The 57,671-nt window shown below is 48.8% G+C and carries 48 protein-coding genes (1 of these 48 running past the window's edge); 23 read left to right on the forward strand and 25 right to left on the reverse strand.

Annotated features, from left to right (window positions below; genetic code table 11):
* The first annotated feature begins 301 nt into the window (after positions 1 to 301).
* The 6 genes from sbcB (at position 302) to IFO68_RS14940 (ending at position 5,833) form a co-directional block, all read left to right on the forward strand.
* Complete coding sequence (sbcB, locus tag IFO68_RS14915) at positions 302 to 1,726, forward strand: exodeoxyribonuclease I (RefSeq protein ID WP_192016653.1); 1,425 nt, start codon at positions 302 to 304, stop codon at positions 1,724 to 1,726.
* 286 nt (positions 1,727 to 2,012) lie between these two features.
* Positions 2,013 to 2,555 carry a winged helix-turn-helix domain-containing protein gene (locus IFO68_RS14920; protein ID WP_192016654.1) on the forward strand — a complete coding sequence of 181 codons (543 nt, stop codon included), beginning with the start codon at positions 2,013 to 2,015 and terminating at the stop codon, positions 2,553 to 2,555.
* 97 nt (positions 2,556 to 2,652) lie between these two features.
* A complete protein-coding gene (locus IFO68_RS14925; protein WP_027252181.1) occupies positions 2,653 to 2,994 on the forward strand; it encodes a CidA/LrgA family protein in 342 nt (113 codons plus the stop codon).
* On the forward strand, positions 2,994 to 3,671 hold the full coding sequence (locus tag IFO68_RS14930) for a CidB/LrgB family autolysis modulator (protein WP_192016655.1): 678 nt from the start codon (positions 2,994 to 2,996) through the stop codon (positions 3,669 to 3,671). The genes IFO68_RS14925 and IFO68_RS14930 overlap by 1 nt, the downstream gene beginning before the upstream one ends.
* 238 nt (positions 3,672 to 3,909) lie before the next feature.
* A complete protein-coding gene (gene cdd, locus IFO68_RS14935; RefSeq protein WP_192016656.1) occupies positions 3,910 to 4,797 on the forward strand; it encodes a cytidine deaminase in 888 nt (295 codons plus the stop codon).
* 127 nt (positions 4,798 to 4,924) lie between these two features.
* The gene (locus tag IFO68_RS14940) at positions 4,925 to 5,833 is read left to right on the forward strand and encodes a DMT family transporter (RefSeq protein WP_192016657.1); all 909 of its coding nucleotides are present in this window, start codon (positions 4,925 to 4,927) and stop codon (positions 5,831 to 5,833) included.
* Between the two features lie 220 nt (positions 5,834 to 6,053).
* Here the strand turns inward: IFO68_RS14940 and IFO68_RS14945 are convergent, their stop codons facing one another.
* The 5 genes from IFO68_RS14945 to IFO68_RS14965 all read right to left on the reverse strand — a co-directional run bounded on the left by IFO68_RS14945 (position 6,054) and on the right by IFO68_RS14965 (position 11,192).
* Complete coding sequence (locus tag IFO68_RS14945; RefSeq protein WP_192016658.1) at positions 6,054 to 6,455, reverse strand: hypothetical protein; 402 nt, start codon at positions 6,453 to 6,455, stop codon at positions 6,054 to 6,056.
* Between the two features lie 176 nt (positions 6,456 to 6,631).
* On the reverse strand, positions 6,632 to 9,319 hold the full coding sequence (gene acnA, locus IFO68_RS14950; RefSeq protein ID WP_192016659.1) for an aconitate hydratase AcnA: 2,688 nt from the start codon (positions 9,317 to 9,319) through the stop codon (positions 6,632 to 6,634).
* 116 nt (positions 9,320 to 9,435) lie between these two features.
* Positions 9,436 to 10,083, reverse strand: a complete 648-nt coding sequence (locus tag IFO68_RS14955) for a thiopurine S-methyltransferase (protein ID WP_192016660.1) — start codon at positions 10,081 to 10,083, stop codon at positions 9,436 to 9,438.
* A 222-nt stretch (positions 10,084 to 10,305) separates the two neighbouring features.
* Entirely contained in the window at positions 10,306 to 10,599 is a 294-nt protein-coding gene (locus IFO68_RS14960; RefSeq protein WP_027252174.1) for a hypothetical protein, read from the reverse strand.
* 206 nt (positions 10,600 to 10,805) lie between these two features.
* Positions 10,806 to 11,192 (reverse strand): spore gernimation protein, encoded by a 387-nt coding sequence (locus IFO68_RS14965; protein ID WP_192016661.1) that lies wholly within the window; start codon positions 11,190 to 11,192, stop codon positions 10,806 to 10,808.
* A 335-nt stretch (positions 11,193 to 11,527) separates the two neighbouring features.
* On the opposite strand from IFO68_RS14965, the gene IFO68_RS14970 reads away from it, so the two are divergent.
* On the forward strand, positions 11,528 to 11,998 hold the full coding sequence (locus tag IFO68_RS14970; RefSeq protein WP_192016662.1) for a SulA-like leucine-rich domain-containing protein: 471 nt from the start codon (positions 11,528 to 11,530) through the stop codon (positions 11,996 to 11,998).
* A gap of 135 nt (positions 11,999 to 12,133) precedes the next feature.
* Here the strand turns inward: IFO68_RS14970 and IFO68_RS14975 are convergent, their stop codons facing one another.
* The 4 genes from IFO68_RS14975 to phnW all read right to left on the reverse strand — a co-directional run bounded on the left by IFO68_RS14975 (position 12,134) and on the right by phnW (position 16,577).
* Positions 12,134 to 12,538 (reverse strand): hypothetical protein, encoded by a 405-nt coding sequence (locus tag IFO68_RS14975; protein ID WP_192016663.1) that lies wholly within the window; start codon positions 12,536 to 12,538, stop codon positions 12,134 to 12,136.
* A 657-nt stretch (positions 12,539 to 13,195) separates the two neighbouring features.
* Entirely contained in the window at positions 13,196 to 14,008 is an 813-nt protein-coding gene (gene phnX, locus IFO68_RS14980) for a phosphonoacetaldehyde hydrolase (protein ID WP_192016795.1), read from the reverse strand.
* A gap of 53 nt (positions 14,009 to 14,061) precedes the next feature.
* The gene (locus tag IFO68_RS14985; RefSeq protein ID WP_192016664.1) at positions 14,062 to 15,444 is read right to left on the reverse strand and encodes an aspartate aminotransferase family protein; all 1,383 of its coding nucleotides are present in this window, start codon (positions 15,442 to 15,444) and stop codon (positions 14,062 to 14,064) included.
* Positions 15,441 to 16,577, reverse strand: coding sequence for a 2-aminoethylphosphonate--pyruvate transaminase (phnW, locus tag IFO68_RS14990; RefSeq protein ID WP_192016665.1), 1,137 nt, complete (start codon positions 16,575 to 16,577; stop codon positions 15,441 to 15,443). Before phnW ends, IFO68_RS14985 begins: the two co-directional genes overlap by 4 nt.
* Positions 16,578 to 16,843: 266 nt before the next feature.
* Between phnW and IFO68_RS14995 the strand changes: the two genes are divergently transcribed.
* The 4 genes from IFO68_RS14995 (at position 16,844) to phnR (ending at position 21,617) form a co-directional block, all read left to right on the forward strand.
* The gene (locus IFO68_RS14995) at positions 16,844 to 17,857 is read left to right on the forward strand and encodes a putative 2-aminoethylphosphonate ABC transporter substrate-binding protein (RefSeq protein ID WP_192016666.1); all 1,014 of its coding nucleotides are present in this window, start codon (positions 16,844 to 16,846) and stop codon (positions 17,855 to 17,857) included.
* A 171-nt stretch (positions 17,858 to 18,028) separates the two neighbouring features.
* Positions 18,029 to 19,105: a putative 2-aminoethylphosphonate ABC transporter ATP-binding protein gene (locus IFO68_RS15000; RefSeq protein WP_192016667.1), complete on the forward strand. Its 1,077-nt coding sequence runs from the start codon at positions 18,029 to 18,031 to the stop codon at positions 19,103 to 19,105.
* Positions 19,106 to 19,118: 13 nt separating this feature from the next.
* Positions 19,119 to 20,849, forward strand: a complete 1,731-nt coding sequence (locus IFO68_RS15005) for a putative 2-aminoethylphosphonate ABC transporter permease subunit (protein WP_192016668.1) — start codon at positions 19,119 to 19,121, stop codon at positions 20,847 to 20,849.
* Positions 20,850 to 20,918: 69 nt separating this feature from the next.
* The gene (phnR, locus tag IFO68_RS15010) at positions 20,919 to 21,617 is read left to right on the forward strand and encodes a phosphonate utilization transcriptional regulator PhnR (protein WP_192016669.1); all 699 of its coding nucleotides are present in this window, start codon (positions 20,919 to 20,921) and stop codon (positions 21,615 to 21,617) included.
* 113 nt (positions 21,618 to 21,730) lie between these two features.
* Here the strand turns inward: phnR and IFO68_RS15015 are convergent, their stop codons facing one another.
* From IFO68_RS15015 to IFO68_RS15030, 4 genes are all read right to left on the reverse strand, one after another.
* The gene (locus tag IFO68_RS15015) at positions 21,731 to 22,495 is read right to left on the reverse strand and encodes an amino acid ABC transporter ATP-binding protein (RefSeq protein ID WP_192016796.1); all 765 of its coding nucleotides are present in this window, start codon (positions 22,493 to 22,495) and stop codon (positions 21,731 to 21,733) included.
* A 26-nt stretch (positions 22,496 to 22,521) separates the two neighbouring features.
* Positions 22,522 to 23,613 (reverse strand): amino acid ABC transporter permease, encoded by a 1,092-nt coding sequence (locus IFO68_RS15020; protein ID WP_192016797.1) that lies wholly within the window; start codon positions 23,611 to 23,613, stop codon positions 22,522 to 22,524.
* 14 nt (positions 23,614 to 23,627) lie between these two features.
* Positions 23,628 to 24,887 (reverse strand): amino acid ABC transporter permease, encoded by a 1,260-nt coding sequence (locus tag IFO68_RS15025; protein ID WP_192016670.1) that lies wholly within the window; start codon positions 24,885 to 24,887, stop codon positions 23,628 to 23,630.
* A gap of 114 nt (positions 24,888 to 25,001) precedes the next feature.
* Complete coding sequence (locus IFO68_RS15030; RefSeq protein WP_192016671.1) at positions 25,002 to 26,051, reverse strand: amino acid ABC transporter substrate-binding protein; 1,050 nt, start codon at positions 26,049 to 26,051, stop codon at positions 25,002 to 25,004.
* Between the two features lie 596 nt (positions 26,052 to 26,647).
* Here IFO68_RS15030 and IFO68_RS15035 point away from each other — a divergent pair.
* Complete coding sequence (locus IFO68_RS15035) at positions 26,648 to 27,955, forward strand: oligosaccharide flippase family protein (protein WP_192016672.1); 1,308 nt, start codon at positions 26,648 to 26,650, stop codon at positions 27,953 to 27,955.
* A 70-nt stretch (positions 27,956 to 28,025) separates the two neighbouring features.
* Here the strand turns inward: IFO68_RS15035 and IFO68_RS15040 are convergent, their stop codons facing one another.
* The 8 genes from IFO68_RS15040 to folE form a co-directional block, all read right to left on the reverse strand.
* Positions 28,026 to 30,782: an immune inhibitor A domain-containing protein gene (locus tag IFO68_RS15040; RefSeq protein ID WP_192016673.1), complete on the reverse strand. Its 2,757-nt coding sequence runs from the start codon at positions 30,780 to 30,782 to the stop codon at positions 28,026 to 28,028.
* Between the two features lie 94 nt (positions 30,783 to 30,876).
* Complete coding sequence (locus IFO68_RS15045; protein WP_192016674.1) at positions 30,877 to 31,146, reverse strand: hypothetical protein; 270 nt, start codon at positions 31,144 to 31,146, stop codon at positions 30,877 to 30,879.
* Positions 31,147 to 31,767: 621 nt separating this feature from the next.
* Positions 31,768 to 32,205, reverse strand: coding sequence for a GNAT family N-acetyltransferase (locus IFO68_RS15050; RefSeq protein WP_192016675.1), 438 nt, complete (start codon positions 32,203 to 32,205; stop codon positions 31,768 to 31,770).
* 149 nt (positions 32,206 to 32,354) lie between these two features.
* The gene (locus IFO68_RS15055) at positions 32,355 to 33,716 is read right to left on the reverse strand and encodes a hypothetical protein (protein ID WP_192016676.1); all 1,362 of its coding nucleotides are present in this window, start codon (positions 33,714 to 33,716) and stop codon (positions 32,355 to 32,357) included.
* Between the two features lie 223 nt (positions 33,717 to 33,939).
* Complete coding sequence (locus tag IFO68_RS15060) at positions 33,940 to 35,340, reverse strand: peptide MFS transporter (protein ID WP_192016677.1); 1,401 nt, start codon at positions 35,338 to 35,340, stop codon at positions 33,940 to 33,942.
* 417 nt (positions 35,341 to 35,757) lie between these two features.
* Complete coding sequence (locus tag IFO68_RS15065; protein ID WP_192016678.1) at positions 35,758 to 37,167, reverse strand: FAD-dependent oxidoreductase; 1,410 nt, start codon at positions 37,165 to 37,167, stop codon at positions 35,758 to 35,760.
* 298 nt (positions 37,168 to 37,465) lie between these two features.
* Positions 37,466 to 39,232: a L,D-transpeptidase family protein gene (locus IFO68_RS15070; RefSeq protein ID WP_192016679.1), complete on the reverse strand. Its 1,767-nt coding sequence runs from the start codon at positions 39,230 to 39,232 to the stop codon at positions 37,466 to 37,468.
* Positions 39,233 to 39,554: 322 nt separating this feature from the next.
* A complete protein-coding gene (gene folE / locus IFO68_RS15075) occupies positions 39,555 to 40,208 on the reverse strand; it encodes a GTP cyclohydrolase I FolE (RefSeq protein WP_192016680.1) in 654 nt (217 codons plus the stop codon).
* Between the two features lie 181 nt (positions 40,209 to 40,389).
* Between folE and moeA the strand changes: the two genes are divergently transcribed.
* Positions 40,390 to 41,625 (forward strand): molybdopterin molybdotransferase MoeA, encoded by a 1,236-nt coding sequence (gene moeA / locus IFO68_RS15080; protein ID WP_192016681.1) that lies wholly within the window; start codon positions 40,390 to 40,392, stop codon positions 41,623 to 41,625.
* Between the two features lie 24 nt (positions 41,626 to 41,649).
* Positions 41,650 to 42,405 (forward strand): molybdopterin-synthase adenylyltransferase MoeB, encoded by a 756-nt coding sequence (gene moeB / locus IFO68_RS15085; protein WP_192016682.1) that lies wholly within the window; start codon positions 41,650 to 41,652, stop codon positions 42,403 to 42,405.
* Positions 42,406 to 42,484: 79 nt separating this feature from the next.
* Here the strand turns inward: moeB and IFO68_RS15090 are convergent, their stop codons facing one another.
* On the reverse strand, positions 42,485 to 44,101 hold the full coding sequence (locus IFO68_RS15090; RefSeq protein WP_192016683.1) for a peptide ABC transporter substrate-binding protein: 1,617 nt from the start codon (positions 44,099 to 44,101) through the stop codon (positions 42,485 to 42,487).
* A 211-nt stretch (positions 44,102 to 44,312) separates the two neighbouring features.
* Positions 44,313 to 45,152 (reverse strand): CvfB family protein, encoded by an 840-nt coding sequence (locus IFO68_RS15095; RefSeq protein WP_192016684.1) that lies wholly within the window; start codon positions 45,150 to 45,152, stop codon positions 44,313 to 44,315.
* Positions 45,153 to 45,454: 302 nt separating this feature from the next.
* Between IFO68_RS15095 and IFO68_RS15100 the strand changes: the two genes are divergently transcribed.
* Positions 45,455 to 46,798, forward strand: coding sequence for a hypothetical protein (locus IFO68_RS15100; RefSeq protein WP_192016685.1), 1,344 nt, complete (start codon positions 45,455 to 45,457; stop codon positions 46,796 to 46,798).
* 153 nt (positions 46,799 to 46,951) lie between these two features.
* Positions 46,952 to 48,421, forward strand: a complete 1,470-nt coding sequence (locus IFO68_RS15105; RefSeq protein WP_192016686.1) for a protein adenylyltransferase SelO — start codon at positions 46,952 to 46,954, stop codon at positions 48,419 to 48,421.
* An 85-nt stretch (positions 48,422 to 48,506) separates the two neighbouring features.
* Here the strand turns inward: IFO68_RS15105 and IFO68_RS15110 are convergent, their stop codons facing one another.
* Positions 48,507 to 49,430 carry a putative PEP-binding protein gene (locus IFO68_RS15110; protein ID WP_192016687.1) on the reverse strand — a complete coding sequence of 308 codons (924 nt, stop codon included), beginning with the start codon at positions 49,428 to 49,430 and terminating at the stop codon, positions 48,507 to 48,509.
* Positions 49,431 to 49,700: 270 nt separating this feature from the next.
* Here IFO68_RS15110 and IFO68_RS15115 point away from each other — a divergent pair, with 270 nt between their 5' ends.
* The 5 genes from IFO68_RS15115 to IFO68_RS15135 all read left to right on the forward strand — a co-directional run bounded on the left by IFO68_RS15115 (position 49,701) and on the right by IFO68_RS15135 (position 55,041).
* Positions 49,701 to 50,753: a 3-deoxy-7-phosphoheptulonate synthase gene (locus IFO68_RS15115; RefSeq protein ID WP_192016688.1), complete on the forward strand. Its 1,053-nt coding sequence runs from the start codon at positions 49,701 to 49,703 to the stop codon at positions 50,751 to 50,753.
* Positions 50,754 to 50,837: 84 nt separating this feature from the next.
* Positions 50,838 to 51,323 carry a YajQ family cyclic di-GMP-binding protein gene (locus IFO68_RS15120; RefSeq protein WP_027252148.1) on the forward strand — a complete coding sequence of 162 codons (486 nt, stop codon included), beginning with the start codon at positions 50,838 to 50,840 and terminating at the stop codon, positions 51,321 to 51,323.
* A gap of 272 nt (positions 51,324 to 51,595) precedes the next feature.
* The gene (locus IFO68_RS15125; protein ID WP_225445261.1) at positions 51,596 to 53,218 is read left to right on the forward strand and encodes a glycoside hydrolase family 19 protein; all 1,623 of its coding nucleotides are present in this window, start codon (positions 51,596 to 51,598) and stop codon (positions 53,216 to 53,218) included.
* A 239-nt stretch (positions 53,219 to 53,457) separates the two neighbouring features.
* On the forward strand, positions 53,458 to 54,075 hold the full coding sequence (locus tag IFO68_RS15130; RefSeq protein WP_192016689.1) for a DNA-J related domain-containing protein: 618 nt from the start codon (positions 53,458 to 53,460) through the stop codon (positions 54,073 to 54,075).
* Positions 54,076 to 54,198: 123 nt separating this feature from the next.
* Complete coding sequence (locus tag IFO68_RS15135) at positions 54,199 to 55,041, forward strand: pirin family protein (RefSeq protein WP_192016690.1); 843 nt, start codon at positions 54,199 to 54,201, stop codon at positions 55,039 to 55,041.
* Between the two features lie 62 nt (positions 55,042 to 55,103).
* Here IFO68_RS15135 and lpxL read toward each other — a convergent pair whose 3' ends face one another.
* Positions 55,104 to 56,033 (reverse strand): LpxL/LpxP family Kdo(2)-lipid IV(A) lauroyl/palmitoleoyl acyltransferase, encoded by a 930-nt coding sequence (gene lpxL / locus IFO68_RS15140; RefSeq protein WP_192016691.1) that lies wholly within the window; start codon positions 56,031 to 56,033, stop codon positions 55,104 to 55,106.
* A 568-nt stretch (positions 56,034 to 56,601) separates the two neighbouring features.
* Here lpxL and IFO68_RS15145 point away from each other — a divergent pair.
* Together IFO68_RS15145 and IFO68_RS15150 are read left to right on the forward strand one after the other, a co-directional pair.
* Positions 56,602 to 56,895 carry a winged helix-turn-helix domain-containing protein gene (locus tag IFO68_RS15145; protein WP_027252143.1) on the forward strand — a complete coding sequence of 98 codons (294 nt, stop codon included), beginning with the start codon at positions 56,602 to 56,604 and terminating at the stop codon, positions 56,893 to 56,895.
* Between the two features lie 397 nt (positions 56,896 to 57,292).
* Positions 57,293 to 57,671, forward strand: the 5' portion of a protein-coding gene (locus tag IFO68_RS15150; protein ID WP_027252142.1) for a DUF2760 domain-containing protein. Its footprint extends 236 nt past the window's final position; only the first 379 of its 615 coding nucleotides appear in the window; the start codon lies at positions 57,293 to 57,295; the stop codon falls past the right edge of the window.

The raw sequence follows: 57,671 nt of genomic DNA on the forward strand, positions 1-57,671 counted from the left end.
AATTCGGGCAATTTCAATGAGATCACAGGAAATTCAGAATGACGCTAACTATTGATAAAAGTCAGGAAAATCACGGCCTCGCTGGCGATCACCCCTCATGCCGCTTTTCCGTGGCGCCTATGTCCATTCGGAGCAATGAGTCCTTATGCCTAACCGCTGCCGGTATGCGCTTGTTGGTCATCTTAAAATAATACGTTCTTTCATAGATACTGCATGTCATCCACGCCAAAATCCCCCGCAGCCAGTGCAATTCTTTGGTAGAATGACCTCAGAAAACACGTTTATGCCAGTAAAGGTAAGAATGAGTAATAACGATAACCAACCAACCTTGTTTTGGCTGGACTATGAGACATTCGGGGCAAATCCTTCGGTTGATCGGCCTTGCCAGTTTGCCGGGGTGAGAACCGACATGGATTTCAATGTGATTGGTGAGCCATTGGTGATTTACTGCCAGCCGCCCAGCGATTACCTGCCTTCACCCGAAGCCTGCCTGATCACAGGGATTACACCGCAAGAAGCGATGGAGAAGGGCTTACCGGAACATGAATTTATTGCGCGCATTCATGCGGAGCTCTCTAAACCCAATACCTGCGTCATCGGCTATAACAATGTGCGCTTCGATGACGAGGTCACTCGGTATACTCTGTACCGTAATTTTTACGATCCCTATGCCTGGAGCTGGCAAAGCGGCAATTCGCGTTGGGATATGCTTGATATCATGCGTACTTGCTATGCGTTACGCCCAGATGGTCTGAACTGGCCAACAAACGAAGACGGATTCCCGAGCTTTAAGCTTGAGCATTTATCTGTTGAAAACGGAATCGAACACAGCAACGCGCACGACGCAATGGCCGATGTGTACGCCACAATTGAGCTGGCCAGGAAAGTCAAAGCCAGCCAACCCAAACTCTTTAACTACCTGTTTAACTTACGTCATAAACGTAAACTACAGGAACTGATCGACATCGCTGAGATGACGCCCTTGGTGCATGTTTCAGGTATGTTTGGTTCTGAGTGCGGGAATACCAGCTGGATCGTCCCCATGGCCTGGCATCCGGATAACAAGAATGCGGTCATTTGTGTCAATCTGGCAATGGATCCTGCCCCGCTGTTCGATCTGGATGCTGACAGTTTGCGCGAGCGGCTGTACACCAAACGTGCTGATCTCAACCCCGGCGAGCTGCCTGTTCCACTCAAGCTGGTTCATATTAATAAGTGCCCTGTGCTGGCACCGGCAAAAACACTGACGGCCGAAGATGCTGAGCGACTAGGGATCGATCGGACTCAATGTCTGGCCAACCTGAGCGCACTGAAAGATAAGCCTCAGATCCGTGAAAAACTGCTGGCCGTGTTTGGTCAGGACAGAGAATTTGAGCCAAACGATGATGTTGATACACAACTGTATAACGGCTTTTTTTCTGCTGCGGACAAATCGGCGATGGATATCATTCGTGAGTCCGCGCCTGAGGAGCTGGGCAAACTCGAACTGAATGTGGATGACAAACGCATCAAACCATTGCTGCTTCGCTACCGCGCCCGTAATTTCCCGTTAACGCTAAGCCATCAGGAACAGCAGCAGTGGAAGTATCATTGTCAGGATTACTTCGAAACCAAACTGCCGGCTTACATGCAAAATCTCGAATCTATCGCGATGGAGCACCAAAGCGATGAGAGAAAAATGAAAATCCTGAAGGCCGTGTACGATTACGTAGGCAAGCTGGTGTAATTACACAGCCAGGATGCCAGAAAGACAAATCGTTACAGAGCGCTGATCTTGCTCAGTAATTTCGCAACCCTGACCTGCTGAGCAGTCAGGGTTTCTTTTTTCAGACACTTTTCCTGCCCTGGTAGTTTGAACTTCAACGCAAGGCCAATAACAATTAATAAGTACCCGCTTTGTGCCATGCGTCATGGAGGCGCTTGGCAACATAAGCCACCATCAAGCCAATGATGTTTTACTGCCAGATGCCATAGGGACAGCATGCCGACAGTAAATTGGAAAAGTGACTATTATGGCAACTGAGTCTCTCACCCGGTGTTATCGATTTGCCAGGGTGGATTTTGAACCCGATCTGCGGCTGCTTGTCTGGCCTGATAAATCAGAGACAGCCCTGACGCTGCATGAGTCACGCCTGCTTGAAGCTCTGTGCTACTTTGCCGGAGAGGTGATCAGCCATAAATCATTGTCTGATAAAACATTTCTTCCGCAGGATTCCATGTCTCACATACAAAAAATCGACCTGGCTTCGATATTCAACTCGCTTCGCCGCAAGCTGACTGTTAACGGTGTAATGGCTATTCCTATCGAAGTGCTCCCCCATTTTGGCTTTCGTGTCCCTCTGCCGAAAGAGACCTGTCGCCATATCCATCGCTTCAAACAACCCGAGACGCTGCCGTCCAAGCCGTCGCCACAGCCAGCAATCACAACGATTAAAACCAGACGACCGCATAGCTCGGCAACAGAGCACATAGTAAAACACAGCCTGATGCATAAACTGTCTGTGTTGCTGCTTGCTGCCGCCGGCATTGCAATCGTCATCGTTTCAAACCTGTGAACAAGCAGTCCAGGATAAATACAGCCGCAAAGAAATGTGGTGTAGATCTCATCTATTTTGTATCATTGCGACACCATTTATCATCATCCTGACGTCTATGAGCTACCTGCGTTCATTTGCAATCATCGCCATTTTTCTGATGGTCGGTAAAGGATTTCAGTCTCTTACTCAGATCCCCATCCCCGGCAGCATTCTCGGCATGTTATTTCTCTTCACGGCTCTGTCTGCAGGCCTGTTGCCGCCCAACTGGGCTAAACCCGGCTGTCATCTGTTTATTCGCCATATGGCTATTTTGTTTGTGCCTGTGGGTGTCGGACTGGTGAATTACCTGGATCTGCTCAGAGCCAATGCGTTGCCTGTTCTGGTAAGCACCATAGGCAGCAGTTTGGTGGTTCTGTTATTTGTTGGCTGGTATGTACAGCGCAAGGAGTCTGACTAATGTGGTTAGCCGTAACGCTGATTGTTTTTATTCTTGCCCGTAAATTATCCAAGCGCTTCCAGCACCCCATTCTTAATCCGTTACTTCTCTGTCTGGTGGTGATCATTCCTTTGCTTTTGGTGCTTAATGTGCCTTATGACGTCTATTTCGATGATAATAAATGGATTCATTTCCTTCTGGAGCCCGCTGTTGTTGCCCTTGCTTTCCCTCTTTATGAGCAAATGCCGCAAATCCGCAGCCGCTGGAAAGTCATAGTCACAGCCACCCTGTTTGGCAGCATACTCTCAATGATTACCGGGACAGCGATTGCTCTTGCTCTTGGCGCTGATTTACAGCTTACTGCAAGCATTCTGCCTAAATCCGTGACCACCCCCATCGCTATGGCGGTTGCTGAACAAATTGGTGGTGTGCCGTCGCTGGCCGCTGTCATGGTTCTGATCGCCGGCATCTTTGGTGCTGTATTAGGTTATCCGTTGTTTAAACTCATCAACATCACCCATCCCATGGCCAAAGGATTAAGCATGGGGACTGTGGCACACGCGTTAGGAACGGCTAAAGCGGCTGAGGAAAATTACAAAGATGGCGCGTTCAGCTCACTGGCCTTAGTACTTTGTGGCGTCATTACCGCCATACTCGCCCCGATAATCTATCCGTTGCTGTTGTCTGTCTTTCACTGACAACCGATCCACCTGCCACTTCTTAAGCGGTTTAGCTGTGCAACGCCCTTGCAACACCCACACAGCCAGGCCGCTTTACTGAGTATTGAAATACAGACACTTACCTCATCAATCATGTGAAACCACTCACCAATTTGTAAATAGAGTGAAATAAACAACCTTTAATAGTGATCTTTGTCACTATATTTATTCGTTTACGCACTACAATGCGTAAGTGAATACATTAAGGAGAATCAGTATGCGCACCGAAGTAATGGACGCTTTAGAGCACCTGCCACACACATTGTCACAGGCGCTTAAGCCTATCATTACCGCTCCGGGTTTTGATGCCACACTGAGCAAAGAAGAATTTGAACAGTTAATGAAAGACAGTCATCTGACGGATGCAGAACTGCGTATTCAGTTACTGAAAGTGGCTGCGGCCTACTCGATTGCTTCTCTCTCAAACTTCCATGTGGGTGCCATTGCCCGCGGAAACTCAGGTCGTCTGTATTTCGGTGCGAACATGGAATTCAGCGCCACCTCTATGTCACAAACGGTTCACGCAGAGCAATCTGCAATCAGCCATGCCTGGTTGAAAGGCGAAACGGGCATTACCGACATTACCGTCAACTACTCCCCCTGCGGGCATTGCCGGCAGTTCATGAATGAACTGACGACGGCACAAAGCATCGTAGTACAGTTGCCAGAGCGTTCACCCAAAGCACTGCAGGAATATCTGCCAGAGTCCTTTGGCCCGTCTGATCTGGGTATCACCGAGCTCTTATTATCAGACAGCTCACATGAGCTGAAGCTCGAAACCGATGATGTGCTGCTGCAAGCAGCCTGTAAGGCGGCAGATAAATCACATGCGCCATACAGTAAAAACTATGCGGGAGTTGCGCTGAAGGCGAAAGATGGCCGGCTATTCTCAGGCATGTATGCAGAGAACGCGGCATTTAACCCGAGCCTGCCACCACTCCAGGTGGCACTGATTAACATGAATATGGCGAGCTATTCGCTGTCAGATATTGTTGAAGCCGCTTTGGTTGAACAGAAAGACTCAGCGATCAGCTTGCTGGCTGACACACAAAATACGCTGGAAACCTTCAATCCTGATATGCCACTTTCTTACGCCGCTATCTGATAACAAATTAAGAATTCCTTGCCGCCGACAAAGCTCCCTGTTTTGTCGGCTTTTTTTATCAATTAACAATTTCTTCTATGCACTCATCAGAGTATGATTCCAGATTATTTTTTCTGAAAGACACCTTATGACTCATCGACACAACCCTATTCAGGGCGCTTGCTGGATGCTGACAGCCGGAATGGCGTTTGCCGTGGTTAACAGCATGGCACAATACCTGAGTGTGACCTTCCATTTGCCATCTACCACTGTCGGTTTGATTCAATACTTTATTGCTCTCCTGGTCATGCTTCCCTGGCTGCACAATATCGGTCTTCGTCAGGCTCTGAAAACTCAACACTTTGGTATGCACTGCTTCCGCGTGTTTCTGTCTGTTATCGGTATTCAGTTATGGCTGTGGGCCCTGGCGTACCCTGTACCTATCTGGCAAGGCATTGCGCTACTGATGACATCGCCTTTGTTCGCCACCGTAGGCTCGGGTTTGCTGCTGAAAGAAAAGGTCGGCTTTGTACGCTGGATGGCAACCCTAGCCGGCTTTGCTGGTGCAATGATCATTCTTGAGCCGTGGGCCGACAATTTCAATCTGGCCTCATTGCTGCCCATTGGCGCGGCTTTCTTCTGGGCGAGCTATTCTCTGATGGTGAAGAAGATGTCGCACCACGACTCCCCGACGACTATGGTTGTCTACCTGCTGGTGCTGATCACGCCATTTAACCTTTTTCTTGCTGCACCTGATTTCACCCTGCCTGTTGGCCAGCACACCTGGGTTCTTCTGATAGGTGCCGGATTATTTACCGCACTGGCTAACTGGGCCATAGCTAAAGCCTATGCCATTGCTGACGCTTCTTTCGTACAGCCTTTCGATCATGCCAAACTGCCATTGAACGTGCTTGCCGGGTTTATCGTCTTCGGATGGGTACCACCTGGACGGCTTTGGCTGGGGGCTGCCATTATTATCGCCTCAGTCGCTTTCATTACGCAGTGGGAACGAAGAAAACCGATGTTACAGGCGGCTACTATCAATGAAGCAGCTTAACTAAAAGATACCCAAACGACTTGAAGTTGCAGGTAAGCGGCAAGTAAGTGAAGCCCCATGGGCATAGATAACTATGTAATTGGGGAATGGGAACGCAGCCAACACCACTGCGGCATCAAGCAGGACGGGGCAACAGACACAAAAAAGCTGGCAATTAGCCAGCTTTTTCGATTCATTGTGCTTTTTTGGGATTCATTCAGCTATTTACATTCATTCTGAATCAGAAACGCACTCTTACACCCATAGCCGCTTCCAGTTCGACATCAACATCTTCCACCATATACAGCGTCGGTCCAACTTCACCATACAGCTCAAACTGATTAACAGGCACTTCCAGGCCAATACCGGAACGGATACCCAATTTGTCATAATGGTTATCAACATACTGTGCGCCGACAAAGGTATACCCCATGTTAAGCTGCGGATTTCTGGTCAACGTACCCAGGTTGAAGGTTTTATCGACCGCAAAACCAAATTCGTCTAACCCCAGCGAAAAACGCAGGTCATTGTGTTTATACTGCACACCACTCATTGGCGAACCAAGAAAAATACCTGCCGATTGCGACGCCAAAGCCGACGTAGACAAACCGCACAACAAAATACCAATCAACGACTTCTTCATGTTACTGTCCGTTTTCCCTGAATTGCGCTCTAACGACCTTAGATTATACTGATAGAGCTCTCTTTAAGCTTGTCACTCTACTGTAACTGCAATATCGCGGCAATACGAACCTACAACCATACAAATGACAATTATTTGACATACCAAGTGTCAAATAATTACAGAAAAACGCATTGTCATTCGGTAGAAATCATTGTTCTCAAAACATAATGCAAAATACCTCCAGCCTTGAGATACGCCATTTCCGTTCGGGTATCAACCCGGGCTTTTACGCCATATTGTGACTCTTGTCCCTGTTCGTTGGTGATTTCCAGTGTCAGCGTTGCCCCCGGCGACAAGCTATCAATGCCTTTCAGCTGTATTTTTTCCTTGCCGGTTAACGACAATGAAGCCAGTAAACCTTCAGGAAGCTCAACAGGAATCACCCCCATACCCACCAGATTTGAACGGTGAATTCGCTCAAAACTTTCAGCCAGTACCGCTTTTACACCCAGTAAGCTGGTCCCTTTCGCAGCCCAGTCCCTGCTGGATCCGGTGCCGTATTCTTTCCCGGCAAAAATCACCAGAGGTATGTTCTGATCCTGATACTTCATCGCAGCATCATAAATTGATACCTCTTCCCCTGTCGGCTGGTAAATGGTGTACCCGCCTTCTTTCCCCTTGAGCATCAGGTTCTTAATACGAATGTTGGCAAAGGTGCCGCGCATCATGACTTCATGATTGCCGCGCCGTGAACCGTAGGAATTAAAATCTTCCGGTTCAATACCCTGCTCCTGCAAATAGTGCCCTGCCGGGCTGTCTGGCTTTATGTTACCCGCCGGTGAGATATGGTCGGTCGTTATTGAGTCACCAAATATTGCCAGAATGGCTGCATTTTCAATATCTTTCAGTGGCTTTAGCGGCTGTGTTATCTCGTCAAAATAGGGCGGAAGGCGAACGTAAGTAGAATCTGGCCGCCACTGGTACGTATTGCCTTTATTGATGGTGATCTGCTGCCAGATATCGTCACCGGCAAAAATGTCCGCATATTCCTGCTCAAACAGGCTGTTCTTCACTTCCTTCATCGCCTGCGTGATGTCTTCCTGGGAAGGCCAGACATCTTTCAGATACACCGGCTGACCATTGCTGTCCTGACCCAGCGGCTCTTTGGTCAGGTCAATGCTTGTCGTACCGGCCAGTGCAAAGGCAACCACCAGAGGCGGAGACGCCAGCCAGTTAGCTTTCACCAGCGGATGCACGCGACCTTCAAAGTTACGGTTGCCCGACAGCACCGAGGAAACAGTAAGGTTGGCGTCATTGATGGCTTTTTCGATTGGTGCAAGTAGCGGTCCGGAATTTCCGATACATGTCGTACAGCCATACCCCACTAAATTGAATCCAAGCTTGTTCAGATAGTCTTGCAGACCCGATGCCTCAAAATACCGGGTCACCACTTTCGAGCCTGGCGCAAGGGAGCTTTTAACCCAGGGCTTAGTCTGCAGACCTTTTTCCACCGCATTTTTAGCCAGTAAACCCGCGGCTAACATGACGCTGGGGTTAGAGGTATTGGTGCAAGATGTGATGGCGGCAATCACGACATCACCGTGAGTCAGTGAGAAGCTCTTGCCTTTGGTATCCTCGCCAGAATCGCCTAAATCGACCTGGATTTGCTGTTCTGGTTGCAGGCCGCTCAATGCCAGCAAGTCTTCCGTCGCGGTTTTGATATCAGGCAACGGGACTCTGTCCTGCGGGCGCTTGGGGCCAGCCAGGCTCGGAACAACCTGATCCAGTGCCAATGCCAGGGTATCTGTATAAAGTGGCTCAGGCTGGCTGGAATCCCGCCACATGGCGTTGGCTTTGGCATAGGCTTCAACGCGGGCAATCAGAGACTCACTGCGCCCCGAAAGGCGCATATAGCGCAGTGTTTCCTGATCAATCGGAAAGAATCCGCAGGTAGCACCGTATTCTGGTGCCATATTGGCAATTGTCGCCCGATCAGCCAAAGGCAATGCATCTAAACCAGGGCCGTAGAATTCCACGAATTTACCGACTACCCCTTTTTTTCGCAGCATCTCAGTGACAGTTAATACAAGGTCTGTTGCCGTCACACCCGGATGCAATTTACCGCTGAGATGAAAACCAATCACTTCCGGGATTAACATAGAGATTGGCTGACCAAGCATAGCGGCTTCAGCCTCAATGCCGCCAACCCCCCAGCCAAGTACACCCAAGGCATTGATCATAGTGGTATGTGAGTCGGTTCCGACCAGGGTGTCCGGATACAAAACGCCACTGTCCTGCCACACCGATTGTCCAAGGTATTCAAGATTAACCTGGTGGCATATTCCTGTTCCCGGCGGGACGACACGAAAATTGGTAAAAGCTTGCTGGCCCCAGCGCAAAAACTGATAGCGTTCAATGTTACGCTGCATTTCAAGTTCAACGTTTCGGGCAAAAGCCTGCTCAGAAGCGTAAACATCCACCATCACAGAATGATCAATCACCAGATCAACGGCCGACTGAGGATTGATGCTGTCGGGGTTTTTACCGGCCCGGGTCATGGCATCCCGCATTGCAGCCAGGTCCACCACGGCCGGCACACCGGTAAAATCTTGCATCAGCACCCGGGCTGGACGGTATTGAATCTCTTTGTCTGAACGGCGGGTTTGAAGCCAGTCAATCACGGATTGGATATCGGACTCAGTGACAGTGTCACCATCTTCAAACCTGAGCAGGTTCTCCAGTAACACTTTCAGCGAAAAAGGTAAGCGGTCAACCTCTCCCAAATGACGCAGTGCGGTCAGGTCAAAATAATCAAAGCGCTGACCGCCTGTATCCAAGGTTTTTTTACTGTGAAAACTGTCCTTTGAGATTTGTGCCTTCATGACTCACCTCCGTCTTGGTCATTTTGACTATAGACGGGATCAAGCTAATGATAAAAATAGACAATAATCAGAACAGACAAGTGTGACTGACCACACAGTCACACTGCAAACTTTATTCAGGCTGGGGTTTGGATGAACCAGACTTCTTCGGCAAAACGGCTTAAACCCTGCTGACGACGCGGGTGTGATTCATCGGCGTCCTGACGCCCGATATGAGTCACTGTGCAGCCCGCGAAAAGTGAATGCACTTCTTCTGCACTGACGCTGAACGGCGGCCCGGCCATTTCATCCTGGCTGTAATCCAGCGTCACCAGCATGATCTTTCCGCCAGGCTTCACCAAAGATAACAGGCGCTGCACATAGCTTTGCCGCATACTCTCCGGCATCGCAATCAACGCAGCACGGTCGTACACAGCGTCTACGGGCTGAACCGGCGCAGTAAAATAATCACCGCAATAAATACGGACCTCATCAAACTCATACAGAGTATGCCCGTTACCTAATGATGTCACAGTCGGTAAGTACAAATGCTCGGCAAAATAAGCACGGACAGCGATTTCACTTAACTCAACACCCGTCACCTGATGGTGCTTTTCTGCCAGCCAGGTCAAATCCAGAGATTTACCGCACATAGGTACAAGCACAGTATCTTCGCGTTGCAGCCCTAATTTCGGCCAGTAATATGGTAATACCGGGTTAGTGTCGTTTAAATGAAATCCGATTCGGTTCTCTGCCCAGCGGCTATGCCAAAATTCTGCATCCATCAACTGCTCTCTCTGTACTGACTGACTTCAGGGCGGTATCAGACCACATTTCTGTATTGAGATCCAGCCAGCCCTGCCAGCGCTTTAGCATCTGCAGAAACGAAAAAAGGATGCCAGAGCATCCTTTTTCTTACCTTCGACAAAACAAAGGCCTGCGGTCAATTCTCAATTTCTTTATGCGAGCTTAGTGACAAGGTAACGCACCGGTATCAAGCACCAGCATCAACCTATGCGGAATAACTTGATTGAATCACGACGCACGGTAACCCCACGGAAGGTCACAGGTTCCAGTAACGTCATCAGTTGCTTAGACACAAAAAACTTACCGCCGTAACTACGATCGCCACCACGATTTACCCAATCTGCAAATTCATCTGCCAGGTTGAACATTGAGTTTCCTACAAGTAAAACCAGGACTTTCGCAACTTCGCTGTCGTTGTGTTTATTGAATTCTGCGTCACGAACCTTCTTGCGGTATTCTTCGACAATTCTCTCAAGGCAATCAAATCTGCTCATATACACCACCACATAAAAAAGAGGTGCGGATACTACTGATGAATAGTGTTTAAATCAAGCCATCAGAGCATGATTTTGGCTATTGCTAACACAAATCAATGCTATCTGAGCACGTTAACGAAATTTCAGTTAATAGAAGCGAGTAAACACCTAAGTTTCTATAACCATTGCTTTACTTTTATGTGATTTCATTTACCAGCCAATGATTATCGATAGTAATCCACCACTTGCACAGAAACAGGTATATTTTGAGGTGCTATCTCAAGTGTGAACTGATGCCGTCCCACCATTTTTAGCGTCCCGCCAGACTCTCCTGTCACACTCACTCCTTCAATTTTCGTAAAAGGTTGCTCTGTGCCATAAAACATATTCACCGACAGAGTCACTTTCTGGTTGCTTTCGAGCCCGAAGCTGCATATTCCTGACGAACAGTACACATCCAGCGATTGTTCTTGTTGTTCAATGCGGTCAACACCTTTTACCGGTGTCGCTGATACAGACAGAGCTTCACTACAACCCGTCAAAAACAGCCAGCCCGGCATCAGCACTATCAAGCATTTTGCCCAGCCACTCAGGCAGATTCTCTTTCCCATAGTTCACTCCATCGACATTTTCTGATCTGTGTAGTGGAAAGAGTACTGTATAAGACACTGCCCATACATACTGTATAAATACACAGGCAATGATATTCACATCACAAATCTGTTTAACATTCACCTGAATACAGACAATTAAATATCAACATAAAAACACTTTAAATCAAGAGTTTATACTTTTGTTTCTAGTATCAGATAAAGCCAGACGTCTCCGATTATTGTGAATCAGACTCAAAAAACACTTGCATCCCTTTACGTTCAAAACTACTGTATAGACATACAGCATGTATAAATACACAATAACATCGACTCTAGCAGAGGATGGAACTCTCATGACAGCACAATTAGACAGCATCCAATCAGTGACCGCTTCTCAGGTGTACAAATCCACTTTTCTGTCTCATTCTTCTTCCCTGAGTTCCAGCCAGGTTCAGTATCCTATCGAAGTCAGTTTCTGCGATCATGAACAAGCCCAGCTCGCCTATCTGCTCAGACTGCTAAAACAGGCCAGTGAGCAAAACCGCTGGATTATGTTTATCGGGGCAGATGCACTGCTGGATCGCCAACTGCTCAGCAATGCCGGAGTCGATATCAGTAAAGTGCTGGTGTTAAAAGAGAAGAACAAACAATCCACTCAGGCGCTGATGGCTAAAGCGTTACACATGGGAAATTGTAGTGCGGTAATTGCCAGCGGGAATGTGCAAGAGTATTGCAACAAAACCATCCATGATGCTGCTATTCATGGTAACTCGATGGCGTTTATCATCAACCGGACTCAGCGAGCCAATACTCTGCTGCATTGAAAAGCGACGGAAACGATTGCTTTCGACTGAAATGAAAAATGCCAGGAATCGAATACATTCAACTGGCATTTTTCTACGCTTGTTTATCCATTACCTATGGCGTTATTTGGGCGCAGACATGAGCGCAGTCCGGATTCAGGGCACCATTAAACGAATGTGCAATTGTTCGCCATTATTGCCAACTTCCTGAATCTCGCACTCTGCTTTTTCTGTAATCAGATCCAGCTGATCCTGATCCAATGAATATGGCAGGCGGATGTCCAACTCAGAAATCTGCTCCATACGGGCCAGCCGCAACAATCTCACCAGATTATTCACATCGCTGGTATGGGTAGACAATACTTTCAGCGCCTGGTTACGTAAGCGCTCGGTCTTGCTGGCACCAGAACCAGACGATCTGCCCCAGGAAAATTCCAGGGCTGGCAGCACCACTTTAAACGCATCCCACAAGGTTGGTCTGTGATGACACAACACAGACAGAAATGAGGTGTAATCAAACACAATCTCTTTCGCTTGTTGGGCTTCAACTGAAGATTTCATAACTTTCCTTCACAAGAATTCAACAGCATTAATGTGCAAGCTAAAGTAAATTGGACGAATGCTTTATTTAGCGAGACACTATAAAGGCTTCGCCAATCACTTACTTTTTTATCTCTTCATTTTTTTGCGCATGATCGTGTTTTTTCTTGCTTCGCATCAATTAAAAAATATCGGAAAAACATTTAATTAACATCATGTGAACGCATTTCATACAAGTCTTCATGCTTTGTAATTTTTCAGTTTTTGCTAATTCACTGCATTTGTTAACTCAAAAGCAACAAATTAAACACTTTATGTAAACCTTCTGCCAGGTTAATACTCCACTTAATCCATATTGGTTCATGATTCAAATAAAGCAATTACTAAGCCAACACTGGCAATACGTGAACCAGCCTTTTGTCAGAATGTAAAATAATTCAATAAATACAGATGCTTAAGATAAAGTTAGGAATAATACACTAATGAGAGACGATAAGAGGAGAGTTGAGATGTGTAATAAAATCGGGCACTTGCACCAATCTGCCTCATATTCAGGCATAAATTCAACAAACGAATTAAGTGCAACGACACGAATAAAGCCAGAGTGTTCTGCTCAGTATTATAAAAATAATGGCAAAATAACCTGGCTTCTTGACTAATTAATGATGAGAAACAGATTTAAGGACGCTCGCCTTCCGCCAATCTGCGATTAATATCAGCAATGACATCAGGCAAGTCAGCAACTGTATCTATTTGATAATGTGCATTACAACCATTAAAGGCTTTCCGTGCTTTTTCTCTCGCAACGGCCAGTTCATGCTCAGATGCGGACAAGTATTCTTGTTCAGTCAATCCAGCTTCATTACCCGACAGTAAAAGTGCGACAGTCCACATACCTGCATTATGACCTTCTTCAATGCCCGGTACTGAGTCATCAATTTTGACGCAAGCGGCCACGTTACTTACACCAAGTGCAATCACATTTTGCAGCGCCATGAACGGACCAGGACGACCGCCCGCGGCAAGATCATCGGTGGCGACCACATAATCCGGCGCGAACCCTTTTTCAGCAGCCGCTGGCAGCAATTCGTTCATCACAATTCTGGGGTAGCCCGAACATGAGCCCAGCTTGATACCCTGCTCACGGAGCCTGGCAACGACCTCTGTGGTACCCGGAATCAAGTCGGCATGCTCTGCAACTTTTGCCACCTGTAACGGCATAAACGTTTGGTAGATTGTGTCAATGTCTTCTCTGATCATTGCTCTCCCAAACCGGCTTTCCCAGCGGGCGGCAACATCAGGTAATTCACCCACCGCCTTGATATGATCCCACTTCCCTAGCCCCATGGGTACGCGGGCTTCTGCCAGTGAAATATCAAAATTGTATTCTCGTTTGAATGCTTCAACAAAAATGGTGGTTGGCGCGAAGGATCCGAAGTCTACAACCGTTCCCGCCCAGTCAAAAATTACCGCTTCTACTTGTGTATTCATCTTCAGTTTCTCGTTCATTTCTTGGCCCGTCGCTTCAGGCTCTGACTCAATGGTTAATTAACACGCTTGCACACAGACTCAATGGCGTCTTCCAGCCAGTCCAAGGCCAGCGCCAGCTCTTCTCTGGCAATAATCAAAGGCGGGCTGAGTTGTAATACATTCCCCTGAGAAACTTTAAAGCTCAGCCCGCGCTCCAGACAGTGGTACATCACCTGCTCTGCCGCGTTATAGGCCCGCACTTTTGTTTCCCTGTCTTCAACCAGCTCAATGCCCCACAGCAGACCAATACCGCGAATATCGCCTATGATCGGCAAGCGTGCCTTCATGGCCTCCAGCCTCTCTGCCATGTAGACCGCATCGCGGCGAATCTTCTGCAGTAACTGCTGCTGTTCGATTACCCGGATGGTGGCTAACGCTGCCGCGCAGCCTATCGGGCTCTTCTCGTGGGTATAATGACCCAGCGAAATCTGGGTCGCCGAGTTGTACTTGTCTTTGGTCAGCATAGCTGCCATTGGCACAACACCGCCGCCCAGCCCTTTGCCGATACAGAGGATATCCGGTTCAATGCCGAATGCCTGATGCGTGAACCAGTGGCCGCTCCGGCCCATACCGTTGGGGATGTCATCGATAATCAGCAGCACATTGTGGCGATCACAAATCTCCCGGACGCGCTGCCAATAGGCTCGGCTGGGCACCTGAACATCGGTATTACGCACCCCTTCTGCGATGAATGCTCCGATCCCGCCCTCTTTTTCAATCACGTATTCCAGATAATCGGCGTAATGCACATCTGAGCCATCGTCACGCGGGAAAGCGCCCCGATAGCGAACGGGCGGCGGGATACGTTCAACCCCGGCCATGAGCGGCCCCATGCCTTCGCGAAAGCAGGCTTCACCCCCCACAGAGATCGCATCCAGCGATGCACCGTGAAACGCATCCCAGAGTGAAACCACTTTGGGATTGCCTGTGATATAGCGAGCCAGCTTCAGTGCCATGCCCACCACGGATGTGCCTCCCGGCGCGAACAGCACACGGTTCAGCTCACCGCCGGCAATGCGGGTCAGTTCGCGGGCGCAGTCGACGGCTGTCTGGTGCGTGAAGCGCCGGGGGGCGAAAGGCAGTTTGGCTAACTGGGTCTGGATAGCAGCCAATACTTCCGGGTGGCCGTAGCCCAGCTGATGGACATTATTGCCATGAAAATCCATATACCGTTTGCCGGCCACATCGGTCAGATAGATCCCCTCAGCACTTTCCAGGGCATCCAGACAAGGTGTCGACATGGCCTGATGTAAAAAATACTGACTGTCTTCCTCCAGCAGGGTTTGGGTTTGCCTGTCAGAGAGACTCTCTATCCACCGGACACGCGCAGACGATGTATTCGTATCTCCCTCACAAGCCAGCGCACGCTGGCTGAGGTCAGTCTGGCGGGACGTCATGCCTGCTCTCCGGCCGTTTCCGTTTCACTGGCCCAGAACACAGACGCGTTAATGGCCTCCAGCAGGCGCTGAATGTCACCCGGATGAACATCACCTATGTTGCCAATACGGAAGCAGTCTGCATCAGAGACTTTGCCCGGGTATATCACGAATCCTTTGCTTTTCAGGCAGTCATAGAAGCGCTTAAAGTCATATAGCGATGATTGCGGAGAATGAAAAGACGTAATAATGGGTGAGTGCAGTGCTGTATCGAGCAGGCTTTCAAAACCCAGCCGTGACATACCTGCCACCAGGGTTTGCTGATTGGTGCGGTACCGCTGAAAGCGCGCTTCAATGCCCCCTTCCTGTTCCAGTTCCGTCAGCGCCTGAGCAAACGCCCGCACTGTATGAGTCGGAGATGTAAACCGCCATTTGCCATGGTTGTTTTCCATACACTGCCACTGATCATACAGGTCCAGCGACACTGAACGCGCACGTCCGTGGCATGTTTCCAGTAATGAACGGCGCGCAATCACAAAACCAAATCCTGGAACTCCCTGAATACACTTGTTCGCTGAGCTGATCAGAAAATCGATGCCCAGTTCCCCAATATCCATAGGGATGCCGCCGAAACTCGACATGGCATCCAGGATCATCACTTTGCCGGCCGTTTTTACTGTTTCGCACACCGCTGGCAACGGATTCAGCATGCCTGTGGTTGTTTCACAGTGCACCATAGCCACATGAGTGATGGCGGGATCGGCAGCCAGCAAACGTTCCAGTTCGTTAACGTCAGGCTGGGTCATTTCACCTAAAGACCAGTTCAGGTGCGGGATATTCAGGCAATTGGCAATCTGTGCAATACGGGCACCGTAAGCACCATTGTTGATCACCAGCAACTTACCCTCTGGGGGAATCACAGAGCCTAAAGTGGCTTCCACAGAGGCGGTACCGCTGCCCTGCATAAGCACGCTGGTGTAGCCGTCGTGCGCGGTGGCCAGAGCGACCAGCTGCTGGCGAATGTGCTGAACCACGCCCACATTGTAGTCATCATCCCAGGTGCACCAGTCTTTCAGCATAGCTTCTCGCACAGTCTGTGTTGTCGTCAGCGGGCCAGGAGTAAGCAGTAGATATTGATTGTCGGAGTTTGCCATTTGTTGATCTCTTTGGACTATACCAGATTACGAAATCACTATAGCGATGGTGAACCGATGCTGTAAATGCGCCAGAGCCAGTCTTCATAAAAGTTTAATAATGGCAATGTTCGCCGATTTTCAACACAAATTTGCGCTGAATCACGATCACACAGTCCTCATGAAACTGACATCTGGCAATCATCGAACTGTCATAAATGGCACCTAGCATCTTCCGTGTCGAACCAATCTGGTACATACCACATTTACTTTTTTAGGAAGGACATATGAAAAAGACATGGCTTGTTGCACCACTGACGGCAATGATGGCACTGAGCAGCACCCACGCTTTCGCTTCACAGGAACTGACGGTATACACAGCGTTCGAAACGGACATGCTGGCGAAATTCAAAACCGGATTTGAAAAAGCAAACCCGGACATCAAGATCAAATGGGTACGGGATTCCACCGGCATCATGACGGCCAAGCTGCTGGCCGAAAAAGGTAACCCACGTGCAGATGTTGTATGGGGTCTGGCCGGTTCTTCTATGGCACTGCTGAAAGAAGAAGGTGTACTGAAACCTTATCAGCCAAAAGAACTGAGCAAAATCCACAGCAATCTTATCGACCCGCAAGCCAACCCGGCCTGGTTTGGTAACGATGCTTTCTTTAATGCGGTCTGTTTCAATGAAAAAGTGGCCGAGCAACTGGGACTGAGCAAGCCGGCAACCTGGGATGACCTGCTCAAACCTGAGTACAAAGGCCATATTGCCATGCCAAACCCAGCCTCATCTGGCACAGGTTATATGCAGGTCTCTGCCTGGCTGCAAACCATGGGTGAGCAAAAAGGCTGGGATTATATGACCAGCCTGGATCAGAACATTGCTCATTACACTCACTCAGGTTCCAAGCCTTGCGTTCAGGCCGGTATGGGTGAAGTCGCGATTGGTATTTCGATGGCAATTCGTGGTGCCAAACTGAAATCTCAGGGTGCCCCTATCGACATCATCCTGCCTGAAGGTGGCGTAGGCTGGGAAGCGGAAGCCGTTGGTCTGGTCAACACCCAGTCTGATGCCGCAAAGCGTCTGGTTGACTGGTCTTTATCTAAAGATGCCAACCAGCTGTATAACGAGTTCTACCCGGTTGTCGGTCATAAAGACGTGAACAAACCCGTGAAAAACTACCCGAATGTTCAGCAGGCGATGGTGAAAATGGACTTCTCTAAAATGGCAGTCAGCCGTGAAGATGTGCTGAAAACCTGGTCGGATAAATTCGACGCGAAATCTGAACCGCGCTCTTAACCGCATCCCACAGATATTTCCAAGCCAATCTCAAGGCAACCGCTCAGGTTGCCTTTTTCATTTATCGGGCAGAACCGACTCGGCTGTCTTCTTATCGTCAAGCTTCTGTCATCGAACTGTCACTCATTAGGTCTAAATTTGGTATATACCAAATAGAGAAATGACTTTGCTATGGAAACTTACCTGAAAATCTCACAAGTCGGTAAACAGTTTGGTCAGTTTACTGCGCTGAACAACATTTCACTGGATATCAACAAAGGCGAATTTGTCTGTTTTCTTGGCCCTTCCGGCTGCGGAAAAACCACCTTGCTGCGTGCCATAGCCGGACTGGATCTGGCCAGCTCAGGCACGATTGAACAGGCAGGACGTGACATCACCTATCTGCCGCCGGAAAAACGGGACTTTGGTATTGTTTTTCAGTCTTATGCTCTGTTTCCGAATCTGACTGTCTATGAAAACCTGAGCCTCGGATTACGCAATCAGGGGAAATCTGTGGCAGAAACAGACAGTATCGTCAGCCAGTGGCTGGAAACCATTGCCCTGCCGACCGCCGGTAATAAATACCCAAGCCAGTTATCCGGCGGACAACAGCAACGGGTAGCACTGGCCCGTGCCTTATCATTATCACCAGGATTGTTACTGCTTGATGAACCGCTTTCGGCCCTTGATGCAAAAGTGCGTTCTCATTTACGCGAAGAGATCCGCCGCTTACAACGCAAGCTGGGTATTACGACCATTATGGTGACGCACGATCAGGAAGAAGCGCTCGCGATGGCCGACCGTATCGTGGTCATGAATCACGGCTGTATCGAACAGGTCGGCACCCCACAGGAAATCTATCAGAACCCGAGTTCCCGTTTTGTCGCTGAATTTGTCGGTCAGATGAATTTCTTACCGGCCTCTGTGGTGAGCGAGCAGCAAATGCGAATCGGTGAAAGCCTGCTGCCGCTTCCGGCCGCTCAATTCCAGCGCGGCGAGCAGGTCGAGTTAGGTCTCAGACCGGAAGATCTGCATTTTCTGCCCGCCGGTGAGAAGAGTGACAGCAGCGTGCTGGTACGGATAGACGAACTGGAATTTCAGGGCACTTTCATGCGTGCCGACTGCCAGATCCAGGGCGCGCATCAGCTGCCGACGATCAAGGTGGATGTCCCTATCCGGGAGACACGTAACCTTGGCCTGAGCCGTGGCCATTATCTGCAGTTGCACATTGCCGATAAGCATACCCATATCTACCGCCAAAGCCGATAAGCAGGACGTCACCATGACACAACTGACCCGACCGCTTCCTACGTCAAAATCCGGTCCTTTACAATCCATCACTCGTCTGCGCCATCACTTTAGTCGTGACAACGTCACTCTGGCCGTGCTCTTAGTGATATTTAGCACACTGATGGCGGCTTTTATCGTCGCGCCACTGCTTGCCATGCTGCAAAAAAGTGTACAGAACGCTGAGGGCGACTTTGTCGGCCTGGCCAATTTTGCCACCTATTTTGCTTCACCTGCCCTGTGGCAGTCATTGCAAAATACCGTGGTAATCGGTGTGGTTGTCACTGTCATTGTCGGCCTGCTGGCTTTTGGTTTTGCCTTTGCCTTAACCCGCAGCTGTATGCCATTCAAAGGTGTCTTTACCGTCATCGGTTCTGCCCCCATTCTGTCGCCATCACTGTTACCTGCCATCAGTCTGATCTATCTGTTCGGTAATCAGGGCATCGCCAAAGAGATGCTGTTCGGCCACAGTATTTACGGCCCCATTGGCATTGCGATTGGTCTGGTGTTATGGACCTTCCCTCATGCTTTGATGATCATCAGTACATCGCTGAAAACATCCGATGCCAGGCTCTACGAAGCCGCGAAAGCGCTCAATACATCCAGTGTGCGCACTTTCTTTCTGGTTACTTTGCCGGGGGCGAAATACGGCCTGATCAGCGCCTTGATCGTGGTATTTACCCTAGTTGTCTGCGACTTTGGTGTCCCTAAAGTCATTGGCGGTCAATACAATGTGTTGGCAACAGACATTTTCAAACAAGTGGTCGGGCAGCAAAACTTCGCTATGGGTGCCGTAACGTCCGTCATGCTGTTACTGCCCGCTTTGCTGGCCTTTGCCGGCGATCGCTGGGTACAGAAAAAACAGCAGAACCTGTTCGATGCCCGTTCAGTAGCTTATCAGCCAGAGCCTAACCGCCTCCGTGACGGCGCATGTTTGCTGTTCTGCTCGCTGATCTCACTGGCGATTCTGAGTGTCATTGCCATGGCGGTGTACGGCTCTCTGGTCACATTCTGGCCATGGAACACAGCATTGAGTCTGAACAACTATAATTTTACTGAATTCAGTACCTATGGCTGGGCACCGTATTTCAGTTCGCTGAAACTGGCTGGAATGGTCGCACTGGCAGGAACTCTGGTGATTTTTACCTGCGCCTACTGCATTGAAAAAGGGCAAAGTTTCGCACCACTGCGTAACCTGCTGCAAATGCTGGCGATTCTGCCGATGGCTGTACCGGGTATGGTATTAGGGCTGGGCTACATCTTTTTCTTCAACCACAGCGACAATCCGCTGTCCTGGATTTACGGCACACTGACCATACTGGTGGTCAATACCATTACTCACTACTACACAGTCGGCCATATGACCGCAGTGACAGCGCTGAAACAGTTGCCGGGCGAAATCGAAGCGATCTCTGCATCGCTCAACATTCCTCAGTTCAAGACGTTCCTGAAAGTCACTATCCCTGTGTGTACCCCAGCCATTTTAGAGATTGCGACCTACCTGTTTGTGAATGCGATGACCACCACATCGGCCATTGTTTTTCTGTATGCCTCAGACACCATGCCTGCATCCGTGTCTGTCCTGAATATGGACGATGCCGGTCAAACCGGTCCTGCCGCCGCGATGGCGGTTATGATCCTGCTGACTGCGGCTGCAGTGAAACTCATGCATCTTGGTGCAAACTGTCTGAGTGATAAATACACCCAAGCCTGGCGTAACCGCTGATGACTCTGTGAAAACAGACTTTATAATAGCTAACCAATTGAACCCTGGTCGGCAACGGGAAGGATTAACGTGCAATATTTAAGAATCATGGAAGCCATCAACGAACAGATTGATGCCGGGCTTCTGGCAGGCGGGCACAAACTGCCTGCTGAACGTAAGCTGGCGGAGTCTTTCAACACCACACGCGTCACTCTGCGTGAGTCGCTGGCCTTGCTCGAAGCCGAAGGTAAGCTGTATCGCGAAGATCGCCGCGGCTGGTTTGTCTCACCGGTACCGCTTTTGTACGATCCGACGTACACCACGGATTTTCCGGCCATGGCCAAAGCACAAGGTCGCGAAGCGCGTTCTGAGCTGCTCTCCGCCAAGCGTGTGCCTGCCAGCCGGCGCGCCGCCTCGCTGCTGAATGTCAAACCACTGACCGAAGTGTACCGCATCGACCGGCTGCGATTTCTTGATAATCGTCCGGTCGTGGTGGTCACGAATTTTATCTCACCCTCCCATTTCCCTGATTTGTTCGAGCACAATATTATCGACTCGCTCACGACTACGTACCGTGAGCAATACGGCGTGATTTATTCCAAAACCCGGTTCCGGGTTCGCTCTACATCCCTGATGGCGGAAACCGCCCATCATCTCAGGGCAACATCCGGCACACCCGCCATGTTTGTCGAACGGGTAAACTACGACCAGAGCGGCAACCTGATTGACTGCGATTTAGAATACTGGCGCCACGACGCGATTTTGATTGAGTCGACGGCGACGATTTAACGGGTTATCCGCCAGTGCGCTACGCCCTCTTTAGCTGACAAAAAATGGCGCCTGAAAAGGCGCCATGACAGTCGTTCTTTCCGTCACCTAAAAGCCGCTTCAGGGATGGAAAATCAGTGAATAATCTGCTGCAGGAAGTTTTGCGTGCGGTCAAACTGCGGGTTACTGAAGAACGCCTCCGGGGCATTCTGCTCAATAATTTCACCGGCATCCATGAAGATCACACGATCCGCCACTTCGCGGGCAAAACCCATTTCATGCGTCACACAGAGCATGGTCATGCCGTCTTCTGCCAGCTCAACCATCACATCCAATACCTCACGCACCATTTCCGGATCAAGGGCTGACGTCGGCTCATCGAACAGCATGATTTGCGGCTCCATACACAATGAGCGGGCAATCGCCACACGCTGCTGCTGACCACCGGACAGCTGGCCCGGAAACTTATGTGCCTGCTCGGCAATCCGTACCCGCTCCAGGTACTTCATTGCCAGGGCTTCAGCTTCTTGCTGCGACTTTTTCTTCACCCACATCTGCGCCAGCGTACAGTTTTCCAGCACACTCAGATGGGGAAACAAGTTAAAGTGCTGAAAACACATACCTACTTCGCGACGCACCAGCTCGATATTTTTCAGATCGTCCTTCAGCTCTGTCCCGGCGACAACGATGTCGCCGCGCTGGTGTTCTTCCAAATGGTTGATACAGCGAATCATGGTCGATTTACCCGAGCCGGAAGGCCCGCAGATCACAATTTTTTCGCCCTGTTCCACTTCCAGGTTAATGTTTTTCAACACATGGAACTCACCATACCACTTGTTGACATCTTTCAGACGGATGACAGGTTCTTTGTCCGAACTCTGGTTCACTTTTTCAATCATAGACATCCTAACTTCCTTGTAATTGATCAATGCCCGGTATGGAGTTTGTTTTCCAGATAAAGGCTATAACGTGACATTCCAAAGCACATCACCCAGAAAATGAAGGCCGCAAATAAATAACTTTCTGTTGAGAAGCCGAGCCAGGCCGGATCACTGTTCGCCGACTGAGCGATGCCCAGTACATCAAACATACCGATAATCAGCACCAGGCTGGTATCTTTGAGCAAGGCAATAAAGGTATTGACGATCGACGGAATACTGACTTTCAGCGCCTGAGGCAGAATGACTAAACGCATCATTTTCCAGTAGCCCAAACCCAGCGCTTCCGCCGCTTCGTACTGCCCTTTAGAAATAGACTGTAAACCGCCCCTTATCGCTTCGGCCATGTAGGCCGAGTTAAAGAGCACCACACCAATCAGCGCACGCAGTAATTTGTCAATTTCCGTGCCGCCAGAAAGGAACAAGGGCAGCATGACAGACGCCATGAAAAGGACGGTAATTAATGGCACGCCACGCCAGAACTCGATATACACAGTGCTTATGCTGCGGATAACCGGCATGTCTGAGCGTCGCCCGAGCGCCAGCAATACACCAAAAGGCAGAGAAGCGAGTATGCCTGTCAGCGCGATGATCAGAGTGACCATCAACCCGCCCCACTGGTGCGTCTCAACAGTTTCCAGGCCGAATGTACCGCCGTGTAACAGCATGGCTGACAAAACAGGAAACGGGATCAGGGTGATCAGTAACGCCCATTTTTTATAGGGGATACGATCCACCAGTAACCACAGGATTAACCCTGCTGTGGCTGCAAAAAACACCACAGGTCGCCAGATCTCCGATTCCGGATAAAAACCAAACATGAACTGTTCGAACCGTGCCTGAATAAATACCCAGCACGCGCCTTCCCGGGTACAGGCGTCACGGGTTGAGCCAATAAAATCCGCATCCAGTACGGCCCACAGGAGAACCTGTTCAGCCCATGTAACAACCAGCCAGAGCAGCCCCAGTGTAACCACTGTATTGACCGGACCGGCAAACAGGTTTTTGCGTAACCAGCCGCCCACACCCGTTAACTTTGCCGGCGGGGTTTCTGAAGGCGTAAAATCAAATGTTTTCATCATGCTACCTCTTACTACCTTTCCACCAGCGCAATCTTGCGGTTATACATATTCATCAAAAGTGACGTCAGTAAACTCAGCGCAAGATACACTGCCATTGTCATCGCAATAATTTCAATGGCCTGCCCTGTCTGATTCAGGGTCGTACCGGCAAACACAGACACCAGATCCGGGTAGCCTATCGCCATGGCAAGCGAAGAGTTTTTAACCAGATTCAGGTACTGGCTGGTCAGAGGCGGCACAATGACACGCAATGCCTGCGGGATAACAATCAACCTGAGCGTATGCGAACTTTTCAGCCCCAGCGAGTGCGCGGCTTCCGTCTGTCCATGACTGACAGCCATAATCCCCGAACGAACAATTTCAGCAATAAAAGAAGCGGTATAAATACTCAATGCAACCAGTAAAGCAAACAGCTCAGGCATAACAGAAATACCGCCACGAAAGTTAAAACCTTTCAGCTCGGGATATTCCAGTGACACAGGCTGACCCGACACAAAATACGTCAGCACAGGCAAGACCAGCAGCATGCCAAGGGAATAGCGCCAGGTCGGACGCTGCTCCCCCGTGGCCTTCTGATGCCGGCTGGCCCGGATATGAACAGCGACACCCGCAATCACACTGATTACGACAGCAGCGAGTACCATCCAGGCGCCTTGCTCATAAACAGGTGCTGGCACATACAGGCCACGCACATTCAGGAACGCGGCTTCACCCAATGACAATGATTGTCTTGGCGAAGGTAAGGCACGCAGAACAACGAAATACCAGAAAAGAATTTGCAGCAATAGCGGCACATTTCGGAACACTTCGATATACACAGCAGCCAGGCGGCTTAACAACCAGTTTTTTGATAAGCGGGCAATGCCAATAACGAAACCCAGCGTTGTTGCCAGCACTATGCCAAGAATACCGACCAATGCTGTATTCAGTAATCCAACAATAAAAGTCCGGCCGTAGCTATAGGTCTCGTCATATTCAATGAGCGACATGCCAATACCGAAACCAGCGGTTTGATCCAAAAAATCAAAACCGGTTGCGATTCCCCTTTGCGCTAAATTATCCAGTGCATTGCTGACAACGGTATATAAGAACACACCGATGGCCAGAATAAGCAATGACTGAAAAAAAACGGCACGAGCACCCGGATGATAAATTAAAGAACGGAGGTTCAAGGAAGGTGTTTCAGAAACGGCGGCGTTTTTTTCGCCCGTCGTTCCATTCTTTTTGTCTTTTTCGGTGACAGCATCGAATTCAACTTCACTCAGTGCCATACAACTACCCTGTTAAGCAAATGGATTTTCATCTTTTCATGATTCATTTCAATGAAAAGCTGTTCCAATCAGGCGGGGAAATATCCCCGCCGCGTATTGAGTGTTAACCGGTAATTAACGCACAGGTGGCGCGTACATGATGCCGCCGTCTTTCCAGAGGGCATTCAGACCACGGGCAATTTTCAGTGGCGAACCTGCGCCCACATTTCGCTCAAAGCTGTCGCCATAGTTACCCACTTGCTTGATAACCTGATAAGACCAATCATCAGCAAGGCTCAGACCGGCGCCTTTCGGACCATCCAGGCCTAAAATGCGGCGGACGTTTGGATCGGTCGATTTCAGTTTGGCATCAACGTTGCTCTGATTAATCCCGTACTCTTCGGCATTCACCATCACGCTCAGGGTCCACTTCACGATGTTAAACCACTTGTCATCACCCTGACGTACAACCGGACCTAAAGGTTCTTTTGAAATCACTTCAGGCAACACAACCGCTGATGATGGGTTGGCCAGTTTGATACGCAGTGAATACAGCTGAGACTGATCTGAGGTCAGCACATCACAACGCCCTGCTTCGAATCCTTTTACCGTTTGATCTGAAGTATCAAAAACGACGGGCTTAAAGCTCATGTCGTTAGTGCGGAAGTAATCGGCCAGATTCAGCTCTGTTGTGGTACCGGACTGAATACAAACTGACGCACCATCCAGTTCTTTCGCAGACTTCACTCCTAACTCTTTACTGACCATAAAGCCTTGACCGTCGTAATAGTTCACGCCGACAAAATTCAGACCCAGAGCCGTGTCACGTTGCAGTGTCCATGTCGTATTACGGGACAGCACATCCACTTCGCCAGATTGCAGCGCGGTAAAACGCTCTTTGGCCGTCAACGGAATATATTGCACTTTGCTGGCATCTTTCAAAACAGCAGATGCGACGGCACGACAGAATTCAACATCAATACCTTCCCAGTTCCCTTTGGCGTCGGTATTTGAAAAACCTGGCAGCCCAGTGCTGACACCGCACTTAAGCACACCGGCTTGTTTTACTTTATCTAATGTTTCAGATCCTGAAGCCATTTCGGCATGAGCGCTTGCAGAAATACCTGCCAGCATCAGAGATGAAGCAATTAAAGAAGCTGAAAAAAGGTTTCTTTTGTTTTTCATAAAGACTTCCTGTCTGTTGTGTTGACTAACCTGAATGGTTATTTGTGCTGTTTTAATATTTGTAAATCGCACTCACATGTTTCAGTTGCATATGACTACGATCCCATTCTTTATGCTGTGTTATGCATAAATAACCGCACTAACTCAGCATTTTCATACGATAGGTAATCTATCGCATCCTTATTTAACATTCTTATAGCATTTGACATGCCAAAACACCGACAAGATCTCATTCAACTTCATTTGGGTTTATTATCTGAACATTGATTAAAAAGGCAGGATAAAAAGCCGCAAAAGCAACAAAAGTAAAGATGATAAAAATATTAATAATTTTGATATTTTCAAAGCGCACTTTAATTGTGCATGGACTGCACATTTTGCGTATAAACAATGATTTTGACTTGCACAATAACAGGGCATCCACTACTGATATTTCACCAAATATGCTCATGAATTAACATTATTCCCTTTTTCATTTCTTCATTGCAGCGATCATTGAGCATAGTGTGACAGGTGAAACTGAACTGGTCGGGTTCTTTACATAGTCAAACACAGGCATAATTCATTGTGTTTTTATTTTGACGGATACCTGATCAATGCGTTCATCGCCGGTTAATTCTCACTCAGATTATTTAAAATCAGGCAGCTTAATTTTATTCTTTAGCCTGGGTCTTGGCTTCATCGCAGACTACCTGTTTAACCTGACACTCAGTCAGGCACTTTCCAGTCATGAATACGGCGATTACAAAGTCGCTTATGCCTTTGCTACTTTAACCAGTATGATCATCTTATTAGGCGGTGATCGGGTTGCCCCACGAGTGCTGTCCGGCGCCATCGAGAATAAAGACCGCCACTATATCGTCTCTTTTCTTCTTTTCTATGGCGGCATCGCCATGCTGTTTTCAGCCTTCGTCATACTGGCCACTTACTTAGGTGGGGTACTGCATCTGGGAAAAACGGATGTGCTGGGCCATCACCCGCTGATGATAATCACATTTGTCATCCCCCTGATTGCCATTGGCGCTCTGTTTAGCCGTGTACTGCAATCGGCAAAATTGCTGGCAGCTTCTAACCTGCCCTGGCGGATTGCACTGCCTGCGATTAAAACCTGTCTCTTGTTACTGCTAATGTCGGCGATTAGCGAGGTGGAGTATTGGCATGTCATTGTGACCGGAGGCTTCACCGTTGCCGCTATCGTGATCTGGCAATGGCATAAAATCCGTCAATTAGACTTGATAAGTGCTGACCACTGTCGCACAAATGTCCTTGAAAAACGCAGGCTGTTAAGTCTGTCCGTTCCTATGATGCTCGCCATGTTGGTGACCATGGCTTTAAATCAAATTGACCTTTTTATGCTGGAAATTCTGGCCGATGAACAAGATGTCGGACACTTTGCAGCAGCAGCCACCACAGCCCACTTATTGCCTGTGGCCCAGGTCACGATTGCTGGTTTATTTCTTCCGCTTATTGGCCCGGCGCTCGATGACTGCCCTGACAGCGCCAAAGCCCTGTTCCTGCAGGCACAACGCCTCATTGTTATTGTGACTGTTATACTGACTGCCGCTGTGCTGGCTGTTGGGCCATGGTTATTAACCTTCTTTGGCGATGATTTCGCGCAGGCGGCGCTCTCGCTCAATGTGCTGACAGCCGCATACAGTGTCTGGGCCATGAGTGCTTTCGCCTCAACCTGGCTGCAATACAACGGTAAAGGCCGGCAAGTCATGATTATCGGCGTGCTTACCCTGCTGACAGACACGCTGGCGAATCTGTGGCTCATCCCTGAATTGGGCATGACAGGGGCGGCCATGGCAACGTGTCTGGCAATGTTTGTTGCCTCGGCTCTGACCTGGTATCAACTGCTCATAATGAATACCGGAAAATCTCCGCTTCAGATCCCACGTTAAATCAGGATCAAAAAAAGAGCGCAACCAGACTGGCTGCGCTCAAAACTGCAGGAACTAAAGAGAACTTTCGTTACAGGTTAACCGTTATCGCTTTTGACGTAATGCCACCATCATTATCGATAATTTTGATTGTGACTTCATGCTGACCATAGCTCGGGAAAATCGAAGTAAACACACGACCTCGTTTCACCTTGCCATTCGGCAACGTCCACTCGGTATCCACGATACGGCCATCACTGTCTGTGCTGGTTGACCACATAGTGACCCAGCGACCCAGATGAATATATTTCGCGCTTGCTTCAGGCAAGGCATTCGGTGTCTCGACAGTGACTGTGTAACTAAAGGTATCGGTCGCCCCTTTGTCATCGGTTACCGTTAAGCTGACCGGATAACTGCCAGCGTGCTGATATTGCCAGACTGGCGCTACTTCACTGCTGGTTTGGCCGTTGCCGAAATCCCATTGGTAGGCTGTAATCTGACCATCAGGATCTACACTCAGGTTATTCGCTGATACCGTCAGGCCATCAACATTCAGCTCAAAACTCGCGGTTGGCAACTCATTGTGCGACGCAGCTTTAGATAAGCGCACCACGCCAAACTCGTTGTTCGGGCCTTGCTCGACAACATCAATCATCAGGCCAAATTCAGTCAGCTTGCGACCTGAATCCGGGGCCATCGGAGAGCTGTAATCTTCCGCATCAGAGAAGTAGGCATTACCAATCAGGCTGCTGTCTTCCAGCACATCCCCGCTGCTGTTTACCAAACGCAACGGCGCCTGATCCTGCAATGAGAATGCTGCGTCGCGTACCTGGAACCGCGTCTGTGCCGCCTGGCCAGAGCCAGTCCAAACCAGCGCATTTTGATCCGCATCAACAACGCCTAACCAGCCTTCACCGGGGTGTTTGCCTACCCAGTTGTCCGTCATCGACTCATCGACATACCAAACAATCAAACCAGGCTCAAAGGTCATGATCTGACCCATGCGTTTGATATTTGCCAGGCCTTCATCGACACCTGTATGGCTACGCCATTGCAGCAGGTAATAATGCGCCGCATCGTGGTAGCCATCAGACAACTTGTAGCCTGCAAAGGCAAAGCTTGAGCCGGATTCGCCATTGTCAATCGCGGTAACAGCGCCATCTACATCCAGAACCATATTGTCCAGATACAGACCATCCATCGCCAGACCGCCGTCTGTCACATAATCAAAGCTCAGCGAAATTTCCTGACCGGCATAGGCCGTCAAATCAAATTCAGCATCAATCCAGCCATTTGAATCACCGCCAATCGCTGGTGCCAGACCTGTGTTATACGGATCATCCATGGAAGTGACATTGCCGCTGATTGGCTTGCCATTAACCAGGACACGGGCAAAATCGTAGTCTTTTTCTATCTGATACCAGGCTTTGAATTTCAGTGTCGCTTTTGCGCCCGCAGGAACAGTCAGTTTGCGAGTCATGCTGTTACGCAGATCATCGCCTTTGCCCGAATGGAACGAGTACTGGCCTTCGAACGGTTTCAGTGTCTCTATGCGTTTATTTGGCAGTGAGACTTTCACCATGTTAGGTTTTTTGGTGTCTGTCGTCTGGAACAGGGTAAAGTCACGCGGGGCATTTTCCAGCTCGCTGATAGCAACCTGCTGATCATTAACCCACTGTCCGCCAATAGACTGCTGCAAGAATTGCTTCGCCCAGGAGCTGAACGCAGTAGGCTGCGTGCCGCCTATCTTACCGGCCCAGCTGCCCGAGGACATGATGGACCAATAAGAAACAGGTTCGCCCTGCCCGGTATATTGGGTGTCGTACTCGTCCGGCAGTCCAAGATCGTGGCCGTATTCGTGGGCACACACACCTGCTGCTGCATCAATAGGCTGAACCGTGTAATCGTAGGCAGCATACTGGCCGTTAAAGCGTCCCGGCACTGTACTCTTGGTGCCTGCCAGCACGTGATACTGGCCAAGGTTGAAGCGGTGCGACCAGATTGCGTTTGCGCCCAGCACACCGCCGCCAGCTTCTTCGCCGACAGAAGAGTGGAATATCATCAGGTGATCGATCACGCCATCAGGTTCACGATAATTACCGTCACCATCGTAATCGTAGCGGTCTTCTACATCGTAGTCGGCCAGGTTAATCGTCGGATCCTGCGCCAATTGGTTCAGGGCTTCACGCACCAGTTCCTGTGCATTCAGATCGTTATCCGTTGTGGGTGAATTACCACCATAAAAAGCCGCATTTTTCGATGCGCGATACCAACCGGCAGCCTGTCCCATTACCGAGTAGGAATCTCCGGACTCCGCCTCGTAAAACTGACGCATTGAAATCAGGTTTTCACCGTTTGGTCCGGTATATCCGGCCCCTGAAAACAGCAGATCCTGATAATGGCCCGGTTCATAGCTGTCATACAGCATCTCTGTATGGTCTTTCGTCAGGCGGTTGTCATTCCATGGCAGATCAGGGAAATCAATTAACAATGCCAGCACTTTATCTGTTCGCTTCTGGCCAACATCCAGTGCAAAAATATTGGCACGCTGGTTGCCTTTATTTTTCTGAATCGCCTTTAGCACTTTGGCTCTTTTTTCTAAGGCCTGTTTACCAAATTGCGCATCCCCTTTAAAACCTGAACGTATTTTATTATCCAGATATTTATCCAGTGCGTGACGCTTCTGCTCCTCTGAAGCATCCGCTTCAACAACACCATTTCTTACCAGCATTTCAATGAGTTTATCTTCATTAACAACGCCCATATCAGCGGGTGTATGCGCATAGCCACTACCACTAAATAAAGTGAACATTGCTGAAGCCAGCAATGTTTTCTTCATATGTTTCATTTACTGTCCTTATTTATTATTTCCATCGTGAAGCTGTCAAAACCCCGGCTGAGCACATTGTGCTCAGCGGTTAACAACATTATTTAATGCGTTATTATTCTGGTGAAATACACGTTTTTTTGGTGTCGTCCAAAGTGTCTGGTTGCCCGGTTGTGTCATTGGCTTTTTGCTTTTTATCTTTCATCGTAGCTTTACGATGTAAGTAAATTCGCAATGCTTCCTGTTTTTCCGTGTATGAGAGCCCTTTGCAAATAATGCCCTGCTCCTCTAATGCACGAAGTAATCGCTCATCGTCCGGCTGAACCTGAGCAAGGGATATCTGTGGAAAAATCCACAAAATGATGAATAACCATGCACGTTTCACGACTGACCTCAACACATGTAAACAATGTGTAACAAACTATATGCAACGATATTGCCCATCAATATGCCAAAACGGTCTGTTTGGCTGAGCATCACAACTTAAACATAAACAGTAAACTATCTATAATGAATCAATCATTGAAATATCAACTATTTAGTCAAAACAGGAGCATAAATAGCTAACATGTCTATCAATAAGTAAAGATCACTTTGAACAAAAGTTCCTTTCGTTCGAGCAACAATCACCTTCATTCTTATATCGTTATAATAAAAACCACCAATACAGGTCGGATCAGTATGCATTTATATTCTGAAATATTGTGTAACTATTTTGTGTGATTTATTTGACGCGCGTCGAGAAAATGCTTCTATTACTATCAATAAGCGAAAAATGAATGAATACCAGTGAATTACGCTGCCATTTTAATAGAGTGCTTAGCTAACAAAGAATATTTAAGGTATGTACTAAGCCGCGACTCAACATGAATAAAAAACGGCGGCGATAAAGTGTACATCGCGGTAAAAGAAAATATTAGAGAACGTTTATGTTTCGAACAAAAAGGAATCAGCCTCACCCTGAACAGATAAGGGCTGATTAACAGAAGAGATTAACGATCGACAATTAGCCGATCGGCAGGACAAATTTAAACGACTCATGGTGAAAGCCGGCATTCACATAAAAAGCATGAGTGTCCTCTCGTGTCACTGAACTGGTGACTTCAATACAAACACAGTCACGCTCCACCGCGTTGATTCTGGCATATTCAAGCAACTCTGAGCTTATCCCCTTATTTCGGTGTTGAGCATCAACCACCAAAGCAGTGATACGGGCATACCGCGCAGCCGAAGGAAAATAGTCAAAAAAGATCAGCGACATCACCGCCACTAACTGATCGTTTATTTCAGCGACCGTGATCAGTTCAGAATCGGAATCCGCAAGATAAATCATCTTCTCGAGGCGCGCCGGCTCGGTGTCATAACCTAGCTGGGCCAACAGCTGTGAGAGCTGATGTGCATCGCCCGATCTGGCTGGTCTGAAATTGACTTGAGCATCTTGCATATCACCGCCCTTACTACAAAGTGAGAAATAAAAGTAAGCTATCGAGTAACTTACCTTATTTCTCACTTTATCGTCATGACCTGACTCATGAAATCACGGCTTCCAGCGTGTGTAAACGAAAACACGGTTTGAGAGACTGGTTCAGGTGATCACTGCCATTTGTCGTATAAGGCATTCGCTAACACTTTGTTTTGTGTCATGAGTACAGATTGCGAAAGGCCTTCTACAAAGAGTAAAGTTACCCCACCCTTCGATTCTTCAGTGCCCAGAATCATTGCATTCTCATTTCCGAAATGAACCGTAAGGGTCTGGTTGCCTTCCGGGTTGGCTGTAAAGCTCCAGTCCGCTTCATAGGCTGCTGAATTCATCGGATTGATCATCACTCGTGTTTCTGAAATAAAGGTCAGCTCATTGAGCTCAGGTACATGGGGTTCATTAGGTTTCGCACCCGGCCCGGCCGCGTCTTGCAGAAAATACCAAGTTTGACCGACAAAATCGTCTAGCGTTAAATCTGTTGTCTGATCAAAAAAGTTTGTCTCGTTATACCAGAAAATCAGATACTTTCTTGACTCATAGACATACAGATAAGCGAGAGCAATATCAGGCGTCACATAAAGAAACTCTATTTCGTTATCAAGATCAGCAGCAATTTTCATTGAGGTACCTGAAACCTCATAAGGCGCATCCGGGCGGATAAAGTTCAGCGAGCTTTCAGTTACCTTTCCATCACGAAACACCAAGCGATGAGGAATGGCTTCTGATACGTTCAGGAAATCAAGGAAAATTGCGCTCTGCCCTTCCAGGAAGGGCTGGATACCTTTCACACGGTCGGAGCGACTGAACTGCCCGCTTTTTTTATCCAGCGTTAAAGTGACGGCATCAAAATCAGCGTGATTGTTTTCCAGCTCCTGAACTTTGTTTTTCAGGTTCTGAATCCAGATTTTCTGCCCTTCCAGATCATTTTCAGACAGGGTTGCACCGAGCATCGCATTCATCGTCCGCGCATACAAATGGACTTTCTTGGCATCAGTATTCGACGATTTTAAAGCCACATAATCCTGATTGAGCAGACTGGCATCCAGATTCAGACTGGCCGCATAATCGGCAAGACTTAGATCGTTTAAATAAGCCAGGGTCGAAAAAGGGGTCAGGATTGTCTGACCGGCAGGCGCATAGAGTTCCGCATCCTGCCAGACAAAACCTGGATGATCGCTGTCTGAAGATTCACCGGCAATTACTCTGGCAATCAACGGGTACTGGCTGTCACTTGCAGAAATGGTGATTTGACCGTTGCCATTGGTTTTTGCGGTTAACAGTTCGCCTGTATTACAGTGCGCATTGCGATTTCGGTCGACACACAGTTGTGCATTCGACAAATAACCGTCGATCACCTGAACAGTGACCTTGCCGTCGAGATCCTTACCATTGTCATCGTTATTGCCAGAGTCCGAACCACCACACCCCGATAAAATAGCTGTTGTCACCGCAACAGCAAAAAGCGATTTCCTCATGCGCGCCCCTCAAAAATAAAAACTGAACAAATATAAAACAATATTCACATAGGTTATGAATTTTCAACGCAATATGTCCACATGCGCACAACCACAATGTGCGTGTAATCGAATACACAAATTGAGAAGTGAATCGCAATATCAGGAAAAACAGAAGGGAAATTCAGATATAAAAACGGGAGCCTGCTGGCTCCCGCAATATTATTCTCTTTGGATCTTTACATTAAGCTTGTGCCGGTTTTGCGTTGGCTGGCACGTCGGTAGTGTCTGCCACTACTTGACCTTCAGCACCATGCATCCAACGAATCAGCTGATTTGAGAAAACAACCAGAATCAAACCGGACGCTGCTGCTGTCACAGCAATACCACCGAAGATGGCTAATGGACCCGCTTCACCTACATGTGCGCCAATCATACCGGCAACATAGTTAGCAACCGCATTAAAGCCAAACCATACACCCATCATCAGGGAAGCCAGACGTAACGGTGCCAGCTTAGTCATCATAGACAGACCAATTGGCGACAGGCACAGCTCACCCATGGTGTGGAAGAAATAAGCTGCGACAATCCACAACATAGAGGTCTTGGCCGTCATATCGCCACCCTGCTGCATTACGGCACCAACCATGCACACAAAGCCAATCGCCAGCAGGAAGAGTGCAATGGCAAACTTGATTGGAGAGCTTGGCTCTTTAGGCCCCATTTTTACCCACAATGCAGCCAGCAGCGGTGCCATTGTGATGATAAAGAATGGGTTCAGAGACTGGAACCAGGCTGTGGGTACTTCAAAGCTGCCAATCATACGGTCGGCATATTCCTGAGTGTAAATACTCATCAGACCCCCCGCCTGCTCGAAACCGGCCCAGAATACAACCACGAACAGCCCCATGATCATAATCACTTTCAGGCGATCGATTTCCTTTTTCGTCAAAGGTTGTTTCTTACCGTTGTCAGACATGGCAGCAGCTCGCTTCGCAGCGGGTATTTTACCTATGTTACCCAACAGCTTTTCAGCAAACAGCATTTGGGTGACAAGGCTGAATAGCATACCAATACCTGCAGCCAGGAAACCAGCTTTCCAACCAAAAGCCGTGGACGCTGAACCCGCGACAATACCTGCCAGTAAGGCCCCCAGGTTAATGCCCATGTAGAAAATGGTGAAGGCACCGTCACGGCGGTGATCGCCTTCAGAATACAAATCACCCACCATAGTCGAAATGTTTGGCTTAAACAGACCGTTACCAATAATCAACAGTGCCAAGCCGAGATAAAAAGCTGTTGTGGCGTTCGGGTCAACCAGAGAATGTGGCAGAGCAAGAGTGAACTGCCCTAAAGCCATCAGAACACCACCAATGATAATAGAGCGGCGTTGCCCTAAGAAATTGTCGGCGATCCAACCACCGATCAACGGTGTGATATAAATCAGACCGGTATAGATACCATAGAGACTGAGTGCGTCCTCCGTTGACCAGCCAAGACCGCCGCTCACTGTTTTATCGGTAAGATACAGCACCAGAATGGCGCGCATTGCATAGTACGAAAAACGTTCCCAAAGCTCGGTACCAAACAGCAGGAACAAGCCTTTAGGGTGTCCCATCAGGGTCCCATTTCCTTTGTTGCTCATAATTATTCTCTTCGTTGAGGTAGCTAGGTATCCATAAATGCGGTTCAATTTATAAATTACAAACTAAAACACTGCAAACTTTAACAATATCAGAACAAAATACGAACAACGCAAGTCGTTGATTTTTATAACAACCAAATATCCAGTCGAAAATGGAAATTTACTTTTCACTGACACGACAAATAAACTGTCCACAAAAACACAATAATAAAGAATTAAATGCCAACAAAACATAAAAATTCAGAATTTAACGTTAAATTATAGGGATATTAATGATTATTACATTTGAAGCTGACCGAGTGGTCAAAAACCAGCCGCGTTAATACCCAAGGTGTGAATACATTTTTGCAACAGGGTGAATAAAAAAAGCAGGCTTATCCACCTGCTTGGTGTTGCATTCTGAAAGGGTGACGTTCTTTAGCTCTTATCAGCTTTACCAGCTGATTGAGCAAACCTTGAGAGTTGTGTATCCAGCCAGTTCGGCGTTTGGTTCTCATCTTCCGCGCTTTCTTTTCGTCGTATCGCGTTTCTGACCAGAATGGCCCCCAGCCAGCGAATCGGCTCGGGTGGGAAAGCGCCTTTAGGTCCCGACACTAAGCCAGACCGTGCCCAGTCATTGTCTTCTTCAAGTACCAGAGAGGAGAGGATCTGTCCCCCCATCCAGCTCTGTACTACCCCATTGCCGGAATAGCCCAAACCATACACAACAGAAGGGTTGTCCGCTAAACGTCCAAAAAACGGCATGCCAGTGGCAGAGCGATCAGAGGCACCTGTCCAGATCATCGCCAGTGGAACAGACTGCATTGCAGGGAAAAATCGCCGAAACGCGGCGCGAAGAATCGCTTGGTAACGACTTGGCTGATCAAAAACCGTACTCACTTTATTACCAAAAGAAAAATAGTTGCCACCTTTGCCGAGCATCAAGCGGCCATCCGGTGTTGTACGGTAATAGTGAACAAAGGTTCGGCCATCGATCACGGACTTACCGTCGCGTAAACCCAGATTTTTCAGGTGTTCAGGAGCAGGCTCAGTGATCAACATATCAGAAGAGACCAGCACCACACTGTGTTTAAATTCAGGGAATAAAGATGGCATCCAGGCATTTAACGCCAGTACCACTTTATCTGCCCGAATATTCCCGCCGGGAGTTGCGATCCGAACCGGAGTTTGCTGCCGATCGATCGCTGTCATAGGCGTGTGTTCAAAAATGGTCACGCCCATTTCCTCTGCAACACGCTTGAGACCTCTGACAAGCAATCCGGGCTGAACTGTCCCTGCTGCTGATGAAAAATGGCCTTCGAGATGAACATCGGATCCCGATTCTGATTGTACCTTTTCCTTCGTCCATGGCTGCCAGGCATTGATCGACTGTTTGTCCAACGCCGCCAAAACCGGATCCATTGCCCCTATTTGTGCTCTGTTTGATGCCGTATATAAGGTGCCATCTAACCGGATCTGCGCCTCAATGCCATGCGCTTTACAAAACGCCTCTATGTCATAGACCGCCGCTTCAGAGGCTTTCACCAATCGAATAGCTTCTGCTTCTCCGTACAGTTTTTTTAAGGTCAGATACTTGGTTGACCAGGTCAGCATACAACCCCCATTGCGACCCGATGCCCCGCTGCCGCAGAGATCTTTTTCAATCACCAGGATATCCAGAGACGGCTGTTTCATTTTCAGCTGAATTGCCGTCCACAGCCCGGTGAACCCGCCACCCACTATGCAGACATCGGTTGTTGTGTCTGTCTCTAATTTCCTGGGGCGAAGATCAGGTTCGTTTTCCAGTGCTTCTTTAAACCAAAATGAGCTGTACTGTGTCGATTGCATTGCGTCACCAAGTGGTATAGACCAAAATTGCGTATACTCTACGCAAGCTGCCTGCCCAGGCTCAATAGCCAGCAGTGCATTGACACAGAAAATTCATCTTAGGCGGGAGCTACGCTATGACATAACGTCTGCACAGAATGGCAGTAAGCCAATGGCTATGATTTGATTGTGTTCGTTGTCGGGGAAAACACGAAAGACTTCATGCCTTCCCCGCTCTGCGCTGATATTACTGCTAAAACATCATCTCCAGAAAATGTGGTTAAGGTTTTGTCTGGTCAACGGGTTAGCGCAGTCGTTATCAGCGATAGTTCATCATGGCGATGTAGTCATGTTCTTGCGGTACTGTGGAATCATCATCATAGCCATAAATATCGTCACGAACCTGCAGTTTACCTTGCTCATCAAGCCAGGCGGTGCGGTAAATAAAATCCACCGCCAGTGTTTTTCGCAGATTGATCGTCGCTGGGTTGCGTTTTCGCAATAAATTATCATAGGTTGCACTTTGTCCTGCCCGCTGCCTTTCCAGCAGGAAGTAGGCTAAGTCGTGCGCCTTCTCCACCCTGACGCAACCCGAGCTGAAGTTCCTTTTACTTTTGTTAAACAAACGCTTAACCGGCGTATCGTGCAAATAAATCGAAAAATCATTCGGCATCATGAATTTCACCTGCCCAAGTGCATTACCAGGGCCGGGTCTTTGCTGAAATTCGTAAGGAAAATTACGGGCCGACACCGTACTCCAGTCAATTTGTGCGGGGTCAATCGACTGCGCATCACTCCATCCCGACACCATCCGCATGTTATGACGTGCCAGATAGTCAGGAGATCGTTTCATGCTGGGTATGACATCTTCTTCCTTGATAGTTTCAGGGACATTCCAGGTTGGATTCACCACCATGTGATTGATAGCAGAAGAGAATAAATAGGTTGGCCGGCTGCTTCTGCCCACAATGACTTTCGATTCAAATACCACATTTTCATCATCCAGAACCCGCAACATGAATTCCGGAATATTCACCTGAAGCACCTCACCCTGACCATGTCGCTGCAGAACACGGTTACGCTGTAGATTCAGGGCCAGAAGCTGGGCAACCTGTTCGTACGAACGCGCCATATTCTGCGCGGTTTCAGGGCCAATGACGCCATCGTCTGTCAGGCCATGACGCTGCTGGAACTGCCGGATGGCCTGATGAAGTACACCGGTATTGGTGAGTCGGTTTACTGCTGACTCACCGGTTGCCTGCTCCATCTTCATGACATTGGCATAATCCTTATCCGACAAGTCACCATAAGTTTTGAGCATGCGTGCAAGCTTGTCACCGTTAGGTATTTCAGCGCCAAATTTAATGGCCGGGCGTCCCGACAGATACACACCATGCGGCTGAGCCTGTTCAAGCGCGCGCATTTCGGCAACCAGCGCGTCAAAGTGCTTGTCTGTCGGACGCAGTCGTTGCAGTGAGGTTAGAGTCAGTGGCACAGTGATCATAGGAGCTGACGCAAGGTGTTGAGCATCCAGGGTAAAGTTGGCAGGCCGATAGAGCGCACTCGGATCATTGAGCATCTGGTTAACGGTGGACTGGTAGACCATCAGGGTATCTGTCGCCAGAAGATCCAGACCGCGTTGATCATCGCGCTGCGATAGCTGTTGCAGTTCCTGAACTCGCTGCAATAAACCCGGCACCCTATGGGTTTCAGCCAGTGCTGTTAACTGCAGCAGTAATTCATCCACCAAAGCCGGATCACGCCAGAGGGGCATAAAATCATGACTGGCGTAAAGGTTTTGCAACGCTGTTGGGAAACACAACGGGTCAGTCTGGCCCGGACAAAGCTGGCGAGTGCTCAGAACGGAAACCGATTCCAACCCGTGCCTGCCGAGCTGAGGGACAGTCAGCGAGGCAGAAATAATCGAACTCTGAGCAGGAACCAGCCTTATCACGCCTTCTTCTGCCGCCAGCGAATACGCGGACATCAGCACTGCCGCAGCCAGTCCGGCTGTTCCTTTCACGAAACCAGAGACCGCAACATCCATTGCCTGTCGTGTCACTTTGCCGCTGTTGAAATTGAGCATAGCCTGACAACCCCACTTTACGTTCTTTGTTATTCGCACTAAAAGTCAGTAGTGGTTAACTCACTTTTATCCGGCTTTTCTTAGCCTAAGTTTATCCAAGCCACCAGCTGTAAAGTGTTCAACATTTAATAATCGCTAATATTAACGTTAGCTATACAGTAAAGTACCTGTGCAGTAATGATTGACGTTATATTCACTATTTTTAATATCAATTACGTAATTTTGTCTTGCAGATATGTAATCGGTGCCATAAAAAAAGCCAATACAGACAGTTAGCTGTATTGGCTTTTTTTACGACGGCAGGCTGGGTGGCAAAAAGCGGTTAACGCAGTCCGTGAAGGAACTCTGCACGGGTCGCAGGTATGCGTTTAAAAATACCGCCGAGTGCGGTTGTTGTTGTCTCGCTGGTTTGATCCATCACACCGCGGGCTTTTACACAGTAGTGCGTGGCATCAATTCTCACTGCGACATCATCGCTTTCCAACAAAGTTTGTAGCGCAACTAAGATTTGCTGCGTCATACGTTCCTGCACCTGCGGACGCTGAGCAAAGAAACGCACAATGCGATTAATCTTCGACAGGCCGATAATTTTTCCGCGCGGAATATAAGCCACCGTTGCTTTACCATCTATGGTTACAAGGTGATGCTCACAAGTGCTGGTCAGGGTGATCTCTTTTACCCGCACCATTTCATCACAGTTCATTTTGTTATCAATGACAGTGATTTTCGGAAAGTTGCCGTAATCCAGACCGGAGAAAATTTCGTCTACATACATTTTCGCGATACGTTTTGGGGTATCCATCAAGCTATCATCGGTGAGATCCAGAGATAATAATCCCAGAATTTCGCGCATGTGGAATTCAATACGTTCTTTCTTCTCGGCATTGCCAACCAAGTCGGTTGTCATCGGGGTTTCCAGTCCACGTGCTTCTAACGCCTGACGGACTTTCAATGCTGATTCGCTTAATGTTGTCATTTTCTCCTCCAACTGACTGAGGCTGATGATCGAACAACACTGCCTTGCCAGTAAAACTGAGCCCGAAGGATACCCCCATTTAGCAACAATTACACCTCGTATTTGCTGGGGGAATTAGTTCCGGCGAGTTTTTTTTGTCATAATAGTCAGCAATTAAGCATAACGAATGAAGGATTAGCAAATGGACTCGTGTGATGCGCCGGGCTTAATGCCGGTAGAAACAGCCATTGAGAATATGCTGTCAGTGGTCAAACCCATCAGCAAAACCAATAGATTACCTTTGGCAGAAACACTGGGGCTGGTACTGGCAGAGGATGTGACCTCCCCGATTAACGTCCCGCCCTTTGCCAATTCCGCCATGGATGGCTACGCCCTTCAGCGTGCTGATTTAGACAGAACAGACACCCTGACTCTGGCCGGTCAGTCGTTTGCAGGTAGCCCTTTCGACGGTGCATGCCAATCAGGCCAGTGCATCCGTATTATGACAGGCGCAGAGCTACCTGCTGGGACAGATACCGTGATCATGCAGGAAGAGACAGAGGCGCTTGGTGACCAAATCCGCTTTCTGGCTACACCTCAGGCAGGAGACAATGTCCGCCCGATTGGCGATGACATTCAACTCGGCGAAGTTGTTGTTGCCAAAGGCCACAGGCTTTCAGCGCGAGAACTCCCGCTGATCGCTTCACTGGGCATTGCCAGCTTACCTGTGTTTGAACGTCCTAAAATCGCTTTCTTTTCCACCGGTGACGAGCTGCGCCCGCTCGGCGAACCGCTGGCCGCCGGCCAGATTTACGACAGCAACCGTTACGGAATTCGGGCGCTGCTGGATAAATTCGGCTGCGAGGTGCTGGATCTGGGGATTATTCCTGACGATCCCGCCCAGTTAGCGGCGGCTTTTGCAAAAGCCACCAGCACAGCGGATGTGTTAATCACCTCAGGTGGCGTCAGCGTTGGTGAAGCGGATTACACAAAAGATATCCTCACCCAGCAAGGTGAAGTTGGTTTTTGGAAGATAGCCATGAAACCAGGCAAGCCTTTTGCTTTCGGCAAGGTCAACGACTGCTGGTTTTGCGGTTTGCCGGGGAACCCGGTGTCAGCCATGCTCACCCTGTATCAGATGGTTCAGCCTGTCCTTGCCCAGTTGGCGGGCCAGAGTCAGTATCAGGCTCCCCAGCGCTTACCGGCCATTGCCAGTACCGTGTTTAAAAAACGCCCTGGCCGTACCGACTTCCAGCGCGGCATTTATCAGGTGAACGACAAAGGGCAAATTGAAGTGGCCACAACAGGCAATCAGGGGTCAGGCGCATTCAGCTCCATGCATCAGGCCAACTGCCTGGTCATTCTGGAACAAGAGCGCGGCAAAGTGCAGCCGGGTGAAACTGTCACGATTGAACCGTTTAACGCCAGTATGTATTAAATGATGACCGAGCAGGAGCCAGTAATGGAAGAGTTATCTGATCAAGAAATGCTGCGTTACAATCGGCAGATCATTTTGCGTCAGTTCGACTTTGAGGGCCAGGAAGCCTTAAAAGCGGCGCACATACTGATCCTTGGTGCCGGAGGGTTAGGTTGTGCCGCGAGCCAGTATCTGGCTGCGGCCGGCGCCGGCGTGCTGACCCTGATTGATGACGATAAGGTTGAGCTCTCCAATCTGCAACGTCAGGTGCTCCACCACGACGCGACTGTGGGTATGCTGAAAGTCGACTCCGCCAAACAGGCACTTGAGCGGATGAATCCGCACTGCTCTATTCGCACCATTGGCGAGCGGCTGGATGATGCGGCCCTGCTCACCCTGATAAAACAGCACACGCTGGTTGTCGACTGCAGCGATAACCTGCCGACCCGAAACCAGTTGAACCGTTTATGCTACCAGACTCAAACCCCTCTGGTTTCCGGCGCGGCAATACGCATGGAAGGCCAGGTCAGTGTCTTCACCTATCAGAACGATCAGCCTTGCTATGCCTGCCTCAGCAGCCTGTTCGGCGAACAAAACCTGACCTGTGTTGAAGCCGGTGTGATGTCACCTCTGGTCGGTATCATCGGTGCGGTGCAGGCGATGGAAGCCATCAAAGTGATAGCGGCTATGGGCAAACCGCTCACAGGTAAAATTCTGCTGCTGGACGCCATGACTATGCACTGGCAGGAAATGAAGCTAATGAAGCAGGCGAACTGTCCGGTTTGCGGGAGTAACGAATAACACGAGTAAAAAGAGCCTGACTGAGATCAGGCTCTTTGCTTAAGGCTCTTTAGTCAATCTTACAGAACGTTTCGTCGCATCACTTCATGATGTACAAATCACGGGTGTAGCGGTTTGCCGATGCATTGGTCGTTGAATACCCGCCGACTTTTGGCGACTTGATAACTGTCTTGGTATAAAAATACACAGGGATTGCCGGCATATCTTCAGCAAAAATACGTTCCGCTTCCTGATAGAAGTGATTACGCTCTTTATCTGATTTCGCCGCTAAAGCGTCTGCCATTGCTTTGTCGTAGGCTTGATTGGCCCAGCGCGAATAGTTCATGCCCTTGCTTTCAAAGTACGACAAAAAGGTTGATGCTTCGTTATAGTCACCTACCCAGGCATAACGCGCCAGACTAAAGTCTTTCTGAGCCAGTTTCTGCAGGAAGGTTTTCCATTCCTGGTTCGCCAGATCCACTTCTACCGGCAGGCTTTGCTTCCACATCGACAGCATCGCCAGCGCCAGTTTTTTGTGCGATTCATTGGTGTTATATACCAGCTCAAATTTCAGCGGGTTATCTTTCGAATAGCCTGCTTCTTTCAACAATTCCTGCGCTTTTTGGTTACGTTCCTTCTGAGACAGCGAAGCCCAGGGCAATTCCGGCGCATCAAAACCCGCCACGGCAGGCGGTGTCACACCGTAGGCTGGGATCTGCCCCTGCCCCAGAATAAACTGAGTCACCACATCACGATCGATCGCATAAGCCAGTGCTTTACGGACGCGGACATCATCAAATGGCTTCTTATCTAAGTTGAACAGATAGTAATAGGTCGCCAGCGATGGCATGGTCAGCAGCTCATCAGGACGCTCTTGCTTGATGTGCTTATACTGTTCGAGCGGAAATGTCGCCGTGATGTCAATTTCACCGGTACGGTAACGGTTATACTCTGCCGTCTGATTTTCAATCGCCAGATAGGCGGCTTTGTTAATCACCGTTTTAGCATCGTTCCAGTATGCTGGGTTACGTACCAGATCAATGCGCTCGTTCACTACCCAGTTGGTCAGAGTGTACGCACCTGAGCTGACGATATGATCCGGATTGGTCCAGTTATCACCATACTTTTCAACCGCTTTACGGTAGACAGGAAACGTTGATGGATGTGAGAGCATTTTGACAAAATAAGGGGTTGGCTGAGTCAGACTAAACTGAACGGTGTTGTCGTCCAGTGCCTTGACACCCAAAGTCTCTTTGTCTTTTTTGCCATCAGTGATGTCTATAGCATTCACAATATTCGCTGTACCCAGATACCATGAATAAGGCGCTGCGGATGCCGGATCGGCATTGCGCTTAAAGCTGTATTCCACATCGTGCGCCGTTAATGGTTCACCGTTAGACCACTGAAGCCCGTCACGAAGATGGAAAGTCACGGTTTTGCCATCGGCAGAGATGTCCCAGTGCGAGGCCAGGGCAGGAATAATATTGCCTTCCTTATCTTCAGACACTAAACCGTCGAACAAATCGCTGATCACTTTGCTGCTTGAGTCATCTGTGGTCATGGTGGGATCTAAGGTTGGCACCTCACCGCCCAGACTCCAGACAATTTCCTGTTTCTCTGCCAGCGTCACACCCGCAGGCACATCGGCTGCGTAAGCCGCGCCAGACATCAGCAGCGAAATACCTGCAGCCAATGCTTTCACTTTCATTCCTTGCATGTTTATTCCTTGTCAATTGTAGTGTGTTGTCAGGTTGGATAAGCCTTGGATGGGACCTAACAGTTTTTTACTCACAATCAATGACTATAAATGGCTCAATGCTGTAACCATTCAGGTATATAAACATACGCTCATATTGAGCAAGAGAGAATAACAGCGGTCACAAAAAAGCCGGTGAGTTTCACCGGCTTATGTCAGAATTGCAGCACTTTCAGTTATCGTTGAGACGGATACCATCCCTTTCGATGATGATCAGGCCTTTCTTGTATAAGCTGCCAATGGTTTTTTTGAACGTTGCTTTACTGGTTCTGAACGCTTTGAAGATATCATCGGGTGCTGACTTATCGCTCAAAGGCAGAAAGCCCCCCTGCCGCTCCAGCGTTGTCAGGATTTTATCCGCCAGATCGTCCACTTTCGCTTTGCCTGCTTTTTGTAACGACAGGTTGATCTTGCCATCGGGGCGAATTTCTTTGATATAGGCTTTCAGTTTCTTACCGACAAACAACTTACCAAACGCTTCTGTCTTAAAGAAAAGTCCCCAGTGCAAATCTTCGATCACCGCTTTGTAACCCAGCTCAGTCGTTTCCGCGATTAAGACTTTCACTTCATCGCCCACTTGATACGGTGCCGGTGTTTTATCCAGAAAACGATTCAGTTTAGTCGAGCCGACTATACGGCCGGACGCTTTATCGGTATAGATTCGCACCAGAATATTCTGACCGACTTCCAGGCGGCGTCGCTGCTCACTGAACGGTACCAGCAGATCTTTATCCAGCCCCCAGTCAACAAAGGCGCCGACACCAGAAATGCCGACTATCTTCAGCAGCGCAAAGTCACCGACTTGCGCCAGCGGTGTTTTCGTCGTCGCAATAATGTCATCTTCAGAATCAAAATAGACGAACACCTCCAGATTATCCCCCAGAGATGTACCTTCAGGCACAGACGATTTCGGCAGCAAAATATTGCCAAAATCCTCGCCACCATCCAGAAACACGCCAAAATCTACAATTTTTACGACTTCCAACGTGTTGTACTGACCAACTTTAATCATAAATATGTCACTCTCAGGGTAAACTATTCCAGCGGTTATCCGCCTCAATCTCCGGTCAGCAGCGTTTCTGACACAAAACTAACGCTGAACGGGAGAAAGCTCGCTATTTTGAAACGCGCATTATACGTGATGTTGATTCAGGCTGCCTGACCAAAATAGGCGTATCTGACCAAAATTTCTGCTGTCGAGCCATAACTCGTTGTCTGGTAGTGCTATTTCACATGAGTTTACACTAAAATTCTAACAGCAACTGAATCCGGCAAACCCACACCACAGAACCTTCAGAGAGGAACCGACTTAAAGTGATCACCGTTGAAAAGAAAGATGGCCATAACCTGAAAATGTCACATGTCATCCATGAGGCAAAAAATCGTCAGCTTGATGTATTTCTTTTCATTCCCGGTGAACTTGGCCTGAACGCCAATATCATGTCTGAAGACGAGTTCTACCATAATGTCATTCACGGTAAGCGAACTTACTTCAGTGATGTTCATCATCTTCCACTGGTACACAGTCGCCTCGCCAGTCGTGGTAATTTGCCATCCGGTCAGTATCGCTTGAGCCTGAGTTTGTTTGCTTACCAGTTTGCGGTGGCACTGGAAGAAACCGTCCATCAACTACTTGATGAAAAAACAGAGCGAACCACAGAGGAACTGGAAGAAGTCGCCAGTGTTTCGGCAGGGATTCTCAAGCGTTTGCGCCGGAATGTGCCGAGTGATGAAGAACTGCTCAAGTATTACCAAAACATAGATAACTATTTGTCCTGGTTTACAGAACAGCGTTTCCTTTCGTTGGTCGCCCACCTGCCAAGAGCGGAAAACTACAGCGAAATCAAAGCACTGTATCTGGATTTCTGTCAGACAGAATCCGCTCACCGTTTATCTAATAATTATAACTCTGAGCGCGCAACGGCTGATCCAACGCGCATGTCGAACAAAATGCGGTTGCTGCGACGCCTGATAGAATATCCGGTCACCATGAAAGAGAGCACGACTGTTTTGGGTAATACCACCAAAAAAGTCGTGACAGGGTTTGCGGCCGGTTTTGTGATGATCTTTGTCACCATCATGCTGATTGAGGCCCGCGGTGTACTTGGTGACATTACCGCGTCGTTTATCCTGGTGCTGTCGGTAATTTATGCCGCCCGCGAGGTGTTTAAAGACGACCTTAAGCACGCTCTCTGGCGCTGGGTACGAAAAGGCAAACCCAAGTGGCGTAAACAGTTTTTTGACAGCGACAGCAATAAACTGATTGGCCGCCAGCTGGAATGGCTGGAATACATGCGCTACGACACGCTGGATGACAACATCAAAAAAGCGCGCAAGCACAAGGTGTCGGCTAAAGAAGAAGCCATTCTGCATTACAAAAGTACCACCAGAATGTCGACGACCAAGTTTCTGACCGGGTATGAGCAAACCAAAGAATCGATTCTTTTTGATCTGCGCTTCCTGTCCACGCTGATGGAAAAAGGTTCCCAGAAGATTTACGTCATGCGTGACGGCCAGGTGGCGAGAGAATCGGTTGAAAAACGGCACCTGATTAACCTGATCACCCGTGAGAGTGACGAAGATCAGGAACCTAAAATACAGCGCTGGAAGATCATCATGAACCGTTCAAAGATCGTCGATATTGAAGCGATTGACTGATTTCCTTCACTAACTGACACGATTGTGGGCCTCTTCTATGCTTATGTTATGAGGAGGCCCACTTTCCGATGCCATTAACCCTACATTTTATGCCTTGTTTACAGGCCGTAACTTGATACGCTACCCCTCACTTTCATCTTCCTGGCGGCCATTATGCGCAAACTGACCGAATTGATTTTCAATAATACTTACAGTGAATTACCCAGTGTGTTCGGCACCCGGGTGATCCCCCAGCCGCTGGAAAATCCTTACCTGGTCAGTGTCAATCCTGCCGTCTGTGAAATGCTGGAACTGGATCCTGCCGAAGCGCAGACCCCTTTCTTTGCAGAACTGTTTACCGGCAATGAGGCACTGCACGGACTTGACCCGCTGGCCATGAAATACACAGGTCATCAGTTCGGTCAGTACAATCCGGATTTAGGCGATGGACGCGGCCTGTTGATGGGAGAAGTGATCACATCACAAGGCAAAAAGTGGGACATTCATCTGAAAGGCTCCGGGCAAACCCCTTATTCCCGCATGGGAGACGGACGCGCAGTGTTACGTTCCAGCATCCGTGAATATCTGGCCAGTGCGGCCATGAAAGGCCTGGGTATCCGAACCACGCATGCACTGGCCGTGTTAGCCAGCGACACCCCTGTTTACCGGGAAAAAGCAGAACCGGGCGCCACACTGATCCGTGTCGCAGAAAGCCACCTGCGTTTCGGCCACTTTGAATACCTGTTTTATACCCAGCAGCACACGGAGCTGAAGCTGCTGGCAGATTATCTGATCAAGCATCATTTCGCTGATCTACTCACCCATGCCACACCGTATGCGGCCATGTTCCAGCGCATCGTCGATCTGACAGCCACCTTAATCGCTGACTGGCAAGCCGTTGGTTTTGCTCACGGTGTGATGAATACCGACAACATGTCAGTGCTCGGACTGACATTCGACTACGGTCCTTACGGGTTCCTGGACGATTATCAACCGGGTTATATCTGTAACCATTCAGACTATTCAGGCCGCTACGCGTTTAACCAGCAACCGTCCATTGCACTGTGGAATTTATCCGCGCTTGGCTATGCATTAACCCCGCTTCTCGACAAAGAAGAGATTGATGCCGCACTGCACAGCTACCAGTCACGGCTTCAACAGGAATACAGCATCCGGATGCGCAATAAATTGGGCATTATGGAACGCCATGAAGAAGACAGCGCCCTGTTCAGTGAGATGTTTGAGCTGCTCGCCAATCAGGCAATAGATTACACCCTGTTCTTCAGAACGCTGACTGACATTCCAGCCGGAAACCTGACTGACAGCAGCCACCTGTTTTCGGATCTGGTTAACGATCCTGCGCCCCTGCAAGCCTGGCTTAACACTTACGCGAAGCGACTGACACTCGAACAGAACAACGATGCCGATCGCTTAGCGTTAATGCGGCTGCATAATCCTAAATACATACTGAGGAATTATTTAGCCCAGCAAGCCATTGAGCAGGCGGAAAGTGGTGACTATACCATGGTTGAGAATCTGCTGACCGTGCTGGCCAACCCATATGACGATCACCCTGGCTATGAGCAGCTGGCGGCGAAACCACCGCAGTGGGGAAAAGAGCTGGAAATCAGTTGCTCGTCTTAGCAAACACACTTTTCCGGCACGATGCCGACACGATAGAAAAGAGCGGCAAGTATAATAAGAGCCTGAATACTCAGGCTCTTCGTAGTTATTGTGGGCTGCAGATAAGACTCGTCACTGCGTGTTCCGATAGCCAGCGCTGAAGTTTTGGCTGAACGGTGACGGAGCGTGACAGTAATTCACAAGGCTTATTCACTTCCCGGCTCTTTTTCAGCGCACGTTCCGCCAGAAACAACACAGCGTCATTATAAGGTTCGTCGTAATCCAGCGTGTCATTTGCCGGGTCTATCGCCAGCGTCAGTTGTGCCAGATGATCCAGATCGATCACCACGCCATCAAAATAATGCAGAAATTTATCCGCCATCACAGCATTGGCCGGTAAATCACACATCAGGTGCACCTGCAAACCTGACTTCCCGCGAAACAAACCTTGTTCTGCCAGCAAGTCATGAACGGATGCCGCATCGCTGTATGTCCGGACAAAAGGAATCACTATAGCTATCGGCAGATCACCGGTCACATGGCGCAGCTGCTTTATAATTTTACACTGCAGTGCAAACATCCTGGCCCACTGCGGGTGCAGGTAGCGAGCCACACCGCGCAGTCCCATCACAGGATTTTCTTCTCTCGGCATTAAATGACCGCCAATCTGGGTACTGTCGCTGGCAATCTCCGCTCCGCTGAGTCTCAGCTTAAGTACCGGTTTGGTCTGTCCTGCCGCAATACGTTTCTGAGCAAATTCAGACAAATCACTGACCAGCCTGTCAACCAGATAGCTCTCAGTATCTTTGCCGCCTGTTATCGCTGACAACGCCGCTTTCTCATCGTCATTGAGCGCATCCGGCTGACACACAGCGCTGAGATGAATCCCGGTTTCAGCTATTAACGCATCCAACCCTATCAAGGCTGTATTACTGACTTCATCTGTTGACCTTGATACCAATTGCGAGCGCGTCAATGCGATTGCTTTACCCGCGACAACATTGGTCGCCCACTCCTCTGCGGACATCATAGCCATCTCCCTTACACTGCTGTTTATTATCTGTTATTCAACCAAAGTAGCTCAGCATCCGAGTTACTCTCAAAGGTAAGCACCATTATTATGCTTACAGGAAACATAACAATTCACTTTTGTCCGGTGCAACCATTATTCAGGTTTTCTTCAGATCCCAGTAAATTCAGGCCATAAAGGTGATGGATATTAATCGTTTGGTTTATTCCTGCGGCCTTTTAGGCTATCTTTATCCGTCATCAATGTTACACCTGAAAAGCAGGCGCCCAAATGCCCCAAAAAACCGATGAACTTCGTACCGTCAGTCTCGGACGTATGCCTTCTCCAGACGAGGTGGAAGCCGCCCATCCGATGACAGATACCACCGCCAAGCACATCGCTCATTCCCGCCGTGAGATCGAAAACATTCTGACAGGCAAAGATAACCGCCTTCTGGTCATCGTTGGCCCATGTTCAGTCCATGATACAGAAGCCGCTCTGGACTATGCGCGTCGCCTGCTGACACTAAAAGACAAATACCAGGAAAAACTGTGCATTGTAATGCGCACCTATTTCGAAAAACCACGGACTGTCGTTGGCTGGAAGGGCCTGGTTTCCGATCCCCATCTTGATGGTAGTCTGGATTTAGTTGCCGGTTTGTACAAAGCCAGAAAACTACTGCTCGACATTAATCAGCTGGGCATGCCAACAGCGACCGAGTTCCTTGATATGATCACAGGCCAGTACATTGCGGACTTGATCAGCTGGGGAGCGATTGGCGCACGTACCACTGAATCTCAGATACACCGTGAAATGGCCTCTGCGCTTTCCTGCCCGGTAGGATTTAAAAACGGCACCGATGGTAATGTGAAAATTGCGATAGATGCGATTCGTGCCACCCGTGCACCGCACGTTTTTTGCTCCCCGGCAAAAAATGGCGAGATGACGATTTACAAAACCGCGGGCAATCCCCATGGCCACATTATTTTGCGTGGCGGAAAAATGCCAAATTATCACGCAGAAGACATTCAGGCAGCCTGTGACGCGCTGGAAGAGTTTGCGCTGCCGACTAAGCTGGTAGTCGATTTCAGCCATGGAAACTGTCAGAAGCAACATAAACGCCAGCTTGATGTGGCTGCCGACATCTGTAAACAATTGACAGATGGCAGTCGCTACATTGCCGGCATTATGGCAGAAAGCTTTATTGTTGAAGGTAATCAGTCACTGGAAAGCGGCCAGGAAAAAGGCCTGACCTATGGTCAATCCATCACCGACCCTTGCATAAGCTGGGAAGATACTGAAGAAATGCTTGCCATGCTCGCTGCTGCAGTCCAAAAACAATAAGCCAGGCCAAAAGCCACTAGTTACAATAATCTGGCGTTTTATGATATAAAAACGCCCATTAACAATGATGAGCAGGAATACACCATGCCTTCTTTTGATATTATTTCTGAAGTCGATACCGTTGAGCTGAAAAATGCGGTAGATAACAGTAACCGCGAGCTGGACACCCGCTTTGATTTCCGCAATGTTGAAGCCACTTTCAGTCTGAATAAAGAAATCGTGAAAATGTCTGCTGAAGCTGAGTTTCAGCTGCTGCAAATGCGCGATATCCTTCGCGGAAACTTAGCCAAACGCGGCGTTGATGCCCGCGCGATGGAAACCAAAGACATGGTTCACACTGGGAAAACCTATTCACAGGAAGCCATGTTTAAGCAAGGGATTGATACCCCTGTGGCTAAGCAAATAGTCAAAATGCTAAAAGATTCCAAGATCAAAGTGCAAGCCTCTATTCAGGGCGACAAAGTCCGGGTAACCGGTAAAAAGCGCGATGACCTGCAAGCTGCAATGGCGCTGGTACGAAGCTCAGAAGAGCTGGATAAACCTTTCCAGTTTGAAAACTTCCGCGACTGATTCACCGCTTTATCCATTGATTTCAGGAAGGCGATACATGCCTTCCTGATCAGCCACAGAGTCAACATCAACACTTTTTACACCACTCCAATTAAGTTGTAGTGCGTTATCACAACTTCTCAGCAAGTCTCTGACTCCTTCACTGATTCCTATTGCTTGCTATCACAGTTTGTCATTTCACCTCACGACAAAACTGTCATAAGCGATACCTTAATTTGCAGTACATTTTTTCGGTCAACTGACCGGCTTTTACTGCACTTAAGGAACCAACAATGAATAACAGACACATACTGCAAAGGACGCTGAAGACAGTCCTGATCAGCAGTGCTTTACTCTCTGCCAGCGTCATGGCCACGGCGAATTACAACCCCGATGGCGTTTATAGCGCGGGTGAACAAGTCATCTATCAGGGAGCCACTTATCAAGCACTGCGCAGCACAGAAAACGAGGCACCCGATACGTTTCTGGGCGATACCTGGCAACAGGTCAACGCGCAGAATGTAACGTCATCAACAACACCGACGTATCCGGCCTACCAGAGCAGTGCTGTGTATGTAGGGGGCGACCACGTTTCTTACAACAGTCAGATTTATAAAGCAAAATGGTGGACACAGGGAGAAGCACCAGACGCCACACCCGGCACAGGCGTTTGGGAGTGGGTCAGTGCAGACAACAACCCTGATCCCGGCCCCGGCCCTGATCCGGATCCAACGCCGGAACCGACACCGGCCAACGGTATCATTGGTCAGAACCCGGATGGCAGCTATATCATGAGCAAAACCTATCTGGATGCCCGTGAAGCCGAACTGACCAGCTCGCCGGAATTCGCTGCCGTGCTGGCTTCAATCAGCACACGCGACAACGCAGTTGTAGAAGCCGTTGTTCCTGGCTTGTCTACCAACCCGGATAACGTCAAACGGGTTGAAGCCTTAATCAGTGAGCAAAAATGGGATGCGCTGTTCCCGGAGCGCAACGCCGCCTATACCTACTCTAATTTTCTGAAAGCAGTCGCGAAATTCAAAGGTTTTTGTGCCACCTATACCGATGAGCGTGCAGCGCAATCAGATGCCATCTGTGCCAAATCGCTGGCCGTCATGTTCGCGCATTTCACTCAGGAAACCGGCGCCCATAACCCCCACTCTCCTTACGAAGAATGGCGGCAGGGCCTGTTCTTTGTACGCGAAGCCGGGTGTTCGGAAGAGGCCTCTTCCTGTGGCTACAACAGTGAATGTGCCGCCAGTAACTGGCAGACCGAACAGTGGCCGTGCGGGACTAACCCCGACGGCAGTTATGTGAAGTATTTCGGTCGTGGTGCCAAACAACTGTCTTACCACTACAACTACGGCCCCTTCTCTGACTTTATCTTTAACGACGTTAACGTACTGCTACAAGATCCGGATCGTGTTGCTGACAGCTGGCTGAACCTGGCGTCTGCCGTGTTCTTCTTTGTGTATCCGCAGCCACCGAAACCGTCCATGCTGCATGTTATTGACGGTACATGGCAGCCAACAGCAACAGATATTGCTGAGAAGCGCGTGCCCGGCTTTGGTGTCACCACTATGATCATCAATGGCGGTATTGAATGCACGCTTGACACCGAGAAACCTCAGTCAGTCAACCGTATTAAATACTACCGTGGTCACGCTGCCGCTCTGGGTGTTGCCATTCCCGCAGACGAACAGCTGGGCTGTGCGGGTATGAAAGCGTTCAAGAAAACAGGTGACAGCACCTTTGGCCTGTACTGGGAAAATGACTGGAGCTATTACCCGGATAACCCGGGCGGCAGCAGCTTTGCCTGCCGGATTGAATCCGGGTATCAAACCGCACACACCACACTGAAAAAAGGCGATTATGCCAAGTGTATCCAGAAGTATTACGGCGTGACGATTGAGTAACACCACTCATTCCAGCAACATCAGATAAAGATTCCGGGATAATGAACAGCGTCATGCACTTATCCCGGATTTTTTCATGCAATAGCCTGAAAATGTGCAAGCTGTGACACCGATTCCCCTATCCGCTTTCTGTACCCTGATTTCTTTTTGTCTCACACCCGAGTTTGTTAGAGTGCCACTGCCTATCGTCGCAGACGGTGATCAGGCGACACCTTTTTCACAACTAACGGAAACACTGAATGACCCTGCCAGAGCGTCCATATGACGAACAACCTGAAAACCCGCTTATCTGGCCCATTCTCAGCCTGCTGGAAAAGCAACCCGATGGATGGATGGTGCATACCCTGGCGGAATCGTTGAAGCAGCAAGGTTTACTGAACACCTTAGACGAGGTTGCTGAGCAGGATCTGTTCAAGCGAAATTTTCTGTTGATGAATGCGCTATACCAGCTGCAGCAAATGCTGTTGCCCCGGCAGTGGCTGCAGGCTCAGGCAATGAACATCAAACTGATGCAAAATCAGGGTGATCAGCAGGTCGACGAGCAAGACCCGCTCAGGGAATACTATCTGGACTGGCAGAATTATAACTCTGATACCCACTCCATCCGCGATCTGCTGTCAACGTTCTGGCAAAGATATCAGCAACACATTGGCAACCTGAGTGTCACGACAAATGCCTCATGGCAACAAGATCTGGCCGTACTTGAGCTTCCCGCTGATGCCAGTCCGGCACAAATACGCAAACAATGGCGAAGGCTGGCATTGCGCTGGCACCCTGATCGCCCGGAAGGTAATACAGAGAAATTCCGACAGGCCTGTGAAGCCTGGCAGCGCATTCAAAGCCGCCTCCACAACTAACCCCAAACGCCAACTCATTCAATTTTTTCTAATAAGCTGTTCGTCAGCCTGAACTGTTCTGTTGCCTTTGCCCGGCGTACACTTTTTTCAAACTACGCCGGAAGCTGATATTCGGAGGCAATCATGGCAATCAGACACATTCAACATATCCTGCGCTCTCACCCATCGTCAGATGGTGATGGTGTCAAAATTCAACGCGTGCATGGTTTCGACAATGCGGCATTCTCGCCTTTTCTGATGGTTGATGAGCTCAAGTCTGATCAGGCCGCTGACTATATTGGCGGGTTTCCACCTCATCCGCACCGAGGCATAGAAACACTGACTTATATGTTACGCGGTCACTTCCAGCACCAAGACCACTTGGGCAACAAAGGCGAGCTGAAAGACGGTGGTGCGCAATGGATGTCGGCAGGTAAAGGGGTTATTCACAGTGAGATGCCCATCATGGCCGACGGGCAATTACATGGTTTTCAAATTTGGATAAACCTGCCCGCCAACAAAAAAATGTTGCCCGCTCAGTACCATGACTTCCAGTCTGACGTGATTACAGAGAAACAACTAAATGAGCAGAACCTGATTCGTGTTATTGCCGGCGATCTCACCATTGACGGTGACACTCTGACAGGTCCGCTACAAGATACGGGTGTACCCACCACTATTGCAGACTGGCGAGCAGCAGCCGGTGAGCAATTGAACAGTTGCCTGAACCCGGATTTCCAGGCCATGCTGTATGTTTACCAGGGAGCAGTCAGCATCGAGGGACGACATGCCAAAGCCGGTGAACTGGTGATGTTAACCGCCGGTGAAGGTCTGGCAATAACAGCCACAGAAGATACCGGGCTGCTATTGCTATCGGGCACTCCGATAAATGAGCCAGTGGCACATTACGGCCCTTTTGTCATGAATACCATGGAAGAGATCGAGCAAGCGATTCGTGATTATCAGACCGGCCAGCTGACCGACTAGCTGATAGCCACAAGCCCTACGAAAACAGCCCGCAATGCGGGCTGTTTTTTATCTTTCGCCAATCAGTATAAACTGGCCTCGCCTTCGGGACGGGTCTTAAACCGCCGGTGCAGCCACATATACTGCTCTGGTGCCTGCATGATCATAGGTTCTACCGCGTGTTTGTTGATATAGACTGCTGCCGCATCCGGATCATTATGCGGGAAGTCTTCCAACGGTTTAAACACTCTGAGTGTATACATACCGTCATCGGTGTCGCGGACCAGGGCAATAGGTACAATGGCACAATCAGTGGCATCAACCAGTAAACTGGTTCCTACCGTCGTACACGCCTTATCAACGGCAAACAGGGGCGCAAAGGTTGAACGGCGACGACCATAATCATGATCAGGGGCATACCAGACCCGCTCCCCTTCACGCAAGGCACGGAACATCCCTTTGACATCTTTGCGATCCAGCATATAACGGTTAGAACGCACCCGGCCTTTAAACTGGAAATAATCAAAACAAGGGTTATTGTTCGGACGGTAGACACCCACACCCGGCGCTCTAAGGCCGAATGCGCGGGCTCCGACTTCCAGATTCATGGAATGAACGGCCACCAGCAGTACACCTTTACCTTGCTTATCCAGCTCATCCAGATACTCAACACCTTCAAACCGGATGTGGCGTTTAACCCGCCATTCAGGCCAGAACCAGGCCATGCCGGTTTCAAACAAAGCCAGTCCGGCATTGTCGATATTTTTCTTAATCAACGCATCACGCTCATCCTTTGGCATATCTGGAAAGCAGAGTTCCAGATTACGCTCAATGGTATAACGACGCTTTTTGAGCAATTTGATTGCCAGCCTGCCGACACCTTTACCCATCAGAAACTGAATACGGTAAGGGAGTAAACTGATGAGTTTCATAGTGCCAATCATCAACAAGGTCGGCCAGTATCGGGGGTGAAGAAGTTCGGCCTTAAATTCCGGTGCCGTCAATTTGCTCATAACAGAGACGATTTTCCTTATTGTTTGAAGCGAAGCCTGCACTGTCATCGTCGTGGGCAGACAGGAAAAGAACAATGTATTGTATACCAGCATGGCAAGCTTGCAAGAACCACAGCACCTGGTCTGTTCACCTGGCTACTATCCCTGCAGTGCCAAACAAAGAAAAAAGAAAAGCCACCCGCAGGTGGCCAGTTGAAAATTATAATTTTAGTCTGTTGTTATTATAATTCTGAATCCCTGCACAGTATCAGCGCTTCCCCTAAGCCCTGAAGCAGTGATCACAGATACTCCCTCTTCTTCACATCACTGCATTAACATTCACGTAATACGCGCTTTGTTTCTGCTGTGTCTGGTTTCATTATTTGTATGCACTATTCGGGCCAACTTTATCCAATCATTAATTTCAATCTGTTACGGTTTTACAAAGATGACGACTTCAGACAGCTGTAAAACTCTCTGACAATAGCAACGACTGCCGGCTGCATCAAAACGCCGTTCATCCTGCCTGAAATTGGTGATACTCTGGCATCGTCAGTTAAGATGTTTAAACGGAGTTAACACGGCAGTTATGTCCATCAGTAAAACCAAATCCAGCTTTTATCGTCGCTTATATGTCGCCCACCTGATCGACCAGGGCATCGCGACAGTGCCCGCATTGCTTGAATATACGGGTATGCCGAGGCGCACAGCGCAAGACACCATTAAAAGCCTCTCCGACCTCGATATTGTGTGTGAATTCAAACAGGCAGAGGGAGAACGCCACCGAAGCGGACGGTATGAAATTCAGGAATGGGGCGCAATCAACAAACAATGGATTGCCGACAACCTCACTGACATAAAAGCAGTGCTTGATTACCCCTGATGCACTATCTGCTGCGCAAGTTATCGCAGCCTGCAACTCATAATGCGTTGCATTTTGCCTGTCTGATTTTCTGACACTCCTGTAAAGTTAATGCGAATTTCACACAGGCTCAAAAAATAGACTAAAAAGTAATGAAGGGCGGTAAACTCCAGCCTCATTCAGCGATTTGAGCCTTACCACTGCCGCTCTTATCACAAGTGTATGTAACCTGTGACAGAAAAATGTCATATTGACTTGGTTGCAAAGTAACCTAAGAGACAGTTTCTCGCGAAACTAGCGCTAAAAATGGCGTGTTTACTGGCTATATTAGCAATATGTTGTGTTAATATTCGGGCCAAAATTTTTCAGCTTGTCACGGACAAAAGAGAAGATAAATATGGCTTTAGACTTTTCAAAAATGACGGTGGATTTATCCGCAATGCCAACCACTATTGATATGGCACATGGCGTACTGGCCGCTCTGGTTGTTATTCTTTTACTGCTATACGTGACAAAGAAAGGCAAACCGGTAGAAGTTGAGAAAGTCGTCGAGAAAGAAGTCCAGGTTGAAAAAATTGTCGAAGTCGAAAAACCGGTCGAAAAGATTGTTGAAGTAGAGAAAATTGTTGAGGTGGAATCTAAACTCAAAACCGCAACGCCTGACGCTGCGCTTCAGCTCCTGTCTCTGCTGCAAAAAGAAGCACGTTTCATCGACTTTATGCAAGAAGATCTGAAAGGCTTTGCCGATGCCGAAATTGGCGCGGCAGCCCGGGTTATTCACGAAGGCGGTAAAAAAG

Source organism: Photobacterium arenosum (assembly GCF_014841115.1).
In the GTDB taxonomy this organism is placed as follows: Bacteria; Pseudomonadota; Gammaproteobacteria; order Enterobacterales; family Vibrionaceae; genus Photobacterium; species Photobacterium arenosum.

What these genes read in the sequence shown, in the direction of transcription:
- sbcB (WP_192016653.1), top strand. Translation starts at nt 302, where the DNA reads ATGAGTAATAACGATAACCAACCAACCTTGTTTTGGCTGGACTATGAG.
- IFO68_RS14920 (WP_192016654.1), top strand. Translation starts at nt 2,013, where the DNA reads ATGGCAACTGAGTCTCTCACCCGGTGTTATCGATTTGCCAGGGTGGAT.
- IFO68_RS14925 (WP_027252181.1), top strand. Translation starts at nt 2,653, where the DNA reads ATGAGCTACCTGCGTTCATTTGCAATCATCGCCATTTTTCTGATGGTC.
- IFO68_RS14930 (WP_192016655.1), top strand. Translation starts at nt 2,994, where the DNA reads ATGTGGTTAGCCGTAACGCTGATTGTTTTTATTCTTGCCCGTAAATTA.
- cdd (WP_192016656.1), top strand. Translation starts at nt 3,910, where the DNA reads ATGCGCACCGAAGTAATGGACGCTTTAGAGCACCTGCCACACACATTG.
- IFO68_RS14940 (WP_192016657.1), top strand. Translation starts at nt 4,925, where the DNA reads ATGACTCATCGACACAACCCTATTCAGGGCGCTTGCTGGATGCTGACA.
- IFO68_RS14945 (WP_192016658.1), bottom strand. Translation starts at nt 6,455, where the DNA reads ATGAAGAAGTCGTTGATTGGTATTTTGTTGTGCGGTTTGTCTACGTCG.
- acnA (WP_192016659.1), bottom strand. Translation starts at nt 9,319, where the DNA reads ATGAAGGCACAAATCTCAAAGGACAGTTTTCACAGTAAAAAAACCTTG.
- IFO68_RS14955 (WP_192016660.1), bottom strand. Translation starts at nt 10,083, where the DNA reads ATGGATGCAGAATTTTGGCATAGCCGCTGGGCAGAGAACCGAATCGGA.
- IFO68_RS14960 (WP_027252174.1), bottom strand. Translation starts at nt 10,599, where the DNA reads ATGAGCAGATTTGATTGCCTTGAGAGAATTGTCGAAGAATACCGCAAG.
- IFO68_RS14965 (WP_192016661.1), bottom strand. Translation starts at nt 11,192, where the DNA reads ATGGGAAAGAGAATCTGCCTGAGTGGCTGGGCAAAATGCTTGATAGTG.
- IFO68_RS14970 (WP_192016662.1), top strand. Translation starts at nt 11,528, where the DNA reads ATGACAGCACAATTAGACAGCATCCAATCAGTGACCGCTTCTCAGGTG.
- IFO68_RS14975 (WP_192016663.1), bottom strand. Translation starts at nt 12,538, where the DNA reads ATGAAATCTTCAGTTGAAGCCCAACAAGCGAAAGAGATTGTGTTTGAT.
- phnX (WP_192016795.1), bottom strand. Translation starts at nt 14,008, where the DNA reads ATGAATACACAAGTAGAAGCGGTAATTTTTGACTGGGCGGGAACGGTT.
- IFO68_RS14985 (WP_192016664.1), bottom strand. Translation starts at nt 15,444, where the DNA reads ATGACGTCCCGCCAGACTGACCTCAGCCAGCGTGCGCTGGCTTGTGAG.
- phnW (WP_192016665.1), bottom strand. Translation starts at nt 16,577, where the DNA reads ATGGCAAACTCCGACAATCAATATCTACTGCTTACTCCTGGCCCGCTG.
- IFO68_RS14995 (WP_192016666.1), top strand. Translation starts at nt 16,844, where the DNA reads ATGAAAAAGACATGGCTTGTTGCACCACTGACGGCAATGATGGCACTG.
- IFO68_RS15000 (WP_192016667.1), top strand. Translation starts at nt 18,029, where the DNA reads ATGGAAACTTACCTGAAAATCTCACAAGTCGGTAAACAGTTTGGTCAG.
- IFO68_RS15005 (WP_192016668.1), top strand. Translation starts at nt 19,119, where the DNA reads ATGACACAACTGACCCGACCGCTTCCTACGTCAAAATCCGGTCCTTTA.
- IFO68_RS15015 (WP_192016796.1), bottom strand. Translation starts at nt 22,495, where the DNA reads ATGATTGAAAAAGTGAACCAGAGTTCGGACAAAGAACCTGTCATCCGT.
- IFO68_RS15020 (WP_192016797.1), bottom strand. Translation starts at nt 23,613, where the DNA reads ATGAAAACATTTGATTTTACGCCTTCAGAAACCCCGCCGGCAAAGTTA.
- IFO68_RS15025 (WP_192016670.1), bottom strand. Translation starts at nt 24,887, where the DNA reads ATGGCACTGAGTGAAGTTGAATTCGATGCTGTCACCGAAAAAGACAAA.
- IFO68_RS15030 (WP_192016671.1), bottom strand. Translation starts at nt 26,051, where the DNA reads ATGAAAAACAAAAGAAACCTTTTTTCAGCTTCTTTAATTGCTTCATCT.
- IFO68_RS15035 (WP_192016672.1), top strand. Translation starts at nt 26,648, where the DNA reads ATGCGTTCATCGCCGGTTAATTCTCACTCAGATTATTTAAAATCAGGC.
- IFO68_RS15040 (WP_192016673.1), bottom strand. Translation starts at nt 30,782, where the DNA reads ATGAAACATATGAAGAAAACATTGCTGGCTTCAGCAATGTTCACTTTA.
- IFO68_RS15050 (WP_192016675.1), bottom strand. Translation starts at nt 32,205, where the DNA reads ATGCAAGATGCTCAAGTCAATTTCAGACCAGCCAGATCGGGCGATGCA.
- IFO68_RS15055 (WP_192016676.1), bottom strand. Translation starts at nt 33,716, where the DNA reads ATGAGGAAATCGCTTTTTGCTGTTGCGGTGACAACAGCTATTTTATCG.
- IFO68_RS15060 (WP_192016677.1), bottom strand. Translation starts at nt 35,340, where the DNA reads ATGAGCAACAAAGGAAATGGGACCCTGATGGGACACCCTAAAGGCTTG.
- IFO68_RS15065 (WP_192016678.1), bottom strand. Translation starts at nt 37,167, where the DNA reads ATGCAATCGACACAGTACAGCTCATTTTGGTTTAAAGAAGCACTGGAA.
- IFO68_RS15070 (WP_192016679.1), bottom strand. Translation starts at nt 39,232, where the DNA reads ATGCTCAATTTCAACAGCGGCAAAGTGACACGACAGGCAATGGATGTT.
- folE (WP_192016680.1), bottom strand. Translation starts at nt 40,208, where the DNA reads ATGACAACATTAAGCGAATCAGCATTGAAAGTCCGTCAGGCGTTAGAA.
- moeA (WP_192016681.1), top strand. Translation starts at nt 40,390, where the DNA reads ATGGACTCGTGTGATGCGCCGGGCTTAATGCCGGTAGAAACAGCCATT.
- moeB (WP_192016682.1), top strand. Translation starts at nt 41,650, where the DNA reads ATGGAAGAGTTATCTGATCAAGAAATGCTGCGTTACAATCGGCAGATC.
- IFO68_RS15090 (WP_192016683.1), bottom strand. Translation starts at nt 44,101, where the DNA reads ATGCAAGGAATGAAAGTGAAAGCATTGGCTGCAGGTATTTCGCTGCTG.
- IFO68_RS15095 (WP_192016684.1), bottom strand. Translation starts at nt 45,152, where the DNA reads ATGATTAAAGTTGGTCAGTACAACACGTTGGAAGTCGTAAAAATTGTA.
- IFO68_RS15105 (WP_192016686.1), top strand. Translation starts at nt 46,952, where the DNA reads ATGCGCAAACTGACCGAATTGATTTTCAATAATACTTACAGTGAATTA.
- IFO68_RS15110 (WP_192016687.1), bottom strand. Translation starts at nt 49,430, where the DNA reads ATGATGTCCGCAGAGGAGTGGGCGACCAATGTTGTCGCGGGTAAAGCA.
- IFO68_RS15115 (WP_192016688.1), top strand. Translation starts at nt 49,701, where the DNA reads ATGCCCCAAAAAACCGATGAACTTCGTACCGTCAGTCTCGGACGTATG.
- IFO68_RS15120 (WP_027252148.1), top strand. Translation starts at nt 50,838, where the DNA reads ATGCCTTCTTTTGATATTATTTCTGAAGTCGATACCGTTGAGCTGAAA.
- IFO68_RS15125 (WP_225445261.1), top strand. Translation starts at nt 51,596, where the DNA reads ATGAATAACAGACACATACTGCAAAGGACGCTGAAGACAGTCCTGATC.
- IFO68_RS15130 (WP_192016689.1), top strand. Translation starts at nt 53,458, where the DNA reads ATGACCCTGCCAGAGCGTCCATATGACGAACAACCTGAAAACCCGCTT.
- IFO68_RS15135 (WP_192016690.1), top strand. Translation starts at nt 54,199, where the DNA reads ATGGCAATCAGACACATTCAACATATCCTGCGCTCTCACCCATCGTCA.
- lpxL (WP_192016691.1), bottom strand. Translation starts at nt 56,033, where the DNA reads ATGAGCAAATTGACGGCACCGGAATTTAAGGCCGAACTTCTTCACCCC.
- IFO68_RS15145 (WP_027252143.1), top strand. Translation starts at nt 56,602, where the DNA reads ATGTCCATCAGTAAAACCAAATCCAGCTTTTATCGTCGCTTATATGTC.